Source organism: Rhodopseudomonas palustris HaA2 (assembly GCF_000013365.1).
Classification (GTDB): domain Bacteria; phylum Pseudomonadota; class Alphaproteobacteria; order Rhizobiales; family Xanthobacteraceae; genus Rhodopseudomonas; species Rhodopseudomonas palustris_J.
This window is the reverse complement of sequence record NC_007778.1, coordinates 55230-112421: the sequence shown is the minus strand read 5'-3', so window position 1 is coordinate 112421 and position 57192 is coordinate 55230. Positions and strand designations below refer to the sequence as shown.

The following is a 57192-nucleotide window of genomic DNA, read 5'->3' as shown; positions in this document are numbered from 1 at the left end:
CGCGATCCGATTCCGCGGCTGCCCCCGCAACTGTGAGCGGCGAGCCTTTCGCCACACGCCACTGGGCCTCGTGCCTGGGAAGGCGGCGAAAGGCACGGACCCGCGAGCCAGGAGACCTGCCGTCGTTCGTGGTCACACGCGAGCGCATCGGGCGGGGTGTCCTGGTGAGTGTCGAACTGCGGCCGTCCGGCTGCGGCAAGGCCTTGGCTTGCGGTGACGTGCCACGTTAACCGCGAGTCCCTCGATGTCTCCCTCTCCGACTGCTTCCGGGCGCAACCGTCGCCTGCTGTCCTCCGTCGCCCTGACGGCTCTGCTGTGGCCCGCTGCCGGCCACGCCCAATCCGCGCCGCGCGGCCTCGACCCGATCGTGGTCGAAGGCCAGACCGCGCGGCCGTCCAAGCCGCGCGCGGCTTCGTCCGCGGCCGGCTCGTCGCGGACGCGCCGGGCCTCGGCGCCCGCGTCACGCCCGCCTGCCGCGCCTGCTGCCGCGCCGTCAGCCGCCGTCGCAGCCGTGCCGACCTTCAATCTCGGCACGATGGCATCGACCGCCAGCCGCCTCGGATTGACGCCGCTGCAGACCCCCGCCTCCGTCGACATCATCACCGCACAGACCATCGCCGAGCGCGGCCAGCGCGATGTGCTCGACGCGGTCACTCAGAACGCCACAGGCATCACGGCAACACCGGAGCCGGGCAATGGCGGCGTGGTGTTCTCGACCCGCGGTTTCAGCGGCACCGGTTCGGTGATGACCCTGTATGACGGCACCCGCCTGTATGTCGGCGCCGGCACCGTGACCTTCCCGTTCGACACCTGGTCGGCCGAGCGCATCGAGGTGCTACGCGGCCCCGCCTCGGTGATGTACGGCGAAGGCGCGATCGGCGGCGCCATCAACGTGATCACCAAGCAGCCGCTCGACGTGCAGCGCAACCAGGCCGAAGTGTCGCTCGACACCAATCTGACGCGACGGATCGCGGTCGACTCCGGTGGTCCGATCAACAAGGATGTCTCCTATCGCATCACCGCCACCGGCAACATGTCCGACGGTTGGGTCGATCGCGACAAGACTTCGAACATCGCCGTCTCGGCCGCCGTCAAGGTGAAGCAGACCGACCACCTGACCTGGACCCTGTCCACCGCCTATGGCGACCGCCACCCGTCGCTGTATTACGGCACGCCGCTGGTCAATGGCCGGCTCGACGAATCGCTGCGTTTCAAGAACTACAACGTCGGCGACAGCAGCATCCGCTATCAGGACAGCTGGACGCAGTTGAAGTCCGAGTGGCAGGTGACCGACAGCATCACCGTCCGCAACGCGCTGTACTATCTGAACAGCCGCAGGCACTGGAAGAGCGCGGAGGAATACGCCTTCAACCCGACCACCCGCCAGGTCGACCGCAGCACTTATCTGGAGATCTTCCACGACCAGCAGCAGATTGGCGACCGCATGGATGCGACGGTGCGCGGCCATCTGTTCGGACTGGAAAACACCTTTGTCGCCGGGTTCGACGTCAACCGCATCAACTTCAAGCACACCAATAATTCGCCCTACGGCGGAACGTCGTCGGTCGATCCGTACAATTTCGATCCGGGCTTGTTTGCGAGCCCGGATCTGACACGACCGGGCTATTCCAGCGTCACCAATCAGTATGCGGTGTTCGCCGAGAACCGTCTGCAACTCACCGAGCAATTGGCGCTGATCGGCGGCATCCGGCAGGACCAGCCGACCGTGGAGCGGACCGATCTGCGAAACCCGGCTAACAATTACACCCGATCGTATTCTTCGACGACGTGGCGGGCCGGGGCGGTGTACACGCCGATCCAGGACCTCGCCTTCTACGGCCAATATTCGACCGCGGTCGATCCGGTCGGCGGTTTGGTGACGGCGAGCAACGCCAATGCGAAGTTCGAACTGGCGACCGGCAAGCAGGTCGAGATCGGCGTCAAGCAATCGTTCTGGGGCGGGCGTGGCGAGTGGACCCTGGCGGGCTACCACATCGTCAAGAACAACCTGCTTGCGCGCTCTTCGGAAGATCCAGATCAGGTCGTCCAAGTCGGGCAGCAATCGTCACGCGGTATCGAAGCGTCGGTTGGCTTGGCGCTCGACCACGGTTGGCGGGTCGACGCCAACACCACCTTCCTGCAGGCGAAATACGACGACTTCGTGCAGTCAGTTAATGACGTGGGCGTGAACTTCGCCGGCAACGTGCCGATCAACGTGCCGCTCAACGTCTCGAACGCGTGGCTGACCTGGGCGTTTGCGGCCGGCTGGTCCGCCAATGCCGGCGTGCAGGTGGTCGGCAAGCGCTTTGCCGACGCCGCCAACACGCTGGAGATGCCGGGCTACACGCTTGTCAATGCCGGTCTGCAGTGGAAGCCGGACGCCGCCTCGACGCTATCGCTGCGGCTCTACAACATCTTCGACAAGGTCTATGCGACGTCGAGCTATGTCGACAACCAATGGCTGCTGGGGCGGCCCCGCACCGCGGAGCTGTCTTACAACGTCAAGTTCTGACGATGCGCCGCATCACCAGGCGGCTGAAGCGGTGGCTGTATCTCGGCCACCGCTGGCTCGGGATCGCGTGCTGTCTGTTGTTCGCGATCTGGTTCATCTCCGGCGTGGTGATGATGTATGTGGCGTTCCCGCAATTCGACGCTAAGGAGCGCCGGGCAGCGCTGCCGGATCTCGCCTTCAGCGAAATCCGGCTCGCCCCCGATCAGGCGATGGCGGCGGCCGGGCTGACGACCTATCCGCGTGAACTCCGTCTTGCGATGCAGGACGGCGAGCCGGTGTACCGACTCGCCGGCACGAACAGACGGCGGCAGGCGATCTCCGCCGTCGACGGCCGGGCGCTCGGCGACATATCGCCCGAACAGGCGCTGGCGGTGGCGCGGCATCATCCCGCCGCTGTGGCGCCGGCGCTGCTCGACATCGTCGATCGCGACCAATGGAGCGTCACCGCGCGGTTCGATCCGTTGCGGCCGCTGTTTCTGATCGGGCTCGGCGACGATGCCGGCACCGAGCTTTACGTCTCGCAGAAGACCGGCGAGATCGTGCTCGACACCAATCGTCACGAGCGGGTCTGGAACTGGCTCGGCGCGATTCCGCACTGGATCTATCTCACCTTGCTGCGCCAGGACGCGCCGCTGTGGCGACAGGTGGTGATGTGGACCTCTGGGATCTGTTTGCTGGTCGCGATCAGCGGGATCTGGATCGGGCTGCTGCGCGCCGGATTGCGGCGGCGCTATGCGTCGGGCCGGATCACGCCCTATCGCGGCTGGATGGCGTGGCATCACCTCACCGGCCTCGTCGCCGGCGTACTGGTGCTGACCTGGATGGCCTCGGGCTGGCTGTCGGTCAATCCGTTTGAGCTGTTCGCGCGCCGCGGCGACAGTCGCGAGGCGCTGCAGCGCTATGCCGGCCACGACGCGCCGACGATCGCGTCCACACTCCCCGCACGCGACCGGCCCGGCGTCGTCGAAGCGCGCTTCATCTGGGTCGGCGGCGCGCCGCTGATGCTGCTGGCGCATCGCGACGGATCGCAGAGCGTGGCCGATCCGGCGAGCGGCGCATCGCGGACGCTGTCACCGGAGCGGATCTTCGACGCGGCGGCGCGGCTGCTCCCTGACGCCACGATGACGCTGCGGCAGCGGCTGGAGGAGCCCGACGCCTATTGGTACTCGCATCATCATCAGCGCGTGCTGCCGGTGCTGCGCGCCGGCTTCGACGATGCCGCCGCTACCTGGTATCATCTCGACCCGTCGACCGGCGAAATTCTCGGGCGCAGCGATCGCAGCCGCCGGGTCTATCGCTGGCTGTTCAACGCGCTGCACAGCTTCGATTTCCCGGTGCTGATCGCGCACCGGCCGGCGTGGGACATCGTGGTGATTGTATTGTCGCTGGCGGGGCTGGTGATTTCGGTCAGCGGCATCCTGCTCGGCTGGCGGCGGCTGCGCCGCGCGTGATCACGGCGGGGCTCACACCACCTGCGGCCGCGCCGGGCGGATCGGTGGCGCCGGCGGGATCGCCGCCAGCAGCATCTTGCGATCGACCACGGCGTTGTGGAACTGCTCCAGCGCGATGCTGAAGGCGGTCAGCGCCGCGCTGTCGATCGCGCCGTTCTCGTAGCAGTTCAGCGCGTCGCGCAGGATCGCATCGGCCTCGGTCTGCATCGCGTCGAGTTCGTCCTGCGCGTCGCAGCGCCGCGCCGCCGCCAGCATGTCGAGCAGCCGGTCGCGCTGCGAGGCGTTGGTGTTGCGTTCGTCTTTCCGCAGATAGCTCGCGAACCAGGCGCCGAGCGAGCCGGTCGCCGACAGCCCCATCAGCGAAAACCAGATCAGGTCACTGTAGCGGTCGAGAAAGCTGCGCTGCTCGCCGTCGACATAGGCAGCGGCACCCGCCTGCACCGGGATCACCGCGTCCTTGTCGGTGTCGGGCGTCTCGATCTTCGCGGCCAGCGGATTCTCCGTCATCACGGTCTGGCGCGCCGTGAACAATTGTTGGGTGAAACTCGCGATGGTGGCGTCGGAGACGCCGTCGCGCGCCACGATGTAATGCGAGAAGCTGATGGTCTTGACGTCGTCGCCCGGCCGCGCCGGGGCGCCGCCGAAGGCGCCGGCGGGGATCGACGCCGATTCATACGACGGATGGTTGGCGGCCAGCGCTTCGGACGAATCGATGCCGAGGAACACCGGCTCCCGGCCGGAACTCGCAGTGGCCGCCAAAGCCTCGCCGATCACCTTGCTGTTGAGCGGTCCGGCCGCGAGAAACGCGTCGGCCTTGCCGGTCCGCACCGCCTCTGCGACGTCGGCCGCGGTGAGCTGCACGCTCTCGACCTTGGCGGGGTCGATGCCGTATTGGCGCAGGATCACCGCGAGCAGCCCCGCATTGGCTTCGGTGCGGCCGATCACGCCGACGCGCTTGCCGACCAGCTGGGTGATGGTAGTGACCCCGGCGACAGCGGCTTTCCTGCGTTTGCCGCTCGCGGGCCGGCCGGGCGCCCACAGCACGGCGACGTTCTTGTGCAGCACCGCGACCGAGCGGGCGTTGCGCGGCACCGGCAGATCGCCGCGGATCACCGCAAGATCGGTGGTGTCTGATTTCAGCGCCGCGGCGCTGGCGGCCGGGCCGTCGGTGACGATGGGCCGCATCCGGACGATGTTGCGCTCGCGCGAGAACGCCTGCGCCAGCGCCTGGATCAGCCGCAGATCGTCGCTGGCCTGCGGACCGACGGCGATCTTCAGCGTCGTCGGCCGCATCGCGAAATAATACGCAGCACTGATGGCGCCGACCAGCGCCAGGATCGCGGCCAGCGAAATCAGCGTCGTCTTGCGTCGCACCGGGCGCGCAGACATATGCAGCAAAGGGTCCACCGGCTCGGGCTCGTCCATCGACCGGGCGAATAGTCGCTTGAAATCCATCCCGGTCAGAGCCCCATCATAGCAGTTCCATCGCCGTGCGACCTTTCGTTTCGCCGCCCCGCGCCGATATGGTGAATCGGCGCTGGCGACGCATTGGGCCCGCGCTTTGTGGCCGAGTTGGCGCAGACGGTGCCCCGGCGATAAATTTGACGTGAGGAGAGCGAGCATGGTCGAGCGGCTGACGGGCAGGGAGCGACAGCAGGCATTGCAGAGCATCGCCGGCTGGCGCGAGGTCGAGGGCCGCGATGCAATCGCGCGCAGCTTCGTGTTCACGGATTTCAACGAGGCGTTCGGCTTCATGACCCGCGTCGCGCTGGTCGCCGAGAAGGCCGACCATCACCCGGAATGGCGCAACGTCTACAAGACCGTCGAGGTGGTGCTGACGACGCACGACGCCGGTGGCGTCACCCGCCGCGACATCGATCTGGCGGCGGCGATGAATGCGATCGCGGGTCAATTCGGCGTCGCGTGAGGTTCCGCCCAGGTTGCGGCGGGACGTCCTCATCACCAGATGAAAGGGCAAGAACGATTGCATTTCCGCACGCGCGGAGGAGACGCGATGACCACCGAACACAGCGTTGGTTTCGAGCCGGCCGACAAGCTCGCGCAGGATCCCGAGAGCGTGCGCCGCCGGTTCTGGCACAAGATCAAGCGGGTCGCGGCGCATCTGCCGTTCGCCGAGGATATCCTGGCCGCCTATTACTGCGCGTTCGACCGCCAGACGCCGCGGCATGTCCAGGTCGCGCTGCTCGGCGCCATCGCCTATTTCGTACTGCCGTTCGACTTCATGCCGGACATCCTGCCGATCCTCGGCTTCACCGACGACGCCGCGATTCTCGCCACCGCGCTGCGCATGGTCGCGAGCAACATCACCCCCGCGCACCGCGAAGCGGCGCGGGCGGCGATGCAGCGCGGGCTCGAAGACGAGACCTGACGGGCGGCGCGACAGCTACGCCGGCCGCATCATCCGCTCCGTCGCACGCGTCGCCAGCGCGGCCCGCTGGGCGATCGCCTCGGCGTCGAACGGCGGTTCGGCACCGAGCAGCGTCTGCAGTTGCGCGAAGCCGATCAGCACCGAGAAATACACGCTGAGCAGCGTTGCGATGTCGTCGCCCCGGATGATGCCGCGCGCCGCGGCCTGATCGAAGAACCGCGTCGCCGCCCGCATCACCGGCTGCCGGCCGTTGGCGTCGAGTTCGCGCGCCACCATGCCGCCGCCGCGCCCGGCTTCGGCTATCGCGAGGCGATACATCGCGGTTCGCTCCGGATGCAGCAATTCGCCGAGAAAGCGCTGCCCGAACTGCTCGAGCACGACGAGGAACTGCGCGCGATCCTGCGGCGCCGGCAGATCGAGCGAGGGCTGCATCTTCTGGCTGCCGTAGCGCACCAGGGCGCTCAGGATGTCCTGCTTGCTGGCGAAGAATTCGTACAGCGTCCGCTTCGAGGTCTTGGCCCGGCGGACGATCTCGGCGGTGGTCGCCGCCTCGAAGCCTTTTTCGACGAAGACGTCGAAAGCCGCCTGCAAAATCGCGGCGCGGCGCGGGTCGTCGCTGGTTTTAGCCTGTTCATTCATCGGGTTAGGTGTCTTCGTCGCAGGTGGCAATTGTTGGTACCAATCGGTACCGGATGTGCTATGGATTGGTACCCGATGGTACCGGAAGCGCCGGCGGCGTCAATGTTGCGGCCGCTCAATGGCTCCGGCGCAGCCACCGGCGATGATTCGACCCCGGAGGCCGCGATGAAGACCTTCCTGACCGTGAAACTGGTGCTGGTGCCGTTCGCGCTGTTCTGGGCGCTGCTGGCGATGGGCCACGTCGACTGGGCAATCGGCGCGGGGCTCGTGCTGGCTCTGATCGGCAATGCTTGGCGTGCGTGGCGGCGCGAATTGTTCGTGCTTGAAGTCGGCGGGCTGGTGCTGTTTCTCGGCCTCGGCGGGTTGCTGCTCGTGGTGCCCGATCTCGCGGCGCCGACCGCGCTGTGGCTCTCGTTCGCGGGGCTGTCCGCGATCAGCATCGCGAGCCTGGTTGTGCGCCGGCCGTGGACCTCGGACTACGCCCGCGCCGCCTATCCGGACAATGCCGCCACGCCGCAGTTCTTCGTCATCAACGCCGCGATCACCGCGCTGTGGGCGGTGCTGTTCGCCGCGATCGCCGCCTGCCGCTATGCCGGCGCGCCGGGCGGTGTGATTGCCGCCCTCGTCATCGGCGGCGCGCTGATCTCGATCTTCGGGCCGAGGCTGGCGATCCGCTTTGTTCTGCAGCGGCTGGCCGCTTCGGGCGAAACCTATCGTTGGCCGGCGCCGTCCTTCGCGCGCGACAATGCGGCGGATTGCGACGTTGCGGTGATCGGCGCCGGCATCGGCGGGCTGACCGCCGCGGCGCTGCTCGCCGATGCGGGGCTGAAGGTGAAGGTGTTCGATCAGCACGTCGTCGCCGGCGGCTATTGCCATACCTATCTGCGCAAGGCGCATCACCTCAACAAGCCGGTGCTGTATCGCTTCGACGCCGGGCCGCACGATTTCTCCGGCGTGCAGCCGGGCGGGCCGTTCGCCACGTTGCTGCTACGACTCGGCGTCGCCGACCGCATCACGTGGGAGCGGGTGACGCAGAGCTTCCACACCGCGCGCGGCGCAATCGACGTGCCGCCGGACTGGCGCGACTACGTCCGCGTGCTCGGCGAGCGGTTTCCGGACAGCGCCGCCGGGATCAAGTCGCTGTTCGAGGAGATCAAGGCGATCTTCGACGACATGTTCTCGACCGCCGCGAGCCGCGGCGGCGTTCCCGGGCCGCCGTCGACGATCGACGAATTGCTGGCGTTTCCGCGCGCGCATCCGCATGCCTACAAATGGATGAACAGGCCGTTCGCCGAGCTGGTCGCGGCGCATGTCCGCGATCCCGCTGTGGTCGCAGTGATCGACGGGCTGGCGGGCTATATCGGCGACGGCAGCGAGCCGCCGAGCTGCGCCCGGATGGTGCCGATCTTCGGCTACTACTTCCACGGCGGCTATTATCCGCGCGGCGGCTCGGGCGTGGTCGCCGATGCGCTGGTCGAGGCGATCGAAGCGCGCGATGGTGAGGTGCGGCTGAAGACCGCCGTGAAACAGATCATCGTCGAGAACGGAAGCGCCGCCGGCGTGGTGCTCGCCGATGGCGAGAGGGTGCGCGCCCGTGCGGTGGTGTCGAATGCCGACTTCAAGCGCACGCTGCTCGAACTGGTGCCCGCGGCGGCGCTGCCGCGCGGCGTTCGCGACGATCTCGCCGCGGCGGCGCCGGCGAATTCTTGCTTCAGCGTGCATCTCGGCGTCGATTTCGTCCCGGACCTCGGTCCCTCGACGCATCTGCACGCGCCAATGCCGCTCGGCATCGCGATGATGTCGAAATGCGACCCCACCGCCGCGCCGCCGGGACATGCGATCCTCTCCCTGATCGCGCTGGTGCCGCATGACGAGGCGAAGAGCTGGTTTCCGCAGGAGAGTGGCGGCAACGACTGGAAGGAGTGGCGGCGCTCCGAAGATTACTTGCGGCGCAAGGAGGAATTCGGCGACCGCATGATCGCCGCCGCAGAGACGGCGATCCCCGGGCTGTCGCAGCACATCGTGTATCGCACCGACGCCAGCCCGGTGACCTATGCGCGCTACGACTGGGCGAGCTTCGGCGCGATCTACGGGATGTCGACCGCGGGACAGCTCAAAGGCTCGAAAACCGCGCTGCGCCATCTGGTGATCGCCGGCGGCGGCAATATCGGCGCCGGGGTCGAAGCGGTGGTGATCTCCGGCGCCAATGCCGCCGAAGCGCTGGTGCCGGGATTGCTGGCGCGGGCTGGAAGCGAGGCGACAGCGTCGATCAGTTTACTTACGCCAAAGTCCCATGCCCCGGACAAAGCGGACCGCGAAGCGGTGCGCTGCTGATCCGGGCCCCGGTTATTTCGGTGGCAGATCGGGGTCCCGGATCTGCGCCGCAGCGCTGACGCGCTGCCGCTTGTCCGGGACACAGTCTCTCATTCTCAGGGATGCAGGATCACCTTGCCCATCGCCTGGCGGCCGCCGAGGACGTTGAGGGCGTCGGCGGTCTGCGCCAGCGGGAAGGTGCGGTCGACATGCGAGGAGATCTTGCCCTCGGCGGCCCACTGCACCAGCTTTTCCAGATTGGCGCGGTGCTTGGCCGGGTTGATCCTGGTCCAGGCGCCCCAGAACACGCCGCGGATGTCGCAGCCCTTGAGCAGCGCGAGGTTGAGCGGCATTTTCGGGATGTCGCCCGCGGCGAAGCCGATCACCAGGAAGCGGCCTTCCCACGCGATCGAGCGCAAGGCGGCTTCGGCGTACGTGCCGCCGACCGGATCGAAGATGATGTCGACGCCCTTGCCGCCGGTCAGCTTCTTCAGGCCTTCTTTCAGATCTTCCTTGGCGTAGTTCAGCGTCAGCTCGGCGCCGTGCTGTTTGGCGAATTCCAGCTTCTCGTCCGACGAGGCGCAGGCGATCACCTTGAGGCCCATCAGCTTGCCGAGCTCGCAGGCCGCAAGCCCGGTGCCGCCGGCGGCGCCGAGCACGGCCAGCGTTTCGCCCGGCTTCGGGCTGGCGCGATCGTCCAGCGCATGCAGCGCCGTGCCGTAGATGATGATGATGCCCGCGGCGCGGTCGTAGTCGAGATTGTCCGGGATCTTGATGATCGCCGAGGCCGGAAGCGCGATCTTCTCGCGGGCGCCGTTGTGGCCGCAGGACGCCACCACGCGGTCGCCGACTTTCAGATCGGTGACGCCTTCGCCGATGCTCTCGATCACGCCCGCGACTTCAGCGCCCGGCGAGAACGGAAACGGCGGTTTGATCTGGTACTTGCCCTGAATCATCAGGATGTCGAAGAAGTTCAGCGCCGCCGCCTTGATCGCGATCACCGCTTCGCCGGGGCCGGCGACCGGATCGGGGACCTCGGTGAGAACGAGATCGTCGGGACCGCAATATTGCTGGCAGAGTATCGCCTTCATGAATCCACCCTTGGAGGTTTCTGGTTGTCGGGCGTTCTTGCCGGATTTGGCCGCGACGGACAATCGGATTCGGCCCGCGCCGCGCGCAATGACGTCCCCGCTGGGTGGGGGCCTGAGATTCGAACGGTACGGCAGCGACCTGCGGCGCGATCGGATGGGCGCGGCGGCGGTTCGCCGCTTTGCCGAATCGACCATCCCGGCTATTCCGGGTCTGGTGATCAGGCGGATCCCGCAAGCCATGTTGCAGTCACAATGATGAGGGACCAGACTTGCCCATGACGGACGTGTGCATGAGTGCGAGGCGAATTCTGATTGCCGCGATGGCGGGAGCGATGCTGTGGAGCGCCGGCAGCGCCGCACAGGCGCGTCCGGCGTCGAAGGGCGCGACCGCCAAGCCGGAGCCGGCCGCCGCGGCGTCCAACAGCGCCGAGCCGACTTTGATCGGCCAGTTCGGCAGTTGGGGCGCCTATATGGCGACCCCGAACGGCAAGCGGGTCTGCTTCGTCCTCGCCAAACCGTCGTCGTCCAAGACCACCCCGCCGAACCGGCCGCGCGATCCGGCCTATGCCTTCATCTCGACCCGGCCGGCCGAAAAGGTGATCAACGAGGTTTCGGTGATGATCGGTTATCCGCTGAAACCCGGCTCGGAATCGACCATGGAGATCGGCGGAGCGTCGTTCGCGATGTACACCCAGGGCGACGGCCTCTGGATCAAGAACGCCGCCGAGGAAGACCGTCTGGTCGAGGCGCTGCGCAAGGGGCCGGAGGTCACCGTCAAGGGCGTTTCCGCCAAGGGAACCGCGACCACCGACACGTTTTCGTTGAAGGGCCTGGCGCAGGCGCTCGACAAGGTGGCGCAGAGCTGCGGCGGCTGAGGCCCGACTGCCGCGTTTAGCGGCTTTGCAGAACGGCCGAAAAAGCCTATCTGAAATCTGGTTTTCGGGCCCGGGCGATCTCGCTGGTCCCTCATGGTGAGGAGCCCGCCTCTGGCGGGCGTCTCGAACCACGACGTGCCCTGCGCTTCCTCCTTCGAGACGCGGCCTATGGCCGCTCCTCAGGATGAGGCCCGTTCTGCCGCGATTGCCTTTTGCCTGAACCGGACCGCCATGACCCTCGCTGTTGCCGTCGCACCGCTCGAAAAGACCCCGCTGGAGACCTATGTGCCGCCGGCCAAGCCGTCGCTGATCGGGCTGTCGCGCGCCGAACTGGCCGAACGGCTCGGCGCGATCGGCGTGGCGCCGGCGCAGCGCAAGATGCGGGCGCAGCAATTGTGGCACTGGATGTATGTCCGCGGCGCCCGCGATTTCGCCGAGATGACCAACGTCTCCAAGGAGATGCGAGCGACGCTGGCGGAGCATTGCACGGTCGACCGGCCCGAGGTCGTCGCCGAGCAGATCTCCGCCGACGGCACCCGCAAATGGCTGCTGCGGCTGCCGAGTGGCGACGATGTGCAGAAGGCGCACGAGGTCGAGTGCGTCTACATCCCGGAGACCGACCGCGGCACGCTGTGCGTGTCGAGCCAGGTCGGCTGCACGCTGAACTGCTCGTTCTGCCACACCGGCACCCAGCGGCTGGTGCGCAACCTCACCGCCGGCGAGATCGTCGGTCAGGTCATGGTGGCGCGGGATCGCCTGGGCGACTGGATCGATCGCGAGACCCCCAATGGCAACCGTCTCGTCACCAACGTGGTGATGATGGGCATGGGCGAGCCGTTGTACAATTTCGAGGCGGTGCGCGACGCGCTCCTGATCGTCACCGACAATGAAGGCATCGGTATCTCGCGGCGGCGGGTGACGCTGTCGACCTCCGGTGTGGTGCCGAACATCGCCCGCACCGGCGACGAGATCGGCGTGATGCTGGCGATTTCGCTGCACGCGGTGCGCGACGAATTGCGCGACGAACTGGTGCCGCTGAACCGCAAATATCCACTCAAAGAGCTGCTGCAGGCCTGCCGCGACTATCCGGGCGCCTCGAATGCGCGCCGTATCACCTTCGAATATGTGATGCTGAAGGGCGTCAACGATTCGCTCGACGATGCGCGGCGGCTGGTGCAGTTGCTGAAGGGCATTCCGGCCAAGATCAATCTGATCCCGTTCAACCCCTGGCCCGGCTCGAAATACGAGTGCTCGGATTGGGACCAGATCGAGAAGTTCTCGGAGTATGTCTTCAACGCCGGCTATTCCTCGCCGGTCCGTACCCCGCGCGGCCGCGATATTCTCGCCGCCTGCGGACAGTTGAAGTCGGAGACCGAAAAGCTCTCGGTCCGCGAACGCGACGCGCTCCGCGCGATGGCGATGACGGATTGATGGGCAAGATCGCTGCCGAACGTCATCCTGAGGTGCGCGGCGCGCTTGCGGCGCGCCTCGAAGGATGTGCGCACGAAGTCATCCTTCGAGGCTCGCAAGAGCTCGCTCCTCAGGATGACGGCCAGGACTCGCGGAGATACTGATGTCGCTGATCGGCCGGCTGTTCGCCATCGCCTTCGGCTTCCTGTTCGCCAGCCTCGCGGCCGGGCTCGTGGTGGTGGGCACGATGCTGTTTCCGGAACTGAGCGACCTCGCCGGCGGCCCGCTCGATCCGGATGCGCTCAACATCGTGCTCGGCTTCGGCTTCATCTTCGTATCCGGCTTCGCGCTGCTGCCGGCGCTGATCATCGTGCTGGTGACCGAAGCGTTTTCGATCCGCAGCGCGCTGGTCTATGCGATCGGCGGCGGCCTGGTCGGCGTCGGCTGCTATCTCGGGCTGGTGCCGTTCGACCCCGGCACGCTGCAGTTCGACGGCATCGTGCGGCGGCATCTCGAAATCATGACCGGCGCCGGCATCATCGGCGGGCTGGTGTACTGGCTGATTGCCGGCCGCAATGCCGGCCTGTGGCGCGACCCGCCGCGGCAGCCGACGGCCGTCGCACCGCCGTCGCCCCAACCGCCCCCTGCCGCATAGCGCCGCCTTTCCATCCCCCGACGCCTCGGTTAAACCCCCGCCATGAACCGTAAGGGACTTCACATCGCGCTGGCGCTGTTCGCTGCGATCGGATTGCTGTTCGGGCTTTTCCCCGGGCTGGATTTGTGGCTGGCCGGGCTGTTTTACGATCCCGCCACCAAAACCTTCCCGATGCGCGCGGATCAGGATCTCGAATTCCTGCGCGATCTGGCGATGTGGATCGCCTGGGCGATCGCCGCGCCGTCGATCTTCGCGCTTGTTTTCAAGATGGTGCGCCCCGACCGGCCGCTGGTGATGCCGGGCCGCACCGTCGCGTTCCTGCTGATCAGCATCACGCTGTCGGCCGGCGTCCTCACCAACATGACCTTCAAGACCCATTGGGGCCGGCCGCGCCCGGCCGCGGTCGCCGAATTCAACGGCCCGTGGCAGTTCAAGGCGTGGTGGGACCCGCGTGGCGCCTGCCCGAAGAACTGCTCGTTCTTCTCCGGCGAGGGCGCCACGGCGTACTGGACCTTCGCGCCGGCGGCGCTGACGCCGCCCGCGGTACGGCCCTATGCCTACGCTGCGGCATTCGTGTTCGGCACCGTCACCAGCGGGCTGCGGGTAGCGTTCGGCGGGCATTTCTTCACCGACGTGGCGATCGCCGGGCTGGTCACCTTCCTGGTGATCTGGCTGCTCTACGCCCTGATCTATCGCTGGGCGTGGAGCCGGACCTCGGACGCCGCGATCGACGCCGCGCTGACCCGGGCGTTCTGGCCGGGTTATCGCTGGCGCTCGAAATGGCGCGGCCGCGATGTCGGCCCGGCGCCGTCGCCGGCTCCGGCGGCGTGAGCTGCCTTCGACAGACCCGCCCCGATTAAACGCGTGCCCGCCGCCGCGAAGTTTGATATTCGCGCTCCCGACCCGCAAACCGCCCCAGCCGATTGGAAGTCCCATGAGTACGATTCTGAAAAGCCTGCCCAAAGGCGAAAACGTCGGCATCGCGTTTTCGGGCGGGCTCGACACCAGCGCGGCGCTGCTGTGGATGAAGCAGAAGGGCGCTCGCGTGTTCGCCTATACGGCGAATCTCGGCCAGCCCGACGAGGCCGACTACGACGAGATCCCGCGCAAGGCGATGGAGTTTGGCGCCGAGAAGGCCCGGCTGGTCGATTGTCGGTCGCAGCTCGTGCACGAGGGCATCGCCGCGATCCAGTCGGGCGCCTTCCACGTCTCGACCGGCGGCATCGCCTATTTCAACACCACGCCGCTCGGCCGCGCCGTCACCGGCACCATGCTGGTCTCGGCGATGAAGGAGGACGGCGTCAATATCTGGGGCGACGGCTCGACCTACAAGGGCAACGATATCGAGCGGTTCTATCGCTACGGGCTGCTGACCAACCCGGACCTGCGGATCTACAAGCCCTGGCTCGATCAGCAGTTCATCGACGAGCTCGGCGGCCGCGCCGAAATGTCGGCGTTCATGACCGCCGCCGGCTTCGCCTACAAGATGAGTTCGGAAAAGGCGTATTCGACCGACAGCAACCTGCTCGGCGCCACCCACGAGGCCAAGGATCTCGAACACCTCGATTCAGGCATCAGGATCGTCGTCCCGATCATGGGCGTGCCGTTCTGGCGCGAGGATTGCGCTGTCAAGGCCGAGACCGTCTCGGTGCGGTTCGAGGAAGGCCAGCCGGTCGCGCTGAACGGCAAGACGTTCGCCGATCCGGTCGCGCTGTTCCTCGAGGCCAATGCGATCGGCGGCCGGCACGGGCTCGGCATGAGCGACCAGATCGAGAACCGCATCATCGAGGCCAAGAGCCGCGGCATCTACGAGGCGCCGGGCATGGCGCTGCTGCACATCGCCTATGAGCGTCTCGTCACCGGCATCCACAACGAAGACACCATCGAGCAGTATCGCATCAGCGGCATGAAGCTCGGCCGCCTGCTGTATCAGGGTCGCTGGTTCGACTCGCAGGCCTTGATGCTGCGCGAGACGGCGCAGCGCTGGGTGGCGCGCGCCATCACCGGCGAGGTCACGCTCGAGCTGCGCCGCGGCAACGACTACTCGATCCTCAACACGCAGAGCCCGAATCTGACCTATGCGCCGGAGCGGCTCAGCATGGAGAAGGTCGAGGACGCGCCGTTCACGCCGGGCGATCGCATCGGCCAGCTGACGATGCGCAACCTCGATATCGCCGACACCCGCGCCAAGCTGGACATCTTCGCCAAGGCCGGCCTGCTGTCGGCCGGCGAGGGCTCGCACATCCCGAAGCTCGAAAACGACAAGGGCTGAGGCGGCCCACCTTCAACGTCATTCCGGGGCGCACGCAGCGAAGCTGCGGGCGAACCCGGAATCCCGAAGTTCAGGGCACCTCGCGGTCGGACGCAGAACAGTTCGGGATTCCGGGCTCGCGCGGAGCCTGTCATCGGGCCGGCCGAAGGCCGGACCCGGTGGCGCGCCCCGGAATGACGCAAGTGGTCAATCGTAGTGATCAGGCGCGCGTCCCGGAATGACTGCCGCTGCTAAACACCGTCATCGAACCGTCATTTGCCGCTCATACGGTCCGCGCTCCGATTTGGAGCCGTTCCCATGATGCGTTTCGCCACGACCTTTTTTGCCTTGCTGGTGTCGACTTCGTTCGCCGCGGCGCAGACGATCTATCCGATCGACCGCGCCGAAATTCTGGCCGGCGCCCGGTTCGATCTCAAGGTCGAATTCGCCGGCGAAGTCTCCGCCGACAAGGCGACGCTGACCGTCAACGGCACGGATGCCGCAGCGGTGTTCGGCAAGGCTCCGGAGCTGATCGCGCGCGAGGACGGCCGACCGCAATCGGCGCTGCTGCTGCGCGACGTCGCGCTCGACAAACCCGGCGCCTACACGGTCGAGGCCGGCGACGGCGCGGACCGCCGCAGCGTCGGCTGGACGGTGTACGACACTGGGCCGCGCAAGGCCAAGAACGTCATCCTGTTCATCGGCGACGGGCTGTCGCCCGCGCATCGCGTCGCTGCGCGATTGCTGTCGAAGGGCATCAAGGAAGGCCGCGCCGGCGGCAAGCTGGCGATCGACGACATGCCGCAGATGGCGCTGGTGTCGACCGCCGGCAGCGATTCGATCATCACCGATTCCGCCAATGCGGCGAGCGCCTACGCCACCGGCCACAAGGCCGCGGTCAATGCGATGGGCGTCTATGCCGACCGCACCGCGAGCCCGCTCGACGATCCCAGGGTCGAGACGCTGGCGTCGCTGGCGAAGCGGCGGCTGGGACTTGCGATCGGCATCGTCACCAATACCGAGGTGGAAGACGCCACGCCCGCGGCGGTGATCGCCCATACCCGCCGTCGCGCCGCGTATGACGACATCGTCGCGCAGTTCTTTGCCGCAAGTCCCGACGTGCTGATGGGCGGCGGCGCCGCGTATTTCCTGCCGAAGAGCGCGCAGGGCAAGCGCAAGGACGACGTCGACTATCTGGCGAAGTTCCGCGACGCCGGCTACGCGGTCGCCACCAGTGCGACCGAGCTGGCCGCGGCCGGCAAGCCCGACACGCGAAAACTGCTCGGCCTGTTCGCGCCCGGCAACATGGACGGCGTGCTCGATCGCCGCTTCCTGAAAGGCGGCGGCGTCGCGAAGAATCCGGATCAGCCCGATCTGACCGAGCAGGTCGCGGTCGCGCTCGACGTCCTGTCGAAGAACGAGGCCGGCTTCTTCTTGATGGTCGAATCCGGGATGATCGACAAATACGCCCACGCGCTCGACATGGAGCGCGCGGTCTACGACACCATCATGCTCGACAATGCGGTGCGGCAAACGCGCGACTGGGCCAAGGCACGCGGCGACGACACGCTGATCCTGGTGGTCGCCGATCACAACCATCCCAACGCGCTGGTCGGCACCGTGCGCGACGATCTCGCCGAGGGCGAGGACGTGCCGCTGCGCGAACGCATCGGCGTGTATCAGAGAGCCGGCTTTCCGAACTACCCGGCGCCCGACAAGGACGGCTATCCGGATCGCGTCGACGTCAGTCGCCGCCTGGCGATCTTCTCGGCCAGCCTGCCCGATCACTACGAGACGCTGCGGCCGAAGCTCGACGGCCCGAACCAGCCGACCGAGGCCGGCGACAAGCCCGGCACCTTCAAGGCCAACGAGAAGTACAAGGCCGTGCCGGGGGCGGTTTTGCGGCTCGGCAATCTGCCGGCGATGATGAACGCCAGCGTGCATTCCGGCGAGGACGTGATCCTCACCGCGGCGGGGCCGGGCAGCGACCGGGTCCACGGCGCGATGGAAAACACCGACGTGTTCCGGGTCATGGCCGAGGCGCTCGGGCTCGCGGCGGCCTCGGCGAAATAGAGCGTTTTCGAGCGAAGTGGAAACCGGTTCGCGTGAAGAAAACGCGTCAAAACAAGAATCTGGAGTACCGATTCTGATTCTATCAGAACCGGAATTGCTCGAGCGACGGCGTCACCGCCCGCCGCACCAGCCCTCGCGACGCCCGCTGCCGTAAGCCCGGGCGTAGCCGGCTTCCAGCAGCGCGGCGGAGACGCTGGGGGTGCGTTTGGTCGCGACGTCGGCGACGACGCGGCCCTGATATTTGTCGGGGCCGATATTGTAGATCGCCACCTCACCCTGCCGCAGCAGGTCGCGCAGGGCGCCGGTCGCGGCTTCGGCAAGCTTGAGTTCCTGCGCGCACTGCGCCTTCAGCTCCGGCGCGTCGATGCCGCGCAGCCGAACGCGGGTCGCGAGATCCGTTCCCGGCCACAGATGCACCCGCGCCTCGAACGTGTCGCCGTCGATGATATAGAGCACGTCGACCGGGTGCCGCACCGCCGGGTTACCGGCGCGCCGCCACACCGTCTCGCTGTCGTTCCTGAGCGCCTGCGAATCGGGCTCAGCCCAGGGCCACTGCACCCAGTGCCGCGCCGGCAGCATCATTCCGGCCGCGACGCCGAGCACGAACACCCACGGCCAGATCGACCTCAGCCGCCCACGCCAGGGCAGTCGCGCGATCCGTACCGGGTTCGTTCTGAAGAGTGGGGACATATTCCTATGATAACGCGAGTCGGCGACACCCGCAAGGCACGAAGACGTTCGGTGAGCAATTCCGGACGCCGCAGTCCAACATCGGACGCGAGGGCTCAGAAATCCGACGCGATGCCTTTGACTTCCCAGTCGCCGTAGCGGGTCGGTTCGGGGCCTTTCGGACCCTGATACTCCTTGGCGCGCGCGGCGGCGTGTTGCGCGGCTTCGACCCGCCGGGCATCGGCTTCGGCCAGCGCGCGCTTTGCGGCGTCAGGCAGTTCCCGCCGCGGCGGTTCGGTCGGCGCCGCCGGCACGGGCTGCGGATCGGATTTGGTCATCGGCTTCGCCTTTCATTGCGCGCGATTCAGTCGTTTGGTCTATGTCAGCGTATCGCGGCGGCGTCGCGGCGATTCTTAGAATCGGCATATTCGCCTGCCATCCATCGCCGAATTCGCGCCGCCTCGCGCGCGGCATCATCCCCTCCAATGTGATACCCTCAATCCATGCCTGCTCCAAGATTCGCACAGCCGTCGGAGGTGCCCGGACTGGCAGCGCGCCGGATCGCCGCCGACATCCTCGACGGCGTCCTGCAGAAGCGCCGGATGCTGGACGACCAGCTCGAAGGCCCCGCCGCACATCCCGGGCTCAAGACGCTGCCGGATCGTGACCGCGCGCTGATGCGCCGGCTGGTGGCGACCATTCTGCGCCGGCTCGGCACGCTCGAACATCTGCTGGCGCGGATGCTCGATCGCGGGGTTCCGACCGATGCGCCGCGCGCCAAGAGCGCGCTCTTGATCGGCGCCGCGCAGATCCTGTGGATGGATGTTCCGGACCACGCCGCCGTCGATCTGTCGGTGCGGCTGGTGCAGTCCGACCGCCGTGCCGCCAAATATGCCGGCCTTGTCAACGCCGTGCTGCGGCGCTGCGCGCGCGAGGGGCATCCCTTGATCGACGCGGTCGCGGGCCAGGCGCTCGACGTGCCGGAATGGCTGATGGCGCGGTGGCGCGCGCATTACGGCGACGACGCCGCCAAGGCGATCGCGCTTGCGATCAGCCATGAGCCGTCGCTCGACATCACCGTCAAATCCGATCCCGACCATTGGGCCGGGCGGCTGTATGGCGAATTGCTGCCGACCGGCACGGTGCGGACGCTGCTGCAGGGCTCGGTGAAGATGCTGCCGGGCTTCGACGACGGCCAATGGTGGGTGCAGGATGCCGCCGCCGCTTTGCCGGCGCGGCTGTTCGGCGATCTCGCCGGCAAATCGGTGGCCGATCTCTGCGCCGCACCGGGCGGCAAGACCGCGCAACTGGCGCAGGCCGGCGCGCGGGTCAGCGCGATCGATCGCTCGCCGGCGCGGGTGGCGCGGTTGCGCGAAAATCTGGCGCGGCTGGGACTCGAGGCCGAGACCGCCGTGGCTGACGCCACCGAATGGCGCAGCGATGCCCCCGGCAGTTTCGACGGCGTGCTGGTCGACGCCCCCTGCGCCTCGACCGGCACCATCCGCCGGCATCCCGATGTCGCCTGGCTGAAGCAGGAGAGCGACATCGGCGCGCTGTCGGCGGTGCAGAGCCGGCTGCTGCACAAGGCGGTCGCGCTGCTCAAGCCGGGCGGCACGCTGGTCTATTGCACCTGTTCGCTGGAGCCGGAGGAAGGCGAGCAGGTGGTCGGCGCGCTGTTGGACGCCGAGCCCGGGATGCGGCGCCTCCCGGTGGAGCCCGCCGAGGTTGCCGGCCTTGCCGAGATCGTGACCGCCGAGGGCGATGTTCGGACCCTGCCGTCGCATCTGCCCCATGCTGATCCGAGGCTCGCGGGGTTCGATGGGTTCTACGCCGCCCGTCTTACGAAGTCTTTGTAATCATTTTGAAATTGGCAGCCATGGCGCCCCGCCGGGGACGCCGAAACGGTGCCCGTCCACACCCCGCCCAACGGCAGGGTGTGTGCATGGCCAATTCCGGACTAAAAGGATTTGAAACGAATTTTCGTTAATCCGAGGTTGCTTTGGTTCACAACATCCTTTCGCCTCCGCCGCGCAGATGCCCGCAGAGCTGTTTCAGACAAAGCCGCTTTGGACCGCGAAAGTCGCGGACGTCTTGCTGAATCTGAAATTCGCCGCTCGACGACCTCAGCAGGCCGTCGATGCGTTGCATGAACCCGGGGCATTCGCGCGCGTGTCATCCGCTCACCGCAGACGGATCTCGAGCCTGATCGTGGGCCGCTTCGCGCGGAACATGGTGGCGCGCGCGTCGGGCGGCTCGGCGGCGCTGACGCGGCTGTGGCCGGGCCGCACCGACCGGCTGATCATTGCGCCGCATGATCTGCGCACCGCCGACGCCACCCGCGCCGCCGAAATTTATGCCGGCCGCTTCGTGTTCGCCGGCAAGATCGTCACCTGCCACGGCCGTTCGATCTTCGATCTGGAGCCGCCGTCGGACGATTGGGAAGCCGCTCTGTTCGGCTTCGGCTGGCTGCGCCATCTGCGCGCCGCCGACACCGCGATCACCCGCGCCAACGCCCGCTCGCTGGTCGACGACTGGCTCGGCAACATGGCCCGCAACCGCACCGTCGGACGACGCCCCGACGTGATGGCGCGGCGGGTGATTTCGCTGTTGTCGCAGGCGCCCCTGGTGCTGTCGGACACCGACGGCAAATTCTATCGCCGCTATCTGCGCGGCCTGACCCGGGAGATCCGCGCGTTGCGGCTCGCGCTGCTCGACGTGCCGGACGGCGTGGCGCGGCTGCAGGTGACGATCGCTCTGTGCTATGCGGCGCTCTGCCTCGCCAATCAGGCGCGCAACATCCGCGGCGCGACCAAGCGGCTGTCCGACGAGTTGCAGCGCCAGATCCTGCCGGATGGCGGGCATTTCTCGCGCAATCCCGGCGCGCTGATCGACCTCTTGATCGACCTGTTGCCGCTGCGGCAGACGTTTGCCGCGCGCAATATCGCGCCGCCGCCGGCGCTGTTGAACGCGATCGACCGGATGATGCCGATGCTGCGGTTCTTCCGCCACGGCGACGGCAACATCGCGTTGTTCAACGGCATGAGCGGCACGCCGTCGGATCTGCTGGCGACGCTGCTCGCTTATGACGACAGCCACGGCATCCCGATGCCGAGCATGCCGCATTCGGGCTATCAGCGGATCGATGCCGGCTCGACGCTGGTCATCATCGACGCCGGACTGCCGCCGCCGCCGAATGTCAGCCAGGACGGCCATGCCGGCTGCCTGTCGTTCGAAATGTCCTCCGGGCAATGCCGGATCGTCACCAATTGCGGGATGCCCAGTACGAATCGTGAGAGCTGGCGCGGCTTCGCGCGCTCGACGGCGGCGCATTCCACCGTCACCTGCCACGACACCTCGTCCTGTCAGTTCGTCGAACGCTCGGCGATGAAGCGCCTGCTGCAAGGGGCGCCGATCGTCAGCGGCCCGACCCTGGTCGACAACCGCCGCGAGGCGGTCGCGGGCGGCGTGCTGCTGACGGCCTCGCATGACGGCTATCGCGACAAGTTCGGCGTGATCCATCAGCGCGTCGTCATGGTGAAGCACGACGGCAGCCGCGTCGACGGCGAGGACACGCTGTCGCCGGCGCAGGGCGGCCGCCATCGCGCCGGGCAGGCCGATTATGCCGTGCGCTTCCATCTGCACCCGTCGATCAAGGCGAGCCGGCTCGGCGACGCGCACGGTGTGATGCTGGTGTTGCCCAATCGTGAGGTCTGGACCTTCGAGGCGCTCGACGACAAGGTCGACCTCGAAGACAGCGTCTTCCTCGCCGGCAATGACGGGCCGCGCCGCACCACCCAGATCGTGATCCGGCAGAATTCGATCGAGGCGCCGAGCATCCGCTGGAGTTTCATCCGCTCCAATACCTCGCCGCAGCAGACCTCCGCCCGCCGCGCCGCCCGCCGCGAACCGGAATTGCCGCTGTAGCGGCGAATGCCGCAGGCGGGTCCCAGACCCGCCGTTTTGGCCGGTTTCATCGCACGGAAAACCATGCTAGGCGGGCATTCTCCCGCCCAAAGGACGCATTCCATGACCGATCTTCCGCGCCGCGTGACCCGCGCTCTGTTGTCCGTTTCCGACAAGACCGGGCTGGTCGATTTCGCCCGCGCGCTGGCCGGCCACGGCGTCGAACTGGTCTCGACCGGCGGCACCGCCAAGGCGATCGCGGCGGCCGGGCTGCCGGTCAAGGACGTCTCCGAGATCACCGGCTTTCCCGAGATGATGGACGGCCGGGTCAAGACGCTGCATCCCAAGGTGCATGGCGGCCTGCTGGCGGTCCGCGACAATGACGAGCACAAGCAGGCGATGGCGGCGCACGGCATCGCCCAGATCGACCTCCTCGTGGTCAATCTGTATCCGTTCGAGGCCACCGTCGACAAAGGCGGCTCCTACGAGGACTGCATCGAGAACATCGACATCGGCGGCCCGGCGATGATCCGCGCCGCAGCGAAGAATCACGACGACGTCGCGGTGATCGTCGAATCGTCCGACTATCAGGCGGTGCTCGACGAACTCGCGGCCAATGCCGGCGCCACCTCGCACGGCTTGCGCAAGCGCCTCGCCGCCAAGGCCTATGCCCGCACCGCGGCCTACGACGCCGCGATCTCCAATTGGTTCGCGCAGCAATTGAAGACCGATGCGCCGGATTTCCGCGCGATCGGCGGCCGGCTGATCCAGAGCCTGCGCTACGGCGAGAACCCGCATCAGACCGCGGCGTTCTACGCCACCCCGGAGAAGCGTCCGGGCGTCGCCACCGCGCGGCAGGTGCAGGGCAAGGAACTGTCCTACAACAACATCAACGATACCGACGCGGCCTATGAATGCGTCGGCGAGTTCGACGCCAAGCGCACTGCAGCCTGCGTCATCGTCAAGCACGCCAATCCCTGCGGCGTCGCCGAAGGATCGAGCCTGCTCGATGCCTATCGCAAGGCGCTGGCGTGCGATTCGACCTCGGCGTTCGGCGGCATCGTCGCGCTCAACCGCACGCTCGACGCCGAAGCCGCACGCGCGATCGTCGAGATCTTCACCGAAATGATCATCGCGCCCGAGGCGAGCGAGGAAGCGATCGCGATCGTGGCGGCGAAGAAAAACTTGCGGCTGCTGCTGGCCGGCAGCCTGCCCAACCCGCGCGCCGCCGGCCTGACCTACAAGAGCGTGTCCGGAGGGCTGCTGGTGCAGTCGCGCGACAATGCGGTGGTCGACGACATGGCGCTCAAGGTCGTCACCAAGCGGCAGCCGAGCGAGGCCGAACTGCGCGACCTGAAATTCGCCTTCCGGGTCGCCAAGCACGTCAAGTCCAACACCATCATCTACGCCAAGGATCTGGCCACCGTCGGCATCGGCGCCGGCCAGATGAGCCGGGTCGATTCCGCCCGCATTGCCGCGCGAAAAGCGCAGGATGCCGCCGCCGAGCTGAAACTCGCGGCGCCGATGACCAAGGGCTCGGTGGTGGCATCGGACGCGTTCTTCCCGTTCGCCGACGGCATGCTCGCCTGCATCGAAGCCGGCGCCACCGCGGTGATCCAGCCCGGCGGCTCGGTGCGCGACGACGAAGTCATCAAGGCCGCGGACGACGCCGGCATCGCCATGGTGTTCACCGGGACCAGGCATTTCCGGCATTGAACTAACCTCTCCCCGCGCGCGGGGAGAGGTCGACCGGCGAAGCGCAGCGTAGCCGGTCGGGTGAGGGGGCGTCTCCGCGCAGCCGAGACTCAGTGCCCGCGTCGCCCCTCACCCCAGCCCTCTCCCCGCAAGAGCGGGGCGAGGGAGCAGGCTGTGGCTGTTGTTAGTTCATCAACTCGATCCACCGTCGTCGCCCGCGCAGGCGGGCGACCCAGTATTCCAGGGCGCCGCAGTCCTTCTGCAAAGCTGCGGCGTACTGGGTCGCCCGGTCGAGCCGGGCGATGACGTCGTTATCTGGTGGGATGCTTCGCCTCTAACTAATTCCGCACCCGCGTCAGCAGCGCCAGGCCGCCGACGAAGAACAGCACCAGCACCGCCATGCCGGCCTTCTGGCTCGCGGTGATGGCGGTGACGGTGGCGATCAGCAGCGGGCCGACGAACGACGTGACCTTGCCGGTCAGCGCGAACAGGCCGAAATATTGCGCGATGCGGTCGCGCGGGGCGATGCGGATCAGCAGCGTCCGCGACGCCGCCTGCAGCGGCCCGCCGGCGATGCCGATCAGGCAGCCGAGCAGCAGATAAGCGCGCTCGGCGGGGGCGGCGAACAGAGCGCCGCCCGGCTGCGGCGGCGTCACCTCGACGAACAGGATATGCGACGGATCGATCAGCAGGATGCCGCTGATCGCGATCAGCAGCAGCACGATCGATCCGGCGATCACGCGCTTCGATCCGAGCGCGTCGTCAAGCCGGCCGCCGATGAACGCCCCGAAGGTCGCGGCGATCGCCAGAATCACGCCGAAGCTGCCGATCTGGATGGTGCCCCAGCCGAACGTGCCGGTGGCGTAGATGCCGCCGAAGGCGAACAGCGAGACGAGCCCGTCGGTGTAGATCATGTTGGCGAGCAGGAAGGAGGCGAGCGAGCGCCGCTGCGGCAGGTCGCGCAGCGTCTCGCGCAATTCGCGCAGGCCCTCGCCGACCGCCGCCTTCACCGACAGCTTGGCCGGAAAATCCGGCGTCAGCAGAAACATCGGCAGCACGAACACCATAAACCACAGCCCGGTGAGCGGGCCGGTGATGCGGTCGCCCTCGTGGCTCGCCGCGTCGAGCCCGAACAGCGGCGTGACGCCGATCAGCGTCTTGCCGGTCTGCGGGTTGGCGGCGAGGAAGCCGAGCACGAGAATCAGCGAGAGAATGCCGCCGACATAGCCGGTGGCCCAGCCGGTGCCGGACAGCCGGCCGATTTTCTCCGGCGGCACCAGGTTCGGCATCATCGCGTTGTTGAACACGGTGGCGAATTCGACCCCGATGGTCGCGATCGCGTAGGCGATCAGCAGCGGCAGGATCACGCCGGCATCGCCCGGCCGGCCGAACCACATCAGTGACGAGCCGATCACCAGCATCGCGCCGAACACCGCGATCCACGGCTTGCGCCGGCCGCTCGCATCGGCGACCGCGCCGAGGATCGGCGAGGCCAAAGCAATCAACAGCCCGCTCGCCGCCGTCGCGAAGCCCCACAGCGATTGCCCGGTGGCGGGATCGGGCGCGACGTAAGTGGCGAAATAGGGCGCAAAGATGAAGGTGGTGATCAGCGTGAAATAGGGCTGCGCCGCCCAGTCGAACAGGATCCAGCCGCCGACCGCGGCGCGCGACGGATAGGTTCTCGGCACACTCTCTCGCGAGTGGTCCGCCGCGGTCGATGACGTCATCTTGTGTTCCTCGTTCCCGACCGGCGTTTGGCGCGCCGCGCCGAAACCACTATAGGATTCCGGCATGCAGGACAGCACAACACTTGCACCGTCGGAAACCCCGCCCCGTACGATGACGATGCTTCATCGCAAAGCCGTGACAGCGCTGGTTGCAATGGTCGCGCTGGTCGTGGTCCCGGCCACCGCCCCGGCACAGGACATGCGCGGCGGCGCCGCGCGGGCGCCGGGTGCGGCCTCCGCCGTCGTCGCCCGACACGGCATGGTGGTGGCGCAGGAGCGGCTCTCGGCGGAAGTGGGGGCGCGCTTTCTCGCGCGCGGCGGCAACGCGATCGATGCCGCGGTCGCGACCGGCTTCGCGATGGCGGTGACCTATCCGCGCGCCGGCAATCTCGGCGGCGGCGGCTTCATGCTGATCCACGCCGCCGCCAGGAACGAGGACGTCGCGATCGACTATCGCGAGACCGCGCCGCAGGCCGCCACCCGCGAGATGTTCCTCACCGACGGCAAGCCCGATCCGGACAAGTCCCGCCGATCCGCGCTCGGCATCGGCGTCCCCGGCACGGTCGCGGGTCTGGCGCTGGCGCTCGACAAATACGGCTCCGGCAAGTTCTCGCTCGCCGAGGTGATTGCGCCCGCCATCGCGCTCGCGCGCGACGGCATCAGCGTCGCCGACGACACCGCCGACACGCTGCCGGACTGGCATCCCTGGCTGTCGCGCTGGCCGTCGACGCGCAAGATCTTCGCCCGGCCCGACGGCTCGCCGCTGCGCGAGGGCGACCGGCTGGTGCAGCCCGACCTCGCCGCGACGCTGCAGGCGATCGCAGATCACGGCCCCGACGGCTTCTATCGCGGCGGCGTCGCGGACAAACTGGCGCGCGGCATTCGGGACGCCGGCGGGATCATCACGACGGATGATCTGGCGAACTATCAGGCCATCGTCCGCGCGCCCGTCCGCGGCAACTATCGCGGCTACGACATCGTGGCGATGCCGCAGCCGTCGTCGGGCGGCGTGGTGCTGATCGAGACGCTGAACATCCTCGAAGGTTTTCCGATGCCGTCGCTAGAGCAGGGCAGCGCGCCGTCGCTGCATCTGCTGATCGAGGCGATGAAGCGCGCCTATGCGGATCGCGCCCGCTATCTCGGCGATCCGGCCTATGTCGACGCGCCACTGTCGACGCTGCTGTCGAAGGACTATGCGGCGACACTGCGTGCGGGCATCGACGCCGACCGCGCCACGCCTGCCGTCGTCGCGCCGCCGCAGCCGAAGGAGGGCGAGAACACCACGCACTATTCCGTCGCCGACGATCAGGGCAACGCCGTCAGCAACACCTATACGCTGAATTTCTCCTATGGGGTGGGCCTCGTCGCCGACGGCACCGGCGTGCTGCTCAACAACGAGCTCGACGATTTCACCGCGGCGCCCGGCGCGGCGAACGCCTATGGGCTGGTCGGCTTCGGCGCCAATCTGCCGGCGCCCGGCAAGCGGCCGCTGTCGTCGATGTCGCCGACCATCGTGCTGAAGGACGGCAAACCGGTGCTGGTCACCGGCTCGCCGGGCGGCAGCCGGATCATCTCGGCGACCCTGCAGGTGATCGTCAATGTGCTCGACTATCGCATGAACATCGCCGCCGCTGTCGGCGCGCCGCGGCTGCATCATCAATGGCTGCCGGACGAGCTCCGCGTCGAGCAAGGCTTTCCGGACGCGACGCTGGATGCGTTGCGCGCGATGGGCCACCGCATCGCCACGCCGCTCGGCCAGACCTCGGCGAACAGCATCGTCATCGACGCCGACGGCTTCCACGGCGCCCCCGATCCCCGCACCCGCGGCGCCACGGCGGCCGGCAACTAGAGCAGTTCCGCCGTCATCCTGAGGTGCCCGCCGGGCCGCGCTGTGCGCGGCGCGGCGGGCCTCGAAGGATGGGCCGCTGGCACCTCGGGCCGCATCCTTCGAGGCGCGCTACGCGCGCACCTCAGGATGACGATTCTGCGCGCGAGAAGGCCGCATTGCTTCAATCAGTCTAGTTTCGCCGGCGCGGTGCGCTCGGGTCACACCGCGACCAGCAACGCGACCCCGAGCACGATCAGCGCGATGCCGCCGAGTTCGCGCGCCGACATCGGCTGCTTGAACGAGTAGGTGGCGACGGCCTGCGCGAACAGCACTTCGACCAGGGCCAGCGTGCGGACATTGGCGGCGGCGGTGAGCGCGAAGGCGAGGAACCAGAACTGCGAGGCCGCGGCGCCGACGAAGCCCGCAAGCATCGACGGCTTCCACAGATGCAGGATATCGCGCAGCACCTGCGGCGCGCGCGCCAGCAGATAGATCGTCAGCACCAGCGTCTGCACGCCGAGGGCGAAGACGAGGGTGAACGTCGCCGCGGTGACGAAGCCGACGCCCGGCACCACGATGATGGCGCCGCGAAAGCCGACCGCCGACAGCGCGAAGCCGGCGGCAGCGGCGAGCCCGAGCGCCGTCGGTCGCAGGCTGGCGAGGTTGCGCGCGCTGCCGGGCCGCAACGCGGTGATCACCACGCCGAAAGTGGCGATCAGGATCGCGCCGACCTTCAGCACGGTGAGATGATCGCCGAGGAAGACGAAGCCGAAGATCGCGGTCTGGATCGCCTCGGTCTTCAGATAGGCGGTGGTGACGACGAAGGAGCGCTCGTTCATCGCCGCCAGCATCAGGCCGGTGGCGGCGATCTGCGACAGCGCGCCGAGCAGCAGCCACGGCCAGAAATCGAGGCCCGGCCACGGCAGCGCGTCGCCGGTCGCCGCGATCACCACGCCGAGGAACAGGATCGAGAACGGAAATCCGAACAGGAAGCGGATGTTGGTCGCGCCCCAGGTGCCGAGCGGCCCGGTCAGCGAGCGCTGCATCGCATTGCGCGCGACCTGGCCGACGGCGGCGACGAGCGCGAACGGAATCCAGAGCGAGGCGGCTGTGAGCATGAACGGATCTGGGCTGGAATGGCGGGGCACCGTGGCCGGCCGGCTTGCTGCGGTCAACCGGAACCGGCTCATGCCAGCGTTGCGCGCTGGCGCCGCGCTGGCGCCCGGACGATTTGGCGCTACACTCTTGTCGGAGCCCGACCGGGAGTGACGCCATGCTGCGCTGCCTTGCCGCCTTCGTCGCGTTGTTCGCCGTGCTGTCGTCGCCGGCGCTGGCCGAGGACGGCTTCCGCGGCAGCGAGTGTCTGGCGATGGCGCAAGCGCCGCCGCGCGCGGTGCCGGTCAGCCTGCGGCGGACGGCTGCGGCCGAGCAGGTGCTGATCACCTATCGCGGGCACTCGACCTACACGATCGAAACCCCCGGCGGCGTGATGATCGCCACCGACTACAACGGCGCCTACGCTACCGGCCGCGTACCGGACGTCGTCACCATGAACCGCGCGCATTCGACGCACTACACGCTGGCGCCCGACCCGAAGATCGCGCATGTGCTGCACGGCTGGGGCGACGACGGCCAGCCGGCGCATGTCCGGTTGCGCGTCGGCGACGTGATGATCCGCAACGTCACCACCGACATCCGCCGCTATATGTTCGACGACGGCAATGCCGGCATGATCAAGGACGGCAATTCGATCTTCATCTTCGAGGTCGCGGGCCTGTGCATCGGCCATCTCGGTCATCTGCACACCACGCTCGACGACAGCCATTTCGCCGCGATCGGCCGGATCGACATTCTGATGGTGCCGATCGACGGCAGCTACACGATGTCGCTCGATGGCATTTCGGCGATCACCAAGCGGCTGCGCGCCGCGGTGGTGCTGCCGATGCACCGCTTCATGACGCCGCTCGACGAGTTCATGCGGCGCATCGGCCAATCGTTCGCGATCGATCAGCGCGGCGACAGCGCCCTGCGGATATCGCGGGAGACACTGCCGGGCGCGCCGACGGTGATCATTCTGCGGGGGGTATAGAAGGCAAGCGTCGTCATTGCGAGGAGCGAAGCGACGAAGCAATCCAGAACCCAGTTCGCGGGCGCCTCTGGATTGCTTCGCTTCGCTCGCAATGACGGATCAAATCAGTTGTGCCTTTGTCCCGGCCTTCGGCGGCGCCCGGCCTTCGGCGGGCCACACGACGGCGTCGATGGGCTACGGCGCCGTCTCCGCTACCACCATGTAGTTCACGTCCATGTCGGCGGACAGCTTCCAGCGGTCGGCGAGCGGATTGAACACCAGGCCGGACTGTTCGGTCACAATCATCCCGAAGCCGTGCAGATGCTGCTCGAGTTCGGCGGGCGTGACGAATTTGTCCCATTGATGGGTGCCGCGCGGCAGCCAGCGCATCACATATTCGGCGCCGACGATTGCCAGCGCGAAGCTCTTCCAGTTCCGATTGAGCGTCGCCACCACCATGATGCCGTTGGGCTTCATCAGCGCCGCGCAGCGCCCGAGGAAGGCGCCGACATCGGTGACGTGCTCGATCACTTCCATCGCCAGCACGATGTCGAAGCGCTCGCGCGGGTCGATCTCCTCGACCGTGGTGCAGCGATAGTCGATCGGCAGATGCGATTTGTCGGCATGGATCTTCGCCGCGGCGATGTTGGTCGCCGACGGATCGATCCCGATCACCTGGGCGCCGAGCCTTGTGAACGGCTCGCACAACAGGCCGGCGCCGCAGCCGATATCGAGCATCCGCAGCCCCGACAGGCAGCTCAGGCTCTTGGCGTTGCGCTCGAATTTGCGGCAGGCGGCGTCGCGGATGAAGCTGATCCGCAGCGGGTTGATCCGGTGCAGCGGCGCCATCTTGCCGGTCGGATCCCACCATTGCGCCGACAGCTTGGAGAATTTCGCGATTTCGGCCGGATCGACCGAAGGCGACACGGGACCGGGAGATTCGGATTGCAGTGCCATGGATGCGCCGTGCTCCTATCGCGCGGTTATTGAACTTCGGAACGCCAGCGGGGCGGCGACGGTCCGGATGGTTTCCCGCCCCTCGCCGACGCCCAGAACGGTGACGTCGCCATAGTCGAGAACGCGGCCGAGGATGCTCTGATCGAGGTCAACGCTCTCGATCTTGTCCAGGCTCATCTCGAAGGTACGGCGCTGAATGAATCCGGTTTTATGGACCAGCCGCAGCGACGTGACGTCCGTCTCGGTGGTCCAGCGATGGAACCAGGCCTTCAGCGTCAAATACAGCGCGAACACCCCGATCACTGCAGCCAGTCCCAGCATACCGATCTCGATGCGCGGGTCCATGGCGACGACGGCGGGAATGCGGGTCAGGCCGGCGACCGCGGCAACGATGATCCACAGCCCGAGCGCCGGCAGATAGAAGATCCAGTGCGGCTTGGCCGAATAGAGCACCTTCTCCCCGGGCTGCAGGATCTGGTCGATGTACCCCATGCCGTCTCAGACGCCTTTCCTGACCGCCTGTCCGGCGCGAATCATCCTGGTCGCGGTCTCGATTGCTTGCCCGGAACAGCGCCGCTGTGTATACGCGCCTCGCGGCGCCTATCTCGCGAAGCCCGCGCCATCAATACTCGTTGTCTGCAGGGATTGCACTATTCGTCATGGGCCGGCTGGTGATGAAATTCGGCGGCACGTCCGTCGCCAATATCGAGCGCATCCAGAACGTCGCGCGCCACGTCAAGCGCGAGGTCGATGCCGGCCATGAGGTTGCCGTGGTGGTGTCGGCGATGGCCGGCAAGACCAACGAGCTGGTGGCCTGGTGCACCGAAGCCTCGCCGATGCACGACGCCCGCGAATACGACGCCGTGGTGGCGTCCGGCGAGCAGGTGACGTCGGGGCTTCTCGCGATCGCCTTGCAGGCGCTCGGCATCCAGGCGCGATCCTGGCAGGGCTGGCAGTTGCCGATCCGCACCAGCGACGCCCATGCCTCGGCTCGGATCGTCGAGATCGACGGCAGCGAGATCGTCAAGCGCTTCGGCGACCGCAAGGAAGTCGCGGTGATCGCCGGCTTCCAGGGCATCAATCCCGAGACCGGCCGCATCACCACGCTCGGCCGCGGCGGCTCCGACACCTCGGCGGTGGCGATCGCGGCGGCGCTGAAGGCCGACCGCTGCGACATCTATACCGACGTCGACGGCGTCTACACCACCGACCCCCGCGTGGTGCCGAAGGCGAAACGGCTCGACAAGGTGGCGTTCGAGGAGATGTTGGAACTGGCGTCGCAGGGCGCCAAGGTGCTGCAGGTCCGCTCGGTCGAGCTCGGCATGGTGCACAACATGCCGATCTTCGTGCGCTCTTCCTTCGACAAACCCGAAGATATCGATCCGCACGGCACGCCGCCGGGCACGCTGATCTGCAGCGAGGAGAAAATCATGGAGAACCACGTCGTCACCGGCATCGCCTTTTCCAAGGACGAAGCCCAGATCTCGGTGCGCCGGATCGAGGACAAGCCGGGCGTGGCGGCGTCGATCTTCGGGCCGCTGGCCGACGCCAACATCAACGTCGACATGATCGTGCAGAACGTCTCGGAAGACGGCAAGACCACGGATCTCACCTTCACGGTTCCGGCGTCGGATTTCGCCCGCGCCAAGCAGACGATTACTTCGGCGCAGGACAAGATCGGTTACGCCCGGTTCGACAGCGAGACCGACGTCGCCAAGGTGTCGGTGATCGGCTCCGGGATGCGCAGCCATGCCGGCGTCGCCGCCCAGGCATTCGCCGCTTTGGCCGCGCGCAACATCAATATTCGCGCGATCACGACCTCGGAGATCAAGTTCTCGGTGCTGATCGACGCCGCCTACACCGAGCTCGCGGTGCGGACATTGCATACTTTGTACGGATTGGATCAAGTTTAGAATAAATTCGGTGCGATTTCAGGCCGGGCGCGGCGCTTTTTGCCGTCGTCCGTGGCAGGCGTTTTGCTTGGCAAATCAAGCGTCAATTCGCTATACGGCCTGAAGGGCGCGCGGCGCAGGCGGGTCGGCTGAGAGGCCGGTTTTCTGTTGCGTCGCGAAGGCCGGATCGGGCCATGACCTGGCCTGCTCGCGGGCCTGCGTCGGAGGCCGGGCGGATTGTCGTCCGGCGCGATCGCGTCGAGAGGTTTGTCGCCGGCACCGCAGGCCGGCGGCTATGACGATTTTCAGAGGAGATGTCTTCACATGCGGAGCACGTCGGGCGGCCCCCGCGTCTTGCTGAGACGGCTCCGTGAAACCATGGCGGAGCAAGTCTCCGCGCAGGAACGCCTGGACAAGATCGTGGTGCTGATCGCCGCCAATATGGTGGCGGAGGTGTGCTCGACCTACGTCCTGCGGGTCGACAATACGCTCGAACTCTACGCCACCGAAGGCCTCAACCGCGAGGCGGTGCACCAGACCGTGCTGACCGCGCATGAAGGCCTGGTCGGCCTCGTCGCCTCCGAGGCGACGCCGCTGAATCTCTCCGACGCGCAGAGCCATCCGGCGTTCTCGTTCCGCCCGGAGACCGGCGAAGAAATCTATCACTCCTTCCTCGGCGTGCCGATTCTGCGCGCCGGCAACACGCTCGGCGTGCTGGTGTTGCAGAACCGCGCCAAGCGCACCTATGTCGAGGAAGAGGTCGAGGCGCTGCAGACCACCGCGATGGTGCTCGCCGAAATGATCGCCTCGGGCGAATTGTCGGCGCTGGCGCAGCCCGGCGCCGAGCCCGCGGCACGGCACTCGATCCACAAGACCGGCGCGATCCTGTCCGACGGCATCGCGCTCGGCCATGTCGTGCTGCACGAGCCGCGCGTCGTCATCACCAACTACATCGCCGAGGATCTGCCGAAGGAAATCAGGCGGCTCGACACCGCTTTGGCCAATCTGCGCGCCGATCTCGACCGTCTGCTGGAGCGCGGCGACGTCGCCGACGGCGGCGAGCATCGCGACGTGCTCGAAGCCTACCGGATGTTCGCCAACGACCACGGCTGGTCGCACAAGCTGCACGAGGCGGTGGCCACCGGCCTCACCGCGGAAGCCGCCGTCGAGCGCGTGCAGTCCGACACACGGGCCCGGATGCTGCGCTCGACCGATCCGTATTTGCGCGACCGGCTGCACGATCTCGAGGACCTCGGCCACCGGCTGATGCGCCAGCTGGTCGGCCAGAATCACGCACCGTCCCGCGAGCAATTGCCCGACAACGCCATCCTGATCGCGCGCTCGATGGGCCCGGCGGCGCTGCTCGACTACGACCGCAAGAGGCTGCGCGGCCTGGTGCTCGAAGAGGGCACCGCGAATTCGCACGTCTCGATCGTGGCGCGCGCGCTCGGCATTGCGGCGATCGGCGAAGTGCCGAACGCGCCGGGCATCGCCGATCCGGGCGACGCGATCATCGTCGATGCCACCTCCGGCTCGATCTATGTCCGCCCCTCCGCGGAGGTCGAGGCCGCCTATGCCGAGCGGGTGCGCTTTCGCGCGCGGCGCCAGGCGCAGTATTCCGCGCTGCGCGATCTCGCCTGCGTCACCACCGACGGCCAGCCGATCGACCTGATGATCAATGCCGGTCTGGCGATCGACCTGCCGCATATCGACGACACCGGCTCGTCCGGCGTCGGCCTGTTCCGCACCGAGCTGCAGTTCATGATCGGCCAGAGCCTGCCGCGCTCCAGCGATCAGCTCGCGCTGTACCGCGCCGTGCTCGATGCCGCGGGATCCAAGCCGGTGACCTTCCGCACGCTCGATATCGGCGGCGACAAGGCGCTGCCCTATATGGAAACCGTGGTCGAGGAGAATCCTGCGCTCGGCTGGCGGGCGATCCGGCTCGGGCTGGACCGGCCGGGCCTGCTGCGCAGCCAGATCCGGGCGCTGTTGCGCGCCGGCGGCGGGCGCAATCTGCGCATCATGTTTCCGATGATCTCGGAAGTCGCCGAATTCGACGCCGCCAAGGCGATCGTCGAGCGCGAACTGACCTATCTGCGCCAGCACGGCCACACGCTGCCGGAGCGGGTCGACGTCGGCACCATGGTCGAAGTGCCGGCGCTGCTGTATCAGCTCGACGAACTGTTCAAGAAGGTCGACTTCATTTCGGTCGGCTCCAACGATCTGTTCCAGTTTTTGTATGCGGTCGACCGCGGCAACGCCAAGGTGTCGGACCGCTTCGACACACTGTCGGCCCCCATCCTGCGGGCGCTGCGCGACATCGTGCGCAAGGCCAAGGCCGCCAAGCGCTCGGTGTCGCTGTGCGGCGAGATGGCGTCGCAGCCGCTGGGGGCGCTGGCGCTGATCGCGATCGGCTATCGGGCGCTGTCGGTGTCGGCGGTGTCGCACGGCCCGGTCAAGGCGATGATCCTCGAACTCGACGCTGCCAAGGCCGAGGCGGCGATCTCGCCGTTGCTCGATGCGCCCGCCGGCAGCGTCTCGATCCGGCACAAGCTCGCGGAATTCGCCGAGGCTCACGGGCTGTCCTTGTAGCGACGCTGTTGTCCGCGCCGCCGCGTCGCCACCATCCTTGCCATTCTCGCATTTCGTTGTCCGAGACCGATCGATGTCCAACCTGCCCGAAGCCAAGCTCGACGTTCTGCTCGCGCATCATGCCTCGCTCGAAGCGCAATTGCTCGGCGAGGTCGCGGCCAATGATTACGTCCGCATCACTCGCGAATTGTCCGAGTTGAATCCGCTGGTCGAGGCGGTGAAGGCCTATCGCGAAGTCCGCGACGAACTCGGCGACATCGACGATCTGCTCGAAGATCCCGCGACCGATCCGGAGATGCGGGCGATGGCGGAGGCCGAGCGCGACGCGCTCGATGCCCATCGCGAGGACCTGATCCAGCAGATCCGGGTCGCGCTGCTGCCGAAGGACGCGATGGACGAGCGCAACGTGATGCTCGAAATCCGCGCCGGCACCGGCGGCGACGAGGCCTCGCTGTTCGCCGGCGACCTGTTCCGGATGTACGAGAAATTCGCGGCCTTGCAGGGCTGGAGCGTCGAGGTGATCTCGGCCAGCGAGGGCACCGTCGGCGGCTTCAAGGAGATCATCGCCGAGGTGAAGGGGCGTGGCGCCTTCGCCAAGCTGAAATTCGAATCCGGCGTGCATCGGGTGCAGCGCGTGCCCGACACCGAGACGCAGGGGCGCATCCACACCTCGGCGGCGACCGTGGCGGTGCTGCCCGAGGTCGAGGAGGTCGACGTCGACATCAAGCCGGATGATCTCAAGATCGACACGATGCGGGCACAGGGCGCCGGCGGCCAGCACGTCAACAAGACCGAATCGGCGATCCGCATCACTCATCTGCCGACCGGCATCGTGGTGATGATGCAGGACAGCCGCTCGCAGCACAAAAACCGCGCCTCGGCGATGAACATCCTGCGTTCGCGAATCTACGACGCCGAGCAGCAGCGGATCGATTCGGCGCGCTCGGCCGAGCGCAAGCAGAAGGTCGGCTCCGGCGACCGCTCGGAGCGGATCCGCACCTACAACTTCCCGCAGGGCCGCGTCACCGATCACCGCATCAATCTGACGCTGTACAAGCTGCCGCAGGTGATCGCCGGCGAAGCGCTCGGCGAGCTGATCGACGCGCTGACCACCGAACACCAGGTGGCCCAGCTCGCGGCGCAGGGCCATGCGGCCTGAGCCGCACAAAAGCGAATTTACAATCGAACTAATGTTGTGCCTCATTATCCTTTTCTAGGGCGACTCAACCATGGCAACCGAAATTTCTGATTTTATTTGCGTCCGATACCATGTGAAGAAATTTGGAATTGCGGCTCCAGAGGGATTTGCAGTCCTGCCTTCCAATTTCACAATCGCGCAAAGTAGGTCGGATTTTCTCATCCCTTCTGAAGGAGCGACCGTAAGAGCTCTCTTCCGAAATGAAGGCTTGCCGCTTTCGGAGGAGTTTTTTGAGGGAGCCCGCTACATTCAAAACAACAGCTATGAGTGGCTGGCCCCGACCATATTTGTTTCCGCCGGCCTTCTCTCAGAGAATCCCTCCGCGGTATCCTTGGCGCTCGGCGTTTTGACCAACTTCATTTCCGATTTGTTCAAAGGAATTTCAGGAAAAAAGAGCGTCAAACTAAGCATTGTTATCGAAGATTCTGCCGATTACGCGTGCAAGAAGATTGACTACGAAGGGGATTTGGAGGGACTGGAAGCTCTCGCCCCCCTTATCAAGAAGGTGGCAGATGGTCGACAACGCAACGGGCCGAATTGACGAACTTAATCAGATCGTCCGAGAAAACGAAATATTCTGCATCCTCACTAGGGATAGCTCCCTACAGGAAGAGGCTTGCTCTGCACTCTCGGGTGCTTTGGAGAAATGCAGCTCCTTAAAGGCAGATTCGATCGACTCTCAGAACGAAGTTCTGGCGAACCTCGCCCTCGGTTTTGAATGTGTTTTGCGCATGCTTATCTCCGAGTTGAAGATGTGGATTCTGCTCAAACAGGAAGAGCCCGATAAGGCTTGGGACTATTTGATCGAAGCGCAGATGGCTGCATCAGATGCAGCCCGAGCGCATAAAGGGTTCACTCATGTAAGAGAGAGAGGCAAGCAACTTGAAGATTTGGAGAGAACGATTTTCCCGCCTCAAGTTTTCTTTAGTGCGGGCCTGATTGTAAGGAAGCAGATCTGTACTGTTTGCGGAAGCGAGTACGGTACATGCGGGCACATAGTTGGGAGGCCTTATTGGGGCGAATTTTGCTGTATTCGAGTTGAGGATTTTGAAGCTAACCACTTTTCTATGGTGGAGGACCCCGCCGACAAGCGTTGTCGCGTCATTACCTTTGAAGATGGACTCGGCGAACGAAATCGCATGACTTGGAAGGTCGTGCCACCCTCTGAAAAGAGCTTTGAAAAATCCAGCCAGCTTAACTATCAGGTGAATGGCTCGAATAATTTATCTGCGCCACTTAGAAGTTCGGCAAGGCTCATGCATATTGATACCTTGGCACGGCGTCGAAGTTGAGACTGGTGGATCAACAGAATTCTGTCGCCGAAGCCCGCCGCGCGCTAGGCCGGCGCCTGAAGGACGCCGGCATCGAATCGGCCGAGCTCGACGCCCGGCTGCTGATCGGCGAGGCGACCGGACTCGATCTCACCGGACTGATCGTGCAGGCCGAGCGGGTGCTCACGCTGGACGAGGCGGAGCGGCTCGACGCCTTCGCGGTGCGCCGGTTGGCCGGTGAGCCGGTGGCGCGGATCCTCGGCGTCCGCGAATTCTGGGGGCTGGCGCTGCGGCTGTCCGACGACACGCTGGTGCCGCGGCCCGACACCGAGACCGTGGTCGAGGCCGCGCTCGACCATCTGCGCGCCGAGGCGCGCGCCCGCCCGCTGATTCTCGATCTCGGCACCGGCTCCGGCGCGATCCTGCTGGCGCTGCTGTCGGAGTGCCCGGACGCGTTCGGCGTCGCGACCGACATCAGTCTCGGCGCCTTGCGCGCCGCGCGGGCGAATGCCGCCGCGCTCGGCCTTGCCGATCGCGCCGGCTTCGTCGCCTGCGACTACGCTGCTGCGCTCGGCGGTTCGTTCGACCTGATCGTCTCCAACCCGCCATACATCCCGGCAAGCGCGATCGCCGCGCTCGATGTCGAGGTCCGGGAGCACGATCCGCGCCGCGCGCTCGACGGCGGTGAGGACGGCCTCGATGCCTATCGCCGGATCATCCCCGAAGCGGCGCGGCTGCTCGGGCGCGGCGGGGCGTTGGTGGTGGAGATCGGCCAAGGCCAGGGCGACGACGTCGCCGCGCTGATGCGGGCCTCTGGGCTCGCCGTCCCGGAGCCGCCACGCCGCGATCTGGGTGGCGTTTTTCGGGCGGTGACGGGGCGCAATTTGACGGGTTAATGTCGGAATAGATTGCAAAAAACGCTTGGAATATCGACCGAGAGCGACTACGTTCCGGCCAGGATATCGGTCCAGTCGGCTGGTCCCGCGGGTCTGCGGTCCAAGACCAGAAAAGAACAGAGTTCTTGTCGAGAGCCCGGATCGAGAAGGGTTCCCAAACGGCGGGTTCGATTGAGCGCGAAGGCTGAGACAGCCGCGCTGCTCGCGACCGCGGAGCGAACGAAAGCCTGATTTACGCTTGAAGAACTCACGCAAGCGAAGCTGAGCCTGCTTTGGCCGGCTCATCGAATGGTCCGGCCGGCGCGGCACGGCGCACTCCGGAATTGGGGAACGCGTCTTTGTTGAACGCGACATGCGGCACTAGCGATATCAGGCGAGTCAGCACTTCGGGTGATCGAATTGCGTTCGGCGCCGGCCGTGCGGGCGGCGGTGCATGCCTGGCACGCGCAATACACTCCATTTGGAACACGCGACTGCCGGAATATTGCGGCCGTCGGGATGTCACGGGTTCGTAAGAAGGTAAGACATGAGAAACGGGCAGAACAACAAGCGGCTGCGTAACCGGAACAGCGGTAGCAACACCAACAATAACAACAACAATCGGCGTGGCCAGAACCCGATGACCAGGGTGTTCGAGTCGAACGGGCCCGATATCAAGATCCGCGGCACCGCCTCTCACGTCGCAGAGAAATACGTCCAGCTCGCGCGCGATGCGCGCTCCTCCGGCGATCCGGTCGCTGCGGAAAATTATTATCAGCACGCCGAGCATTACTTCCGCCTGATCGCCGCGGCGCAGGAGCAGTTCCGGCAGAACCAGCCGCAGCAGGCGCCCCGCATCGACAACGACATGTCGGAGAACGACGACGACGGCGAGAGCGATTATTCGAATTTCGGCGCCGAGCCCGGCCTCGTCCCGGTGCAGCAGCAGCCGCAATCCTTCCAGCCGCGCGAACCCCGCGAACAGCCGCAGTTTCAGCCGCGTGAGCCGCGCGAACAGCCGCAGCCGCGCGAGCATCGGCCGCAGCCGCAGTTCACGCCGCGGGTCGAGCAGCCGCAGCCGAGCGTCGATGCCGGGGTCGATCGTCTGCCCTCGTTCATCACCGGTCCGCAGCCGCAGATCAGCCCCGCAGCCTTCGAGGGCGCGACCGGCGGCGGCGGCGAGCGCTTCCCGCCGCGTCGCCGGCGTCGGCCGCACGCGCCACGCGGTGATGCCGCGGCCGCGCCTGTGCCGGCCGAGGACGCTTCGCCCGGCAACGAGTAAGCCCGGCCGATATCGATTCGAGACAGCAAGGGTCGCGCTTCGGCGCGGCCCTTTTGCGTTCGGCGCGGCCCTTGTGCGTTCAGCGCGGCAGCAGCGGAGCGTCGGTATCGTCCGCCTGCATCGGTGACGGCACCAGCGACGGCTCCAGCGAGGGAATCAGCCGGGTGCGTTCGCGCTTGGCCTGGATCGGCCGCACCACCTGCTTGGTCGCTTCGACCACATGCACGCCGGCCAGCGGCAGCGAGATGGCGGCGCCGATTCGTTCCCACGCCGGCGCCCAGCGCAGCAGCCAGGCCTGTTCGAGCGGCGGCACGAACAGGGCCTCGCTCCAGCCGATCGGCGTGAACCAGGTCCGCCGCAGCAGATCGGAGATCTGCGAGCGTGAATACGGCCGGCCGTGGCCGAACGGCGTGTTGTCGATCCGCGCCCAGACGCCGCGGCGGTTCGGCACCACCGCCAGCAACCGGCCCGAGGGCGCCAGCACCCGCCACACCTCGCGCAACAGCGCGTCGGGATCGTCGGACATTTCCAGCGAATGCACCAGCAGGATGCGGTCGACCGCGGCGTCGGGCAGCGGCAGCGCGCGCTCCTCCACCAGCGTCGACAGCGTGGCGCGGGCGGTCGGCCATTTCAGCACACCCTGGGCCGCCGGCATGAAAGCGATGCAGCGTTCGCAATTGTGACGAAACAGCCCGAGATACGGCGTCGGATAGCCGAGCCCGAGGACGCGCTGGCCCCGCGCATCCGGCCAGCGCGTCTGGATACCGCGATTGATCAGCCGCCGCGCGACCACGCCGAGCCGGTTGGAGTAGAACTCGCGCAGATTGACCACGTCCATCGTCATGCACGGCTTTTATCACGGCAGCCGACGGTCCGGCAAAGCGGCGTGCTGCGGAGTTGACACGCGCATTCTCCCGCATTTCGCCGAACTCGCCGGCCGTGGTAGACTTTGCATTGCGTCGCTCCGGCGGTCGCCACCAGCGTCGGGCGCATCCGCACCGTCAATTCCCGGGAGATCTCATGGCTGCCGACATCCGCATCGTTCCGTGCCTCACCGACAATTTCGGCTATCTGATCCACGACCCGTCGAGCGGCGCCACGGCCTCGATCGACGCGCCCGAGGCCGCGCCGCTGATCGCGGCGCTCGAGAAGGAAGGCTGGAAGCTCACGGATATCCTGGTGACACATCATCACGGCGATCACGTCGGCGGCATCGCCGAACTGAAGGCGAAGTATCACTGCCGCGTCGTTGCGCCGCACGACGCCAACGCCAAGATCGCCGACGCCGATCTGCGGGTCGAGGAGGGCGATGTCGTCAAGGTCGGCGGGCTCGAAGCGCGGGTGCTGGAAACCCCCGGCCATACGCTCGACCACATCTCCTACGTGTTCGCCGACGACCGCGCGCTGTTCGCCGCCGATACGCTGTTCTCGATCGGTTGCGGCCGGGTGTTCGAGGGCACCTATCCGATGATGTGGGAATCGCTGCTGAAGCTGCGGGCGCTGCCCGACGACTACAAGCTTTATTGCGGCCACGAATACACCGCCTCGAACGTCAAATTCGCGCTGACGATCGAGCCCGAGAACGCCGCCCTGCAGGCGCGCGCCAAACAGGTCGAGCAGCAGCGCGGCGCCGGCCGGCCGACCATCCCGGTGACGCTCGGCGAGGAGAAACAGGCCAATGTGTTCCTGCGCGCCGACGTGCCGTCGGTCGCAGCGGCCATTGGTTTCGCCGGCGAGAGCGCGGCGGACGTGTTCGGTGAACTCCGCGAGCGCAAGAACAACTCGTGATGCGGGCGACGCTGTCCGCCGCGGAGGTGATCGCGCAACTCGGCCTCGCGCCGCATCCCGAAGGCGGGCACTATCGCGAGACGTTTCGCGATTCCCGCTGCGACTCCACCGGCCGCAGCGCCTCGACCGCGATCTACTTCCTGTTGGCGCGCGGCGAACGTTCACACTGGCATCGCATCGACGCGGTCGAGATCTGGCACTACTACGCTGGCGCGACGCTGACGCTGGAAATCGCCGACGACAACGGCCACCGCGCGGTCGCGCTCGGACCGGACGTCGCAGCGGGCGAAACCCCACAGGCGATCGTGCCGCCGCAGGCCTGGCAGGCCGCGGTCTCGACCGGCGACTGGACGCTGGTCGGCTGCACGGTGGCGCCCGGTTTCCAGTTCGAGCATTTCGAACTGGCCCCGTCGGGCTGGTCGCCGCGGCCGGGGTGAAGCCACGTCATTGCCCGGATTGAGACCCGGCAGAACGCTTATCGATTCGCAGGGCGCGTGACCTCAACGCTCTGGCATGCCGGGTGCCTGCTTTCGCGAGACACCTGCAGACCTCTCGCGGGCTGATTCTGCGGTTGCCTCACCCGATCTCCTCCACCGCTGCCAGCATGCGCGCGATGTCCTGCGGGCGGCTGAGGCGATGGTCGCCGTCCTGGATCAGGGTCAGCACGACGTCTTCGCAAGGCAGCCGTTCGGTCAAGGCGAAGGCATGGGTCCAGGGCACGTCGGGGTCCCGCTTGCCCTGCAGGATGCGGACCGGGCAGCCGGTGCTGATGGCGCCGCCGAGCAGCAGGTGGTTACGGCCGTCCTCGATCAGCGTGCGCGTGATCGGATACGGCTCGCCATAATCCGAGGGCCGCATCCAGACCCCTTCGGTTTCGATCTGTTCGCGGATCTGAGGCGAAAACCCGTTCCACATCAGCGCTTCGGTGAAATCCGGCGCCGGCGCGATCAGCACCAGGCCGGCCAAGGTCGCCGGTCCTGGGCCGCGGCGGAGCAGTTCGCGCGCCAACAGCAGCGCCATCCAGCCGCCCATCGACGAGCCGATCACCACCTGCGGGCCTTTGCAGACATGGTCGAACACCGCGAGGCTGTCTTCGAGCCAGCGGCTGATGGTGCCTTCGGCGAACGCGCCGGAGGAGGCGCCGTGGCCGGAATAATCGAACCGGACGCAGGCGCGGCCGCGCGCGGCGGCCCATGCGTCGAGCGCCACCGCCTTGGTGCCGGTCATGTCCGAGTTGAAGCCGCCGAGCCAGAACAGACCGGGGCCGCGGCCGGCCCGCGCCCGGACCGCGATCCGGCGCTGTGCCGGGCCGTCGCCGACGGTGATGAAGTCCGGATCGGTCGCGGCTTGGGTGGCGGCGTTGTTTGTCATGGATCAAGGGCCTCGTTGCGGAGTTGGTTTGCTATACGCAGCGTCGCGCCGTCAACGTCGGGCCAGCGCCCGGCGTGGCGGAAATGCCGCGAATCGGCCGGTTTTGCTCCGCTTAGGCGGAAGTCGGCTTGCCGGGTCGGGGTTCTTCCGTCACACTGCGCGGCGATCAGGAAGGGCATGGCCTCGGCATTTTCAACCGGGGCAATCTCGGTTTTGCGTCCGGTCGCGCTCTGACCTATATGGAGCGCGTGATCCGATCGGCACAGCCGTCGATGTTTCTTTGACATGCGTTGATCTGATCGTCCGCCACCAACGTTCACAATATTGGAGAAGCCACCATTCGCCGTCCCAACAGAGCCCCGCCCCCCGTTGCCAAGGATGGGCCGCGCACCAACGATGAAATTCGCAATCACGAGATCCAGCTGATCGACCAGGCCGGTGTGAACCAGGGCAAGGTCGAGACCATCGTCGCGATCAAGATGGCGATGGAAGCCGGCATGGATCTGGTCGAGATTTCGCCGAACGTCAGTCCGCCGGTCTGCAAGATCATGGACTACGGCAAGTTCAAATACTCGGCGCAGAAGAAGGCCGCCGAGGCGCGCAAAAAGCAGAAGATCGTCGAGATCAAGGAGATCAAGCTCCGCCCGATGATCGACGATCACGACTACGACGTGAAGATGAAGGCGATGCAGCGCTTCTTCGAGGAAGGCGACAAGGTGAAGATCACTTTGCGCTATCGCGGACGCGAAATGGCCCACCAGGAAATCGGCACCAAGTTGCTTGAAAAGGTGAAGGCCGACGTCGCCGAAATCGCCAAGGTGGAGCAGGACGCCCGCTTCGAAGGCCGTCAGGTGGTCATGGTGCTGGCGCCGCGCTGAGGCGCGACAAGCCGATTTGCATTTGAGTTCGCGTGTGGCCCGTCAGTCGATCTGGCGGGCCTTTTTCTTGATGCGAGGGTGATGACGCGCTTTGGCGTTGTGCTGATGATCGTCGCCTGAATTGCTGAATCAGTGCCCGCGTCGCCCTCACCCCAACCCTCTCCCGCAAGCGGGAGAGGGGGCCTTCAGCGGTCGGGGTGAGGTCGTGTCTCTCATAGCGCACGGCGTGCTCCCTCTCCCGCTTGCGGGGGAGGGCTGGGGTGGGGGAAGCCGCGGGCACGATGCCGGCAGCAGGCCGTCGCTCAGTCGCTGATACCGTAGCGGTGCAGATCGTTGCCGTGGGTGTCGAGCCAGGTCTTGGCGCGCTCCATGTGCGGGCAGACCTTGCCGACCACACGCCAGAACCGCGCCGAATGGTTCATCTCGACCAGATGCGCGACCTCGTGCGCGGCGAGATAATCCAGCACGTAGGGCGGCGCCAGGATCAGCCGCCACGAGAACGACAGCGATCCCGCCGAGGTGCAGGAGCCCCAGCGGCTCGACTGGTCGCGGATCGACAGCCGCGTCACCTTGACGCCGAGCTCGGGTGCATAACGGTCGCAGGCCTTCTGCAGGTCGGCGCGCGCCTCGCGCTTGAGGAAGTCGTGGACGCGGCGATCGATGTGCTCGGCCTCGCCGGCGACGCAGATGATCCGCTCGCCGCTCTCGCGCGTCTCGGTCCACACCGTGCCGCGGCCGGCGCGATGCACGATGCGATGGTCGTGGCCGCGCAGCGGCACCAGCGTGCCGGGCTGGAACGGCGCCGCCTTCGGCAGACGGCCGAGACGCGCGGCGATCCAGGCGCCGTGACGCTGTGCGAAATCCTTGGCGTCGGCGAGCGTGCCGCGCGGCGGCATCGTCAGGATCGCTTCGCGATCACTCGGATGAATCCGCAGCGTGTAGCGCGTCGCACGGCGATGACGCCGGATGCGAACGGCAAAAAACTGCGAGCCGTGACGAACGGGGATGGTCGACGGCTCGGTGGGCCGCCGATAGAGAAGTGCGCGGAAGGCCATTTCTGCAGATCCGGACAACAGGAGATTGCCTGGAGTCTGCCATATCCGCCGCCATTGGAAGCGCCCGGCGCGAAAACAAATCATTTGCCCAATATACAGAGTGATCGCAGAGCGATCCCCCTACAAGATGGGCCCCGGAACCGGAAAATTTCGCGAACTTCGATTCAAATACCGGCGCTGAATCGTGACTCAGTCCTCATTCGTTGAAACGGCACTGAATCGAGATTCCCACAATCCGCCGAGCAGACCTCGAACTGCCTCGGCTCGGCGCTTCCACTTGATTCCTCGATGTAAACCGAGCGCGCGACGAGGCCGATCCCCGATCTTCACAGCGATCGCCGCGCCGCCTGTTACTCCGCCGCGTTAGCGCGTGCGCCGTTCGCGGCCGACAGCATGAAATCGGAAATGCGCGGCACGATTTCGGATCGGAACCGCGAACCGTTGAACACGCCGTAATGGCCGACGCCCTTCTGCACGTAGTGCACGCGGCGCTCGTCCGGAATCGAGCTGCACAGCGTGTGCGTCGCTTCGGTCTGTCCGAGGCCGGAGATGTCGTCCTTCTCGCCTTCGACCGTCATCAGCGCCACGCGCTTGATCTTCCACGGCTCGACCAGCTTGCCCCGATGCATCATCTCGCCCTTCGGCAGCGCGTGCTTGACGAACACCACATCGACGGTCTGCAGATAGAACTCCGCGGTCAGGTCCATCACCGCCAGATATTCGTCGTAGAACTCGCGATGCTTGTCGGCGAGGTCGCCGTCGCCCTGAACCAGATGGTTGAACAGGTTCTTGTGCGCGTCCATGTGGCGGTCGAGATTCATGCTGATGAAGCCATTGAGCTGCAGGAATCCCGGATAGACGTCGCGCATCACGCCCGGATGCGGGAACGGCACCTTGGTGATGACGTGGCTGCGGAACCAGTCGATGCCCTTCTCGGCGGCGAGATTGTTGACCGCGGTCGGATTGCGGCGGGTGTCGATCGGGCCGCCCATCAGCGTCATCGACAGCGGCACGAACGGATCGTCGTTGGCTTCCATCACCGAGACCGCGGCCAGCACCGGCACCGAGGGCTGGCACACCGCGACGACGTGGACGTTGCCGCCCAGCGTCTGCAGCATCTCGATGACATAGTCGACATAGTCGTCGAGGTCGAAGCGGCCGGCGGCGACCGGCACCATCCGGGCATCGGTCCAGTCGGTGATGTACACTTCGTGGGTCGGCAGGAAGGCCTCGACGGTGCCGCGCAGCAGCGTCGCGTAGTGACCCGACATCGGCGCCACGATCAGCACCCGCGGCTGCGGATGGCGCAGCGGGTGTTCCAGCTTGCGTTCGAAATACAACAGCCGGCAGAACGGCTTTTCCCACACATTGTGAATTTCGATCGGCACCCGCATGCCGTTGACCTCGGTGGTGTCGAGGCCCCATTCCGGCTTGCCGTAACGGCGCGTGGTACGCTCGAACACTTCGCAGGCCGCCGCGATCGACTTGCCGAGATCGGTGTGACTCCACGGGTTCAGCGGATTCTTGAACATCAGCTTTGCTGCGTCCGACATCGCGCGCGCCGGATTGAGCGAGGCGTGAGCGAGTTCGTAGAACCAGTACATCGGCGTGGTCATCGCCGGACTGACTTCGGCCGGCAGCTCCGGCGGACGGCCAAATTCACCAATCACGGGCATCGTATTTGTTTCCCTGGTCGCTTCTCGCACCGCAGCATAGTGGCCGCTGGGTCTGGGTGCGTCAATCGGTAGATCGAATTATGAGCACAGACAGCGGCCAAAAGCTGTCCGGAAAGGGCCTATTCGCCGCTTTGAATTAACGATCCGTGCCGCCGTGCACTGTTCAGCATCACCAGAAAGCTCACGAACGAGGCCGCGAACAGGACAGCATTCAGCGCCAGCGACCACAGCATCAGGTCGGCGCGGAACTGATGCTGCATCAGCAGCGCCCGCATGCCTTCGAACACGTAGGTCGGCGGCAGCGCCCAGGCGATCGGCTGCAGCCAATGCGGCAGCACCGACACCGGATAGTACACGCAGGCGAGCGGCATCACCGCGAACATCAGCGTCCAGACGATGCTCTCGGCGCCGAGCCCGTTGCGCAGCACCAGGCCGGAGACGAAGATGCCGAGCGCCCAGCTGGTGAAGATCAGGTTGCAGAAGAAGGCGATCAGCGGCAGGCCGAAGCCGAGCAGGTTGAAGTCGAAGAAGATCATCGCCAGTAGCGCCATCGGGATGATGCCGATCGCCAGCCGCACCAGGCTCATGATCATCAGCGCCGCCAGGAATTCGATCGGCTTCAGCGGGCTCATCATCAGGTTGCCGAGATTGCGCGCCCACATCTCTTCCAGAAACGAGATCGAGAAGCCGAGCTGGCCGCGGAACAGGATGTCCCACAGGATCACCGCGCCGATCAGCGTGCCGCCGGCGCGGGCGAAGAACCCGGCATTGTCCGCGATGTAGCTCTGCAGAAAGCCCCAGGTGATGATCTGCAGCGCCGGCCAGTACACCAGCTCGAGCAGCCGCGGCCACGACGACATCAGAAGGTACCAATAGCGCAGCACCATCGCGGCGATGCGATGCCAGGCGATGCCGCGGCCGAGTTCGAGGCTGTCGATCAGCGATCTCATGCCGGCTGGTCTCCCTGCTCTTCGCCCCGCGCGCGGCCGCGGGCGACGTCGAGGAACACCTCTTCGAGCGTTGCGCGATTGTAGCGCGCCATGATCGCGGCGGGGGCGTCGTCGTCCTCGATCCGGCCGCGCTTCATGATGATGACGCGGTCGCACAAGCGCTCGACCTCGAGCATGTTGTGCGAGGCGAGCAGGATCGAGGCGCCGTGCTGCCGGCAATAGGTCTCGAGATGCGACCGGATCCAGTCGGCGGTGTCGGGATCGAGCGAGGCGGTCGGCTCGTCGAGCAGCAGCAGTTCGGGGCGGTTGATCAGCGCCTTGGCCAATGCCACGCGGGTCTTCTGGCCGGCGGAGAGCTTGCCGCTGGGGCGGTCGAGAAAATCGCCGAGGTCGAGATCGGCGGCGAGTTCGGCGATCCGGCCGGGCAGATCCGGCACGTCGTAAAGCTTGCCGAACACCCGCAGGTTCTGCCGCACCGTCAACCGCGACGGCATGTCGACATAGGGGCTTTCGAAATTGATCCGGCCGAGCACGTCGGCGCGTCGCTCCGGCATGTCGTGGCCGAGCACCCGGATCCGGCCGGCGGTCGGCAGCACCAGCCCCATGATCATCGCGATCGTGGTGGTCTTGCCGGCGCCGTTGCCGCCGAGCAGCCCGGTGATGCTGCCGCGCGCGACGCTGAAGGAGATGTCGTCGACCGCGCGCGTCGCCTTGTAGACCTTGACCAGATGCGCGACCTCGATCGCCGCGGCAGCGTGCGCGGCGGTGGCGGGCGGTTCGGGGGTGCGAGCGGTCTCGGCGGTCATGATGGCGGCCTGTTTGCCGATTGCGGCGGGACTGCGCAAGCGCCGACGCGGGCGTCCGCGACCTCGCCGCGAATTGTGAACGGGCGCGGCGGCGCGTAGTGTCGGCTCATGTCCGACGATCTGATCTCCGCCGATTTCCGCCATCCGCGCCGCCATGTGCGGCTCGACACCATTCTCCGGCTACGCTGGCTCGCCGCGCTGGGCCAGCTCTCGGCGATCTTCATCGTCGCCCAGGGGCTCGAATTCGACTTCGCGGTGCTGCCCTGCCTGGCCATCATCTTCGCCTCGGCGGTGGTCAATCTGGGCTTGCAGATCGCCTTCAATCCGATGCAGCGGATGGAGCCGATCTATGCGGCGCTGCTGCTGGCGCTGAACATCGCCGAACTCGCCGGCCTGCTGTATTTCACCGGCGGGCTGCAGAATCCGTTCGCGTTCCTGTTCCTCGGCCCGGTGCTGATCGCCGCCACCGCGCTGCCGACAAGGATGACGATCGCGCTCGGCGTCTTCGCCGCCGGCTGCGCCGCGCTGCTCGGCTACAATCATCAGCCGCTGCCCTGGGCCGGCGACGAGGCGGTGCAGCTTCCGGAAATCTATCTGGTCGGCGTCTGGCTCTCGATCCTGCTCGCGATCGGCGTCACCAGCGTCTACACCTTCCAGGTCACCGAGGAGGCGCGCAAGCTCGCCGACGCGCTGTCGGCGACCGAGCTGGTGCTGGAGCGCGAGCAGCATCTGACCCAGATCGACGGGCTCGCCGCCGCCGCCGCGCACGAACTCGGCACGCCGCTGTCGACGATCTTCCTGATCTCGCGCGAACTGGAGAAGACCGCGCCGCCGGAGATGGCCGGCGATCTCAAGACGCTGCGTGAGCAGGCGCAGCGCTGCCGCGAGATCCTCGCCAAGATCTCGCATCTCAACGCCGCCGGCGCGCCGTTCGACATGATGCCGCTGTCGACGCTGATCGAGGAGGCGGTGGCGCCGCACCGCGATTTCGGCGTCACGATCAAGATCCGGGTCGCGGTCTCCGGCGTCGCCGAGCCGGTGGTGATGCGTAATCCGGCAATCCTTTACGGCATCGGCAACATCCTGGAGAACGCCGTCGATTTCGCCCGCGACACCGTCGAGGTCAACGCCTGGTGGAATGCCGAGACCGTCCAGATCATGATCTCGGACGACGGGCCGGGCATCAAACCCGACCTCCTGAAGCGGATCGGTGAGCCGTATCTATCGCGGCGCCGCCATGCCGACGACGCCTCGAACGAGCGTTCCGGCCTCGGGCTGGGGGTGTTCATCGCCCGCACCCTGCTGGAGCGCACCGGCGCCAAAGTCTCGTTCCGCAACAAGCTGTTCCCCGATCACGGCGCGGTGGTCCAGCTCACCTGGCCGCGCAACCGCTTCGAGAATTCCGAAATCTCCGCCGTCGCAGAGGTTTGACCGAGGCGCGCCGTCCGGTCGCAGGGCGGGCTCCGGCCCGGGCCTTGGCATTGTCGCACCCCGTCGCCATATCTTTTGCGTCGACGCTCTCGATTCTTGTTTTGACGCGTTTTCGTCACGCGAACCGTCCCACATCGCTCGAAAACGCCATAGGAGATCCCGCGCCGTGAATGCCATCCCCGAATTGAACGACCACGCCGATCGCTCGCTGCTGATCGTGGAGGACGACAAGCCGTTCCTGGAGCGGCTGTCACGGGCGATGGAGACCCGCGGCTTCGAGGTCACGTCGTGTGACAGCGTCTCCAGCGGCCTCGCCCAGATCGGCAAGGCGGCGCCGGCTTTCGCCGTGGTCGACCTGCGGCTCGGCGACGGCAACGGCCTCGACGTGGTGTCGGCGCTGAAGAAGGAGCGCCCGGACGCGCGCGCCATCGTGCTCACCGGCTACGGCAACATCGCCACCGCGGTGACGGCGGTGAAGATGGGCGCGGTCGACTATCTGTCGAAGCCGGCCGATGCCGACGACGTCGTCGCCGCTCTGCTCGCCAGCGGTACTGAGAAATCCGAGCTGCCGAACAATCCGATGTCGGCCGATCGCGTCCGCTGGGAGCACATCCAGCGGATCTACGAGATGTGCAACCGCAACGTCTCCGAAACCGCCCGTCGCCTCAACATGCACCGCCGCACCCTGCAGCGCATCCTCGCCAAGCGCGCCCCGCGCTGAGGCGATACCGGCACGGCGCAACCTCTCCCGCTTGCGGGGGAGGTCGGATCGCGTCAGCGATCCGGTTGGGGGAAGGGCTCTCGGCGAGTCGCTGAATCCGTGCTCGGCTCGCCCTCACCCCAACCCTCTCCCGCAAGCGGGCGAGGGGGCGCGCTGCGGCGCGCGGGGACGTTGGCCTTTGCGACGATCGGAAGGATCTCAGCTCTGGAACGGCGGCTTGTCGAGTTGCTTGGGCGACAGCGTGAAGATCTCGCAGCCGTCCTTGGTGACGCCGATCGAGTGCTCGAACTGCGCCGACAGCGAGCGGTCGCGGGTCACCGCGGTCCAGCCGTCGGACAGGATCTTCACATAGGGTTTGCCGAGATTGATCATCGGCTCGATGGTGAAGAACATGCCGGGCTTCAGCACAACGCCCTGGCCGGGCGAGCCGACATGGATGATGTTCGGCTCATCGTGGAACAGCCGGCCGAGGCCGTGGCCGCAGAAATCCCGCACCACGCTCATCTGCTGCGGCTCGACGAAACTCTGGATCGCGTGCCCGATGTCGCCGGTGGTGGCGCCCGGCTTGACCGCCGCGATGCCGCGCAGCAGCGACTCGTAGGTGACGTCGATCAGCCGCTCGGCTTTGCGCGCAATCGGACCGACCGGATACATCCGGCTGGAATCGCCGTACCAGCCGTCGACGATCATCGTCACGTCGACATTGACGATGTCGCCTTCCTTCAGCGGCCGGTCGCCCGGCATGCCGTGGCAGACCACGTGATTGATCGAGGTGCAGGTCGAATAGCGATAGCCGCGATACATCAGCGTCGCCGGAAAGGCACCGTGGCTGAAGGCGAAATCGCGGACGAAATCGTCGATCGCCGAGGTCGGCACCCCGGGTTTGACGATGTCGACCAGTTCGTCGAGGCATTGCGCCACGACCTGACCGGCCTTGCGCATGCCGGCGAAACCGGCGGCGCCGTGCAATTTGATCTGCCCGGTCTTGCGCAGGGCGGTGTCGGAGGCGTCCACGTAGCTCATCGGGCCGGTCTGGTTGAGGAAAACGGAGGATGTGAGGCCAATTTAGTCATCGCAGCGGTGGGCGCAAGCAAAAGCCCCAGCGGGCGCGCCGGAACGGCTCAACGCGGCACCTCGACGATAGTCTCGACCGGCAGCGCGCCGCCGCGGACGCGGATCTCGCGCACCGGATAGGGCACCCGGATGCCCTCGCGCTTGAACGCGTCCCACAGCCCGAGCATCGCCTCGCTTTTGACCGCGTCCATGCCGTCCGGCTCGGCGATCCAGAAGGTCAGGGCGAATTTCATCCCCGTATCGGTGAATTCGGTGAGGATGCAGCCCGGCGGCTTGGCCTTCGACGCCCGCGCCACGTTCGTCGCGACGTCGATCGCGAGCTGGCAGACGAGGCGGGGATCGGCGTCGTAATTGGTGGCGAAGGCGACCTTCACCAGCGTGTTCCTGTCGGTGTAGGTCCAGTTGACCACCTTCTGGGTGATCAAATCCTCGTTCGGGATCAGGAATTCACGGCCGTCGCCGGCCGCCACCGAAATATAGCGCGTGTTCATCGCGCTGATCTTGCCGGAACTGTCGCCGATGGTGACGAGATCGCCGGGCTTGACCGATTTGTCGGCGAGCAGGATCACGCCCGAGATGAAATTGCCGAAGATCTTCTGCAACCCGAAACCGATGCCGACGCCGACCGCGCCGGAGAACACCGCCAGCGCCTGCAGATTGATGCCGACCGCGCTCATCGTCAGCGCGATCGCGAACACCATCAGGCCGATCCGCATCAGCTTGATCAGCAGCACCTGCACCGACGGCGTCAGGTCCGCGGTCCGGTTGATCCGGCCCTCGAAGAAATTGCTGGCGATATTGGCGAGCCACAGCGCGATCGCCAGCAGCACGCAGAGTTTGATCACCAGCAGCGGCGACAGCCGCAGATCGCCGACCACGATCGCGACCGAATCCAGCGCCTCCAGCACCGGAAACAATTGCCCGATGATGCTGAGCGCCGCCACGCACCAGGCCGAGACCGACACCACCCGGATCAGGAAGGCGTTGCGCAGGATGCTGGTGACCAGCCGGATCAGAAGCCAGGCCAGCGCCAGCTTGGCGGCGATGCCGATCAGATAGCTGCGGCTCGGCCAGGTCGCGTGCAACATCACCACGCGCGCCAGGATCAGGGTCAGCGCGAAGAGCGCGGTCCAGGCGCTGTCGACCACCACCCGCAGGAACGTCCGCAACGGTACCGGCCAGCCCATCGTCAGCGTGGTCAGGTCGACCCGCGCCTTGATCAGCGCGCCGCCGCCGAGCCCGACCCCGAGCGCGGTGATGATGATGCCGAGCTGGGCATAGAACCAGGGCGCGGTGAATTCAGCGCCGACCGAACGCGCAGCCGACAGCAGCGCCTCGGAGGCCTGGGTGAAATCGATCATCGCCGGTGCCGCGTTTCCATGGATTGCGACTCTCTCTTAACGGGCGGCCGGGATTTCGGCCAGCGGCCCGGTGCCCGGCGCGCCCTCACCCGAGCCCCCTCTCCCGCAAGCGGGAGAGGGGGCTCGCTGTGCCTGGGGAGAGGGAGGGTGCTCACTCTGCTGCCGATCAGATCGTGCACATCGGCCGCCCCGCGACGCGGCCGGCTCCCTCTCCCGCTTGCGGGAGAGGGGTGGGGTGAGGGCTCACGGGCAGGGCGTTCGTGCGCACCGCAAAGCGCCTAGTTCGCCGCGCCGGCGAGAATGCAGTTGGCGATGCAGCAATGACGGCGATAAGGATGCGACAGCGGTGATTTGCTCGGTTACATAGAGGCCAATGGGTTCACTCGACACGGTCAGCATAGCCATCCTGCTCGGCGCGGTCCTGGTGATGGCGGGGATTCTGTCGAGCCTGCTGGCGCTGCGGTTCGGCGCCCCGTTGCTGCTGGTCTTTCTCGTGCTCGGCATGCTGGCCGGCGAGGCGGGACCCGGCGGCCTGAAATTCGACGATCTCTCCACCACCTATCTGGTCGGCTCGGTGGCGCTGGCGCTGATTCTGTTCGACGGCGGATTGCGGACGCGATTCTCGACCATCAAGGCGGTGCTGGCGCCGTCGATGGGGCTAGCGACGGTCGGCGTGCTGCTGACCGCACTGATCACCGCCCCGGTTGCCTATTATGCGCTCGACCTCAACTGGACCGAGGCACTGCTGGCCGGCGCCGTGATCGCCTCCACCGACGCCGCGGCGGTGTTCCTGCTGGTGCATTCGCAGGGGTTGCGGCTGCGGCCGCGCGTCGGCGCGACGCTGGAGGTCGAATCCGGCACCAACGATCCGTTCGCGGTGTTCCTGACGCTGATGCTGGTCGGGCTGATCACCCGCGGCGAGTCCTCGACCTGGTATGTCGTGGTCGAATTTCTGTGGGAGGCCCTGCTCGGCACCGCGATCGGCGTGATCGGCGGCCGAATGGTGGTGATGGCGCTGAATCGGGTGGCGCTGCCGCAGGGGCTGCACGCGCCGTTCGTCGCCACCGCGGCGCTGGTGGTGTTCGGCGCCGCGCAGATCTCGCACGCCTCGGGGTTCCTCGCCGTCTACCTCGCTGGCATGATCATCGGCAACCAGCCGACCCGCGCGCATAATTCGGTGGTGGCGTTCCTCGACGCCGCGACCTGGCTGGCGCAGATCGTGATGTTCGTGCTGCTCGGCCTGTTGGTGTCGCCGCAGCGGCTGATGTCGAGCATCGGCCCGGCGGTGGTGGTGGCGCTGGCGCTGATGCTGGTGGCGCGGCCGGTCGCCGTATTCCTGTGTCTGGCGCCGTTCCGGTTCAACTGGCGGGAGCGGCTGTTCATCGCCTGGGTGGGGTTGCGCGGCGCGGTCGCGATCTTCCTGGCCTCGATCCCGATGCTGGTCGGGCTGCCGAAGGCCTATCTGTATTTCGACGTCGCCTTCGTGGTGGTGATCATCTCGCTGCTGCTGCAGGGCTGGACGCTGGGGCCGGCGGCGCGCAAGCTTCACGTCGCCCTGCAGCGCACCGATCGCGGCCCGCGCCGGATCGAGCTTGACCTGCCCGGCCAGCTCGAGAAGCAACTGGTCGGCTATCCGGTGCGCGCCAAGAGCCTGTATCTGAAGCGCGGGCTGATCCCGTCCTGGTCGAAGCCGACGCTGGTGATCCGCGACGAGCGCATCCTGACGCCGGAAGAGGCCGAACCGGTCGCGCCCGGCGACTATCTGTATCTGCTGGCGCCGCCCGAAAAGGCCGAAGCGCTCGACCGCTTCTTCGTCGACATGCCGCCCTCGACCGCGCCCGACCCGCATCTGCTCGGCGATTTCATCGTGCCGGGCGAGACCACGCTCGGCGATCTCGCAGCGGCCTACGGCGTCAACGTGCCGACCGGCGAGGAGGCGCTGACGCTGGCCGATTATTTCGACATCCATCTCGACCGCGCCCCGACCGTCGGCGCCGAGGTGAAGCTCGACACGATCGTCCTCGTCGCGCGCAGCCTCGGCGGCGGCCGGGTCAATGTCGTCGGCCTGCGGCTGCCGGAAGACGAAGACGACGCCCCGCCGCCGACGCGGGTGCAGAAAGCCCGGCGCAAGCTGTCGAAGGTCTGGTCGCAACTGTCCGGGGTGTGATCAGTCCGGCGTCGTGATGGCCGGGCAAGGCGCGCACCTGACTTGATACTCCGGCGAATTCCGCCGCCCGGCACGTGGGCAGAGTCGCCCATTATTTCGGCCGACCGGCCGTGCTCAATTACTAATATTCAGATTGCATTCAGTTTGTAACTACGATGATATTCATGCGCTGTTAGGGCTGGCAGGAAAGTGTCCCACGATGTGTTGTATCACGAAGATTGTTTTCTATCCGGCGCGCCACCGGACGTATTTCCGCAATTTCGGCGCATGATTCGATCGATCGCCTGATCCCTGCGTCCGAGTCGTTTCGTCAACTCGCTTGCTCGGGCAGGGCACTTCAAATCTCCCGTCCATCGGTCCGCGCATCTCCGCGCCGCGGACCTCTCATGTCCCGTTGTCAGCATCCGCCTTTCGCGCGATGCAGGAGCATCTTCATGTCCGACAGTCGATCCGAATACCCCTCATTGGCCGCCGGGCGACGCGCGGCGCTGATGCTGTCCGCGGCGCTCGCGATGATCGCGACGGCGGGCCTCGCCGGCCGGGCTCAGGCGATGGGCAACGATCCCGATCAGAAAGTGGTCCGCGTGGTCAGCGCCACCTATGGCGCCAATTGCGGCGTCGCGCCGGGCAATGCGACCCGGCAGATCGCCGCGAGTTGCAACGGCCGCCGCTCCTGCAGCTACGCGGTGTCCTATAAGATTCTCGGTGACCCGGCCTATGGCTGCAAGAAGGACTTCCGCGTCAGGTATTTCTGCGGCCGGTCCGGGCCGTTCGAAGGCCGCGCGCCGGGCGAGGCCGGCTACGGCACCAAGGTTTCGCTGATCTGCAATTGACCGCGTCGGCCGGCTCGATGCCCGCGCCGGCCGCTCGCTGATCCTCTACCCAGAAAGAACTCACCCGCTCAGGATGTTGCATGATGATTGAGACGCCATCGACGACGAAAGCGATGCTGATGTCGCTCGGCCTCGCCACCCTCGCCGCGACGCCGGCGTCGGCGGCGCCGCCGCTGCAGTGTCAAGATTTCGTCAACTACGCGATGAAGGCCCAGGCGCAATACTATGCGCGCGGCTGCCCACGCATCCCGTCGATGCACGCCAACCGCGAAGGGCATTTCCAGTGGTGCCTGAAGCGCAACGAAGGCCAGGTCGCCGCCGAACAGCGTGCCAAGGCGGCCACGCTGAATTCGTGCCTGGCAGGAGCCGCGTCCCCGCCGCGCCCGCAATCCGCCCAGATGCAATCCACCGCGACCCGCGAGCCGGTGTGCTCGAGCTACGGCCAGGCCGGCGAGAAGTGGCGCAACCGCGCAACCGCACAGGGCTGCAACGTCGCGGCGATCCCGGTGCCGCGCGGCTGGGCCAGCTACGCCTGGGGCGCCAATCAACTGTTCAGCTACTGCATGGGCACAAGCGACGCTGGCTTCCGTGGCCGCAGCGCGCAGGCGCTCGGCCACAAGGTGCAGCTCGAGAAGGCCTGCTCGCAGCAGCTGCGCCGACCGGTCCGGCTGTAACCGTCACCCCATCACTCCATCACCTAATCACCCCATCACTCCGTCGCATCAACGAGGTAGTGCCATGATCCATCGTCATCTCCTGCTCGGCCTGCTGTCTGCCGCCGCGGTCGCGGCCTCCCCATGCGCCGCGTCGGCGCAGGACGCCAAGGCGAAGAAATACGCCGAAGTCGGCGGCTGGACCGTCGAGTCTTACAGCATGGACGGCCAGTACATGCGCTGCGGCGCGATCGTGCCCGGCGCGGTGAAGATCGCGTTCGAGAAGAGCGCCGAGGGCTGGACCGTCGTGGTCCCGACCACGCTGAAGACCATCCCGGACGAGATCAAAGGCAGCGTCGAGCTCGACGGCAAGGCCGCCAAGGCGTCGTTCTACGGCGGCGACGCCGGGCGGGTCATGACCTTCCTGAAGGATCCGCAGATCAAGGCGCTGCGGACCGCCAAATCCTTCGTCGTCAAGGCCGGCCAGGAAACCACGCCGGTGCCGCTCGCCGGCATCGACGCCGCGCTCCGCAAAGCGGCGGAATGCGACGGCAAGGGGGGGTGAGTGAGCGATTGATCGCGCGCCGCGACCGGATCGCCGATCGATCATGCAAGGGAGAAAGTTAATGAAGATGTCGGGAGCCCGTTTGGCCGCTGTCGCCGTGGTCGGCCTGGGCCTGGGGATCGGCTACGCGAACCCCGCCTCCGCCCAGGTCATCAATCAGCGCCAGGAATATTATCAGGCGCGCTGGGACTGGAAGGGCGTGCACAAATCCACCCAGGATCCCAACAATATCAGCTTCATCCAGTTC

The 57192-nt window shown here is 66.5% G+C and carries 51 protein-coding genes and 1 riboswitch (2 of these 52 running past the window's edge); of the genes, 33 read left to right on the top strand and 18 right to left on the bottom strand.

Features of this window, described 5'->3' with window-relative positions:
- Positions 1 to 138, top strand: a riboswitch (cobalamin riboswitch) (it extends 60 nt beyond the left edge of the window).
- 106 nt (positions 139 to 244) lie between these two features.
- A complete protein-coding gene (locus tag RPB_RS00510) occupies positions 245 to 2512 on the top strand; it encodes a TonB-dependent receptor (RefSeq protein WP_011439004.1) in 2268 nt (755 codons plus the stop codon).
- Between the two features lie 2 nt (positions 2513 to 2514).
- Positions 2515 to 3963: a PepSY domain-containing protein gene (locus RPB_RS00505; RefSeq protein ID WP_011439003.1), complete on the top strand. Its 1449-nt coding sequence runs from the start codon at positions 2515 to 2517 to the stop codon at positions 3961 to 3963.
- A gap of 12 nt (positions 3964 to 3975) precedes the next feature.
- Here the strand turns inward: RPB_RS00505 and RPB_RS00500 are convergent, their stop codons facing one another.
- Entirely contained in the window at positions 3976 to 5418 is a 1443-nt protein-coding gene (locus RPB_RS00500) for a TAXI family TRAP transporter solute-binding subunit (protein WP_011439002.1), read from the bottom strand.
- Between the two features lie 166 nt (positions 5419 to 5584).
- Here RPB_RS00500 and RPB_RS00495 point away from each other — a divergent pair, with 166 nt between their 5' ends.
- On the top strand, positions 5585 to 5890 hold the full coding sequence (locus RPB_RS00495) for a 4a-hydroxytetrahydrobiopterin dehydratase (protein WP_011439001.1): 306 nt from the start codon (positions 5585 to 5587) through the stop codon (positions 5888 to 5890).
- Positions 5891 to 5977: 87 nt separating this feature from the next.
- Entirely contained in the window at positions 5978 to 6352 is a 375-nt protein-coding gene (locus tag RPB_RS00490; RefSeq protein WP_011439000.1) for a YkvA family protein, read from the top strand.
- Between the two features lie 15 nt (positions 6353 to 6367).
- On the opposite strand, the gene RPB_RS00485 is transcribed toward RPB_RS00490, so the two are convergent.
- Positions 6368 to 6991 (bottom strand): TetR/AcrR family transcriptional regulator, encoded by a 624-nt coding sequence (locus tag RPB_RS00485; RefSeq protein WP_011438999.1) that lies wholly within the window; start codon positions 6989 to 6991, stop codon positions 6368 to 6370.
- Between the two features lie 165 nt (positions 6992 to 7156).
- Between RPB_RS00485 and RPB_RS00480 the strand changes: the two genes are divergently transcribed.
- Entirely contained in the window at positions 7157 to 9325 is a 2169-nt protein-coding gene (locus tag RPB_RS00480) for a phytoene desaturase family protein (protein WP_011438998.1), read from the top strand.
- A gap of 95 nt (positions 9326 to 9420) precedes the next feature.
- Here RPB_RS00480 and RPB_RS00475 read toward each other — a convergent pair whose 3' ends face one another.
- Positions 9421 to 10395 (bottom strand): NADPH:quinone oxidoreductase family protein, encoded by a 975-nt coding sequence (locus RPB_RS00475; RefSeq protein ID WP_011438997.1) that lies wholly within the window; start codon positions 10393 to 10395, stop codon positions 9421 to 9423.
- Between the two features lie 290 nt (positions 10396 to 10685).
- Here RPB_RS00475 and RPB_RS00470 point away from each other — a divergent pair, with 290 nt between their 5' ends.
- The 6 genes from RPB_RS00470 to RPB_RS00445 all read left to right on the top strand — a co-directional run bounded on the left by RPB_RS00470 (position 10686) and on the right by RPB_RS00445 (position 17659).
- Positions 10686 to 11270, top strand: coding sequence for an invasion associated locus B family protein (locus tag RPB_RS00470; protein WP_041798468.1), 585 nt, complete (start codon positions 10686 to 10688; stop codon positions 11268 to 11270).
- A 231-nt stretch (positions 11271 to 11501) separates the two neighbouring features.
- Positions 11502 to 12701 (top strand): 23S rRNA (adenine(2503)-C(2))-methyltransferase RlmN, encoded by a 1200-nt coding sequence (gene rlmN, locus RPB_RS00465; protein ID WP_011438995.1) that lies wholly within the window; start codon positions 11502 to 11504, stop codon positions 12699 to 12701.
- 142 nt (positions 12702 to 12843) lie between these two features.
- A complete protein-coding gene (locus RPB_RS00460) occupies positions 12844 to 13335 on the top strand; it encodes a hypothetical protein (protein ID WP_011438994.1) in 492 nt (163 codons plus the stop codon).
- A 42-nt stretch (positions 13336 to 13377) separates the two neighbouring features.
- Complete coding sequence (locus tag RPB_RS00455) at positions 13378 to 14166, top strand: phosphatase PAP2 family protein (protein WP_011438993.1); 789 nt, start codon at positions 13378 to 13380, stop codon at positions 14164 to 14166.
- Between the two features lie 103 nt (positions 14167 to 14269).
- Positions 14270 to 15607, top strand: a complete 1338-nt coding sequence (argG, locus tag RPB_RS00450) for an argininosuccinate synthase (RefSeq protein ID WP_011438992.1) — start codon at positions 14270 to 14272, stop codon at positions 15605 to 15607.
- A 297-nt stretch (positions 15608 to 15904) separates the two neighbouring features.
- Positions 15905 to 17659: an alkaline phosphatase gene (locus tag RPB_RS00445; RefSeq protein ID WP_011438991.1), complete on the top strand. Its 1755-nt coding sequence runs from the start codon at positions 15905 to 15907 to the stop codon at positions 17657 to 17659.
- 111 nt (positions 17660 to 17770) lie between these two features.
- Here RPB_RS00445 and RPB_RS00440 read toward each other — a convergent pair whose 3' ends face one another.
- Entirely contained in the window at positions 17771 to 18349 is a 579-nt protein-coding gene (locus RPB_RS00440; protein WP_011438990.1) for a thermonuclease family protein, read from the bottom strand.
- Between the two features lie 95 nt (positions 18350 to 18444).
- Positions 18445 to 18666 (bottom strand): DUF1674 domain-containing protein, encoded by a 222-nt coding sequence (locus RPB_RS00435; RefSeq protein ID WP_011438989.1) that lies wholly within the window; start codon positions 18664 to 18666, stop codon positions 18445 to 18447.
- A gap of 165 nt (positions 18667 to 18831) precedes the next feature.
- Here RPB_RS00435 and RPB_RS00430 point away from each other — a divergent pair, with 165 nt between their 5' ends.
- From RPB_RS00430 to purH, 3 genes are all read left to right on the top strand, one after another.
- Positions 18832 to 20184 carry an RsmB/NOP family class I SAM-dependent RNA methyltransferase gene (locus RPB_RS00430; protein ID WP_011438988.1) on the top strand — a complete coding sequence of 451 codons (1353 nt, stop codon included), beginning with the start codon at positions 18832 to 18834 and terminating at the stop codon, positions 20182 to 20184.
- 313 nt (positions 20185 to 20497) lie between these two features.
- On the top strand, positions 20498 to 22252 hold the full coding sequence (locus RPB_RS00425; protein ID WP_011438987.1) for a heparinase II/III family protein: 1755 nt from the start codon (positions 20498 to 20500) through the stop codon (positions 22250 to 22252).
- Positions 22253 to 22354: 102 nt separating this feature from the next.
- On the top strand, positions 22355 to 23947 hold the full coding sequence (purH, locus tag RPB_RS00420; RefSeq protein WP_011438986.1) for a bifunctional phosphoribosylaminoimidazolecarboxamide formyltransferase/IMP cyclohydrolase: 1593 nt from the start codon (positions 22355 to 22357) through the stop codon (positions 23945 to 23947).
- Between the two features lie 317 nt (positions 23948 to 24264).
- On the opposite strand, the gene RPB_RS00415 is transcribed toward purH, so the two are convergent.
- Entirely contained in the window at positions 24265 to 25653 is a 1389-nt protein-coding gene (locus tag RPB_RS00415) for an MFS transporter (RefSeq protein ID WP_011438985.1), read from the bottom strand.
- Between the two features lie 118 nt (positions 25654 to 25771).
- Here RPB_RS00415 and ggt point away from each other — a divergent pair, with 118 nt between their 5' ends.
- Entirely contained in the window at positions 25772 to 27502 is a 1731-nt protein-coding gene (gene ggt / locus RPB_RS00410) for a gamma-glutamyltransferase (protein ID WP_085978174.1), read from the top strand.
- Positions 27503 to 27699: 197 nt separating this feature from the next.
- Here ggt and RPB_RS00405 read toward each other — a convergent pair whose 3' ends face one another.
- Positions 27700 to 28599 carry an EamA family transporter gene (locus RPB_RS00405; protein WP_041797824.1) on the bottom strand — a complete coding sequence of 300 codons (900 nt, stop codon included), beginning with the start codon at positions 28597 to 28599 and terminating at the stop codon, positions 27700 to 27702.
- A gap of 155 nt (positions 28600 to 28754) precedes the next feature.
- On the opposite strand from RPB_RS00405, the gene RPB_RS00400 reads away from it, so the two are divergent.
- On the top strand, positions 28755 to 29570 hold the full coding sequence (locus RPB_RS00400) for an MBL fold metallo-hydrolase (RefSeq protein WP_011438982.1): 816 nt from the start codon (positions 28755 to 28757) through the stop codon (positions 29568 to 29570).
- A gap of 174 nt (positions 29571 to 29744) precedes the next feature.
- On the opposite strand, the gene ubiG is transcribed toward RPB_RS00400, so the two are convergent.
- Both ubiG and RPB_RS00390 read right to left on the bottom strand, forming a co-directional pair.
- Complete coding sequence (ubiG, locus tag RPB_RS00395) at positions 29745 to 30506, bottom strand: bifunctional 2-polyprenyl-6-hydroxyphenol methylase/3-demethylubiquinol 3-O-methyltransferase UbiG (protein ID WP_011438981.1); 762 nt, start codon at positions 30504 to 30506, stop codon at positions 29745 to 29747.
- 15 nt (positions 30507 to 30521) lie between these two features.
- Complete coding sequence (locus RPB_RS00390; RefSeq protein ID WP_011438980.1) at positions 30522 to 30998, bottom strand: PH domain-containing protein; 477 nt, start codon at positions 30996 to 30998, stop codon at positions 30522 to 30524.
- A gap of 167 nt (positions 30999 to 31165) precedes the next feature.
- Between RPB_RS00390 and RPB_RS00385 the strand changes: the two genes are divergently transcribed.
- The 7 genes from RPB_RS00385 to RPB_RS00360 all read left to right on the top strand — a co-directional run bounded on the left by RPB_RS00385 (position 31166) and on the right by RPB_RS00360 (position 39616).
- A complete protein-coding gene (locus RPB_RS00385; protein WP_011438979.1) occupies positions 31166 to 32419 on the top strand; it encodes an aspartate kinase in 1254 nt (417 codons plus the stop codon).
- A gap of 303 nt (positions 32420 to 32722) precedes the next feature.
- Positions 32723 to 34990 carry a phosphoenolpyruvate--protein phosphotransferase gene (gene ptsP / locus RPB_RS00380; protein WP_011438978.1) on the top strand — a complete coding sequence of 756 codons (2268 nt, stop codon included), beginning with the start codon at positions 32723 to 32725 and terminating at the stop codon, positions 34988 to 34990.
- Positions 34991 to 35063: 73 nt separating this feature from the next.
- A complete protein-coding gene (prfA, locus tag RPB_RS00375) occupies positions 35064 to 36149 on the top strand; it encodes a peptide chain release factor 1 (protein WP_011438977.1) in 1086 nt (361 codons plus the stop codon).
- Between the two features lie 70 nt (positions 36150 to 36219).
- Positions 36220 to 36729: a hypothetical protein gene (locus RPB_RS00370; RefSeq protein WP_011438976.1), complete on the top strand. Its 510-nt coding sequence runs from the start codon at positions 36220 to 36222 to the stop codon at positions 36727 to 36729.
- Positions 36701 to 37480, top strand: coding sequence for a hypothetical protein (locus RPB_RS23910; RefSeq protein ID WP_011438975.1), 780 nt, complete (start codon positions 36701 to 36703; stop codon positions 37478 to 37480). The genes RPB_RS00370 and RPB_RS23910 overlap by 29 nt, the downstream gene beginning before the upstream one ends.
- A 5-nt stretch (positions 37481 to 37485) precedes the next feature.
- Entirely contained in the window at positions 37486 to 38355 is an 870-nt protein-coding gene (gene prmC / locus RPB_RS00365; RefSeq protein ID WP_011438974.1) for a peptide chain release factor N(5)-glutamine methyltransferase, read from the top strand.
- 526 nt (positions 38356 to 38881) lie between these two features.
- Positions 38882 to 39616 carry a DUF4167 domain-containing protein gene (locus tag RPB_RS00360; protein WP_011438973.1) on the top strand — a complete coding sequence of 245 codons (735 nt, stop codon included), beginning with the start codon at positions 38882 to 38884 and terminating at the stop codon, positions 39614 to 39616.
- A 79-nt stretch (positions 39617 to 39695) separates the two neighbouring features.
- Here RPB_RS00360 and RPB_RS00355 read toward each other — a convergent pair whose 3' ends face one another.
- Entirely contained in the window at positions 39696 to 40460 is a 765-nt protein-coding gene (locus RPB_RS00355; protein ID WP_011438972.1) for a class I SAM-dependent methyltransferase, read from the bottom strand.
- Between the two features lie 176 nt (positions 40461 to 40636).
- Here RPB_RS00355 and gloB point away from each other — a divergent pair, with 176 nt between their 5' ends.
- Positions 40637 to 41404, top strand: a complete 768-nt coding sequence (gene gloB / locus RPB_RS00350; protein ID WP_011438971.1) for a hydroxyacylglutathione hydrolase — start codon at positions 40637 to 40639, stop codon at positions 41402 to 41404.
- Positions 41404 to 41841, top strand: a complete 438-nt coding sequence (locus tag RPB_RS00345; protein WP_011438970.1) for a cupin domain-containing protein — start codon at positions 41404 to 41406, stop codon at positions 41839 to 41841. Before gloB ends, RPB_RS00345 begins: the two co-directional genes overlap by 1 nt.
- 139 nt (positions 41842 to 41980) lie before the next feature.
- On the opposite strand, the gene RPB_RS00340 is transcribed toward RPB_RS00345, so the two are convergent.
- Positions 41981 to 42775 carry an alpha/beta hydrolase gene (locus RPB_RS00340; protein ID WP_011438969.1) on the bottom strand — a complete coding sequence of 265 codons (795 nt, stop codon included), beginning with the start codon at positions 42773 to 42775 and terminating at the stop codon, positions 41981 to 41983.
- Entirely contained in the window at positions 42772 to 43062 is a 291-nt protein-coding gene (locus RPB_RS24435) for a hypothetical protein (RefSeq protein WP_157038757.1), read from the bottom strand. Before RPB_RS24435 ends, RPB_RS00340 begins: the two co-directional genes overlap by 4 nt.
- 51 nt (positions 43063 to 43113) lie before the next feature.
- On the opposite strand from RPB_RS24435, the gene infC reads away from it, so the two are divergent.
- Entirely contained in the window at positions 43114 to 43653 is a 540-nt protein-coding gene (infC, locus tag RPB_RS00335) for a translation initiation factor IF-3 (RefSeq protein ID WP_041797822.1), read from the top strand.
- Between the two features lie 302 nt (positions 43654 to 43955).
- On the opposite strand, the gene RPB_RS00330 is transcribed toward infC, so the two are convergent.
- From RPB_RS00330 to RPB_RS00315, 4 genes are all read right to left on the bottom strand, one after another.
- A complete protein-coding gene (locus RPB_RS00330) occupies positions 43956 to 44792 on the bottom strand; it encodes a M48 family metallopeptidase (protein ID WP_011438966.1) in 837 nt (278 codons plus the stop codon).
- 266 nt (positions 44793 to 45058) lie between these two features.
- Positions 45059 to 46384: a polyhydroxyalkanoate depolymerase gene (locus RPB_RS00325; RefSeq protein WP_011438965.1), complete on the bottom strand. Its 1326-nt coding sequence runs from the start codon at positions 46382 to 46384 to the stop codon at positions 45059 to 45061.
- Positions 46385 to 46503: 119 nt separating this feature from the next.
- Entirely contained in the window at positions 46504 to 47334 is an 831-nt protein-coding gene (locus RPB_RS00320) for an ABC transporter permease (RefSeq protein WP_011438964.1), read from the bottom strand.
- Entirely contained in the window at positions 47331 to 48140 is an 810-nt protein-coding gene (locus tag RPB_RS00315; protein WP_011438963.1) for an ABC transporter ATP-binding protein, read from the bottom strand. Before RPB_RS00315 ends, RPB_RS00320 begins: the two co-directional genes overlap by 4 nt.
- Positions 48141 to 48248: 108 nt before the next feature.
- On the opposite strand from RPB_RS00315, the gene RPB_RS00310 reads away from it, so the two are divergent.
- Together RPB_RS00310 and RPB_RS00305 are read left to right on the top strand one after the other, a co-directional pair.
- A complete protein-coding gene (locus RPB_RS00310) occupies positions 48249 to 49571 on the top strand; it encodes an ActS/PrrB/RegB family redox-sensitive histidine kinase (RefSeq protein WP_011438962.1) in 1323 nt (440 codons plus the stop codon).
- Positions 49572 to 49737: 166 nt separating this feature from the next.
- Positions 49738 to 50292, top strand: coding sequence for an ActR/PrrA/RegA family redox response regulator transcription factor (locus RPB_RS00305; RefSeq protein WP_011438961.1), 555 nt, complete (start codon positions 49738 to 49740; stop codon positions 50290 to 50292).
- Positions 50293 to 50490: 198 nt separating this feature from the next.
- On the opposite strand, the gene map is transcribed toward RPB_RS00305, so the two are convergent.
- Both map and RPB_RS00295 read right to left on the bottom strand, forming a co-directional pair.
- On the bottom strand, positions 50491 to 51315 hold the full coding sequence (map, locus tag RPB_RS00300) for a type I methionyl aminopeptidase (RefSeq protein WP_011438960.1): 825 nt from the start codon (positions 51313 to 51315) through the stop codon (positions 50491 to 50493).
- Positions 51316 to 51413: 98 nt separating this feature from the next.
- A complete protein-coding gene (locus RPB_RS00295) occupies positions 51414 to 52727 on the bottom strand; it encodes a mechanosensitive ion channel family protein (protein WP_011438959.1) in 1314 nt (437 codons plus the stop codon).
- Positions 52728 to 53100: 373 nt separating this feature from the next.
- On the opposite strand from RPB_RS00295, the gene RPB_RS00290 reads away from it, so the two are divergent.
- From RPB_RS00290 to RPB_RS00270, 5 genes are all read left to right on the top strand, one after another.
- The gene (locus tag RPB_RS00290; protein ID WP_011438958.1) at positions 53101 to 54894 is read left to right on the top strand and encodes a potassium/proton antiporter; all 1794 of its coding nucleotides are present in this window, start codon (positions 53101 to 53103) and stop codon (positions 54892 to 54894) included.
- A gap of 434 nt (positions 54895 to 55328) precedes the next feature.
- Complete coding sequence (locus tag RPB_RS00285) at positions 55329 to 55727, top strand: hypothetical protein (protein ID WP_011438957.1); 399 nt, start codon at positions 55329 to 55331, stop codon at positions 55725 to 55727.
- 83 nt (positions 55728 to 55810) lie between these two features.
- The gene (locus tag RPB_RS00280) at positions 55811 to 56401 is read left to right on the top strand and encodes a hypothetical protein (protein WP_157038755.1); all 591 of its coding nucleotides are present in this window, start codon (positions 55811 to 55813) and stop codon (positions 56399 to 56401) included.
- Positions 56402 to 56465: 64 nt separating this feature from the next.
- The gene (locus RPB_RS00275; RefSeq protein ID WP_011438955.1) at positions 56466 to 56945 is read left to right on the top strand and encodes a hypothetical protein; all 480 of its coding nucleotides are present in this window, start codon (positions 56466 to 56468) and stop codon (positions 56943 to 56945) included.
- A 61-nt stretch (positions 56946 to 57006) separates the two neighbouring features.
- Positions 57007 to 57192 carry the beginning of a hypothetical protein gene (locus RPB_RS00270; RefSeq protein WP_011438954.1) on the top strand. 219 nt of this gene lie beyond the right edge of the window, so only the first 186 of its 405 coding nucleotides appear in the window; its start codon is at positions 57007 to 57009; the stop codon falls past the right edge of the window.

Bases quoted from the DNA above. Each gene is read 5' to 3' on its own strand.
- RPB_RS00510 (WP_011439004.1), top strand. From the start codon at position 245: ATGTCTCCCTCTCCGACTGCTTCCGGGCGCAACCGTCGCCTGCTGTCC.
- RPB_RS00505 (WP_011439003.1), top strand. From the start codon at position 2,515: ATGCGCCGCATCACCAGGCGGCTGAAGCGGTGGCTGTATCTCGGCCAC.
- RPB_RS00500 (WP_011439002.1), bottom strand. From the start codon at position 5,418: ATGGATTTCAAGCGACTATTCGCCCGGTCGATGGACGAGCCCGAGCCG.
- RPB_RS00495 (WP_011439001.1), top strand. From the start codon at position 5,585: ATGGTCGAGCGGCTGACGGGCAGGGAGCGACAGCAGGCATTGCAGAGC.
- RPB_RS00490 (WP_011439000.1), top strand. From the start codon at position 5,978: ATGACCACCGAACACAGCGTTGGTTTCGAGCCGGCCGACAAGCTCGCG.
- RPB_RS00485 (WP_011438999.1), bottom strand. From the start codon at position 6,991: ATGAATGAACAGGCTAAAACCAGCGACGACCCGCGCCGCGCCGCGATT.
- RPB_RS00480 (WP_011438998.1), top strand. From the start codon at position 7,157: ATGAAGACCTTCCTGACCGTGAAACTGGTGCTGGTGCCGTTCGCGCTG.
- RPB_RS00475 (WP_011438997.1), bottom strand. From the start codon at position 10,395: ATGAAGGCGATACTCTGCCAGCAATATTGCGGTCCCGACGATCTCGTT.
- RPB_RS00470 (WP_041798468.1), top strand. From the start codon at position 10,686: ATGAGTGCGAGGCGAATTCTGATTGCCGCGATGGCGGGAGCGATGCTG.
- rlmN (WP_011438995.1), top strand. From the start codon at position 11,502: ATGACCCTCGCTGTTGCCGTCGCACCGCTCGAAAAGACCCCGCTGGAG.
- RPB_RS00460 (WP_011438994.1), top strand. From the start codon at position 12,844: ATGTCGCTGATCGGCCGGCTGTTCGCCATCGCCTTCGGCTTCCTGTTC.
- RPB_RS00455 (WP_011438993.1), top strand. From the start codon at position 13,378: ATGAACCGTAAGGGACTTCACATCGCGCTGGCGCTGTTCGCTGCGATC.
- argG (WP_011438992.1), top strand. From the start codon at position 14,270: ATGAGTACGATTCTGAAAAGCCTGCCCAAAGGCGAAAACGTCGGCATC.
- RPB_RS00445 (WP_011438991.1), top strand. From the start codon at position 15,905: ATGATGCGTTTCGCCACGACCTTTTTTGCCTTGCTGGTGTCGACTTCG.
- RPB_RS00440 (WP_011438990.1), bottom strand. From the start codon at position 18,349: ATGTCCCCACTCTTCAGAACGAACCCGGTACGGATCGCGCGACTGCCC.
- RPB_RS00435 (WP_011438989.1), bottom strand. From the start codon at position 18,666: ATGACCAAATCCGATCCGCAGCCCGTGCCGGCGGCGCCGACCGAACCG.
- RPB_RS00430 (WP_011438988.1), top strand. From the start codon at position 18,832: ATGCCTGCTCCAAGATTCGCACAGCCGTCGGAGGTGCCCGGACTGGCA.
- purH (WP_011438986.1), top strand. From the start codon at position 22,355: ATGACCGATCTTCCGCGCCGCGTGACCCGCGCTCTGTTGTCCGTTTCC.
- RPB_RS00415 (WP_011438985.1), bottom strand. From the start codon at position 25,653: ATGACGTCATCGACCGCGGCGGACCACTCGCGAGAGAGTGTGCCGAGA.
- ggt (WP_085978174.1), top strand. From the start codon at position 25,772: ATGCTTCATCGCAAAGCCGTGACAGCGCTGGTTGCAATGGTCGCGCTG.
- RPB_RS00405 (WP_041797824.1), bottom strand. From the start codon at position 28,599: ATGCTCACAGCCGCCTCGCTCTGGATTCCGTTCGCGCTCGTCGCCGCC.
- RPB_RS00400 (WP_011438982.1), top strand. From the start codon at position 28,755: ATGCTGCGCTGCCTTGCCGCCTTCGTCGCGTTGTTCGCCGTGCTGTCG.
- ubiG (WP_011438981.1), bottom strand. From the start codon at position 30,506: ATGGCACTGCAATCCGAATCTCCCGGTCCCGTGTCGCCTTCGGTCGAT.
- RPB_RS00390 (WP_011438980.1), bottom strand. From the start codon at position 30,998: ATGGGGTACATCGACCAGATCCTGCAGCCCGGGGAGAAGGTGCTCTAT.
- RPB_RS00385 (WP_011438979.1), top strand. From the start codon at position 31,166: ATGGGCCGGCTGGTGATGAAATTCGGCGGCACGTCCGTCGCCAATATC.
- ptsP (WP_011438978.1), top strand. From the start codon at position 32,723: ATGCGGAGCACGTCGGGCGGCCCCCGCGTCTTGCTGAGACGGCTCCGT.
- prfA (WP_011438977.1), top strand. From the start codon at position 35,064: ATGTCCAACCTGCCCGAAGCCAAGCTCGACGTTCTGCTCGCGCATCAT.
- RPB_RS00370 (WP_011438976.1), top strand. From the start codon at position 36,220: ATGGCAACCGAAATTTCTGATTTTATTTGCGTCCGATACCATGTGAAG.
- RPB_RS23910 (WP_011438975.1), top strand. From the start codon at position 36,701: ATGGTCGACAACGCAACGGGCCGAATTGACGAACTTAATCAGATCGTC.
- RPB_RS00360 (WP_011438973.1), top strand. From the start codon at position 38,882: ATGAGAAACGGGCAGAACAACAAGCGGCTGCGTAACCGGAACAGCGGT.
- RPB_RS00355 (WP_011438972.1), bottom strand. From the start codon at position 40,460: ATGACGATGGACGTGGTCAATCTGCGCGAGTTCTACTCCAACCGGCTC.
- gloB (WP_011438971.1), top strand. From the start codon at position 40,637: ATGGCTGCCGACATCCGCATCGTTCCGTGCCTCACCGACAATTTCGGC.
- RPB_RS00345 (WP_011438970.1), top strand. From the start codon at position 41,404: ATGCGGGCGACGCTGTCCGCCGCGGAGGTGATCGCGCAACTCGGCCTC.
- RPB_RS00340 (WP_011438969.1), bottom strand. From the start codon at position 42,775: ATGACAAACAACGCCGCCACCCAAGCCGCGACCGATCCGGACTTCATC.
- RPB_RS24435 (WP_157038757.1), bottom strand. From the start codon at position 43,062: ATGTCAAAGAAACATCGACGGCTGTGCCGATCGGATCACGCGCTCCAT.
- RPB_RS00330 (WP_011438966.1), bottom strand. From the start codon at position 44,792: ATGATTTGTTTTCGCGCCGGGCGCTTCCAATGGCGGCGGATATGGCAG.
- RPB_RS00325 (WP_011438965.1), bottom strand. From the start codon at position 46,384: ATGCCCGTGATTGGTGAATTTGGCCGTCCGCCGGAGCTGCCGGCCGAA.
- RPB_RS00320 (WP_011438964.1), bottom strand. From the start codon at position 47,334: ATGAGATCGCTGATCGACAGCCTCGAACTCGGCCGCGGCATCGCCTGG.
- RPB_RS00315 (WP_011438963.1), bottom strand. From the start codon at position 48,140: ATGACCGCCGAGACCGCTCGCACCCCCGAACCGCCCGCCACCGCCGCG.
- RPB_RS00310 (WP_011438962.1), top strand. From the start codon at position 48,249: ATGTCCGACGATCTGATCTCCGCCGATTTCCGCCATCCGCGCCGCCAT.
- map (WP_011438960.1), bottom strand. From the start codon at position 51,315: ATGAGCTACGTGGACGCCTCCGACACCGCCCTGCGCAAGACCGGGCAG.
- RPB_RS00295 (WP_011438959.1), bottom strand. From the start codon at position 52,727: ATGATCGATTTCACCCAGGCCTCCGAGGCGCTGCTGTCGGCTGCGCGT.
- RPB_RS00290 (WP_011438958.1), top strand. From the start codon at position 53,101: ATGGGTTCACTCGACACGGTCAGCATAGCCATCCTGCTCGGCGCGGTC.
- RPB_RS00285 (WP_011438957.1), top strand. From the start codon at position 55,329: ATGTCCGACAGTCGATCCGAATACCCCTCATTGGCCGCCGGGCGACGC.
- RPB_RS00280 (WP_157038755.1), top strand. From the start codon at position 55,811: ATGATTGAGACGCCATCGACGACGAAAGCGATGCTGATGTCGCTCGGC.
- RPB_RS00275 (WP_011438955.1), top strand. From the start codon at position 56,466: ATGATCCATCGTCATCTCCTGCTCGGCCTGCTGTCTGCCGCCGCGGTC.